The organism is Lacrimispora sp., assembly GCF_032078915.1.
Classification (GTDB): domain Bacteria; phylum Bacillota; class Clostridia; order Lachnospirales; family Lachnospiraceae; genus Lacrimispora.
This window is the reverse complement of record NZ_DAMAUN010000015.1, coordinates 33,046-85,105: the sequence shown is the minus strand read 5'-3', so window position 1 is coordinate 85,105 and position 52,060 is coordinate 33,046. Positions and strand designations below refer to the sequence as shown.

Here is a 52,060-nt window from a genome sequence, read left to right as displayed (position 1 = left end):
CCTGAGGCGGAAGAAGTTCCGGGCTTACAGGCGTGTCCAAAACATCAAGAAGCACACCGCTTAAAGCATCTTCCCCGCAGGTATCCGCATAGTAGTGTACCAGATGGCGCACCAGGGTCTTTGGCACCGATGCATTGACTCCGTACATGGACATATGGTCGCCGTTATAGGTCGCCCAGCCTAAGGCCAACTCAGACATATCACCCGTTCCAATGACCATTCCATTCAGCTTGTTTGCCATATCCATTAACACCTGGGTCCTCTCCCTGGCCTGGGAGTTTTCATAAGTTACATCGTGAACATCCTCCCTATGTCCAATATCCCGGAAATGAAGGCTTACGGCTTCCCTGATATTCACCTCCATAAGCTTGGCTCCAAGGGTTTTGGTCAGGGTACAGGCATTCTGATAGGTACGGTCCGTTGTTCCGAAACAGGGCATGGTCACCGCATGGATCTGATTTCTGGGGATTTCCAGCATATCAAAAGCGCGGACTGTCACCAGAAGGGCTAGAGTGGAATCTAAGCCTCCGGAAATTCCGATCACTGCATGCTTACAGCCTGTATGGGCAAGCCTCTTTTTTAAGCCCATAGCCTGTATGGAGAGAATCTCCTCACATCTTCGGTTCCTCTCCTTCGCATTGTCCGGGACAAAGGGCCTTGGATCAATGAATCTCTTTAAGTCCAGTTCCTTTTTCTTCATTTTGAAAGAAACCACCGTATAATTCGTATGGTCGGCCTGGGGAAAGGTGGTCATCCGCCGTCTTTCGTGAATCAGCCTCTCTAAGTCCATATCCCCGTATATGGTCTCATTTCCAAAGCGTTTGGATTCTGCAAGCAGAGTGCCGTTTTCTGCTATCAGGTTCTGGCCGCCGAACACCAGATCCTGAGTGGATTCGCCCTCTCCTGCGTTGGCATAGATGAAGCCACATACCAGACTGGCAGAATGTCCCGTGATAAGACTTCTCCTGTAAATATCCTTACCCGTTGTCTCGTCGCTGGCCGAGCAGTTTACGATCACCGTTGCTCCGGCGGTGGCATGACGGATGGATGGCGGATTTGGAACCCATGCATCCTCGCATATCTCCGCTGCAACGACAAGCTGGGGAATGTCCTCACATGCAAAAAGAATATTGGCTCCCATGGGAATCAGTTCATCTTCCCATTTTACCATCACCGGTATTTCGTTTCCCGGCTGGAAATAACGCAGTTCATAAAACTCTGAATAATTGGGAAGATTGGTCTTCGGTACGATCCCAAGGATCTTTCCGTTTTGTATGGCAACAGCCGTATTATATAACTTTCCTCCCCATTCCCAGGGCATGCCTATAAAGCATAGAAGATCGTGGCCTTCCGTAGCCTTTAAAATCTCTTTAAGCTCCTTATGGGCCTTTCTTAACAGGGCATCCTGCCCGAATAAATCGCCGCAGGTATAGGCGGTTAAGCAGAGCTCCGGAAACACCATGAGTTTTGTCTGCCTTTTAATTCCCTCTTTTATCTGCTCACAAATCCGCTCCCTGTTAAACTCCGGGTCTGCTACCTTTACGTCAGGGGTTGCTGCGGCAACACGTATATATCCATGTTTCATCTTTTTTATCTCCTATCTATTCATTGCTGCCCTTTGGTATTCGTTTCATCGGCATGGTTGTAATCCATGTTATAGGATGACACCACATCACCGTTCCAAAACTGGAGAAATATGACATCCTCTTTTCCCAATTCTCTAATGAGTATTAGTATACATCCATTTTCATAAATTGGGAAGCCGGATAATTTGAGGTTTACTTTCCAGGTGGTTTCGTGTACAATATTTTTATATCCTACTAAACAGATAAGAATAATTAGGAAGGGGATTTTTTTACCATGAAATTTTCTACCAAGGGACGCTACGCCCTTCGTATGATGCTTGAATTTGCACTTCATCCGGGCGAATGCACAAAAATCAATCAGGTGGCGGAACGCCAGGAAATATCGGATAAATATCTGGAACAGATTGTCACCATCTTAAGCAGGGCCGGGTACGTGAAAAGCAGAAGAGGTGCACAGGGCGGTTATTACCTGACAAAGGATCCTTCGGAGTATACCGTGGGCATGATCCTGCGCCTTGCAGAGGGTAGTCTGGTTCCCGTATCATGTCTGGAAGATGAAATCAACCCCTGCAGCCGTTCCCATAATTGTGCCACACTCATGGTATGGAAAAAGCTGGATCATGCGATCTCCGATGTGGTAGACGGCATTACCTTAGCAGATCTGGTGGAAGAACAAAAAAGGCTGGATGGCCAGGCCAATTATTACGAAATCTAAGCAATGGCATATAAAAGTCCGTGTTCTCCAAAGCCAAAGGAAAACACGGACTTTTTAAAACTCAAATGCGTTCAGCCGTATATTCCTTACCTGCCAAAGTCCCATCGAATATATCGCGGAAAGAGGAATCATTTCAAATCCCCAGCCATATCAGGAGGTGCAGTATGCCAGGCAGATCAGGCTTATTCCGGCAGCCCATCTTTTTGCATGAGATGACAAAAGATTCCATGCCATTACAGCATAGAATCTTTTTACTGACCTCTATATCTTAATGATGGACTGACGAAGGGATCCCTTTCAGCAGATCGTGCTTTCCGCAAACTTCCTGATTTCAGAAGCATTGGTGATCTTCTGGATCTGATCGTTCTTTATAACCACCAGAGTAGGAGCCTGCATAATTCCAAACCTTGTGGCAAGTTCTGCATTCTCCTCTGCATCCACTACTTCATAATCCATGTTTTGTAAAAACTGTTTTGCCATCCGGCAATTCGGGCAGGTCTTAGTCGTAAAGAGATAGGTCCCGGCCGGGATCTCCGCCTTTTTCACCGATGCCTTATCCCGGTTCTCCAAAGCAGCTCCTTTTTTCAGCACAGAGCGGACAGGATCGTATGTTGTCCGGTTCTTGTATTCCTGGGTTTTACCCTCATTCCAGTTCTGCACCGGCCGGTAGTATCCGGTGATCCGGCTGTATACCTCAGCCTTTTTTCCGCAGACCGGGCATACATTATGCTCGCCGGAAAGATATCCGTGCTCCGAACAAATGGAATAGGTGGGCGACAATGTATAATAAGGCAGCTTGTAATTCTCCGCGATGGTGTGCACCAGCTTTGCCGCAGCTTCCCAGTCAGGAAGCTTCTCTCCCAGAAATGCATGGAATACGGTTCCTGAAGTATAGAGGGTCTGCAGCTCATCCTGAATATCAAGCGCGTCAAAGATATCAGCCGTATAATCCACAGGAAGGTGGGAGCTGTTGGTATAATAAGGGGTATCTCCCGGGTTTCCGGCTGTTTTGATATCCGGATAATGCTTCTTGTCATGCTTTGCCAGACGGTATGTGGTGGACTCTGCCGGGGTTGCCTCCAGATTGTATAAGTCTCCGTAGATCTCCTGGTAATCCGACAGCCTTTCCCGCATGTGATTTAACACATCCTTTGTAAACTGCCTGGTTTTTCCATTCGTCATATCCTCGCCCAGCCACTTGGCGTTTAAGCCAACTTCGTTCATGCCGATCAGGCCGATGGTGGAAAAATGGTTTTCAAAACTGCCCAGATAGCGTTTCGTATAAGGATAAAGTCCCTGTTTCAAAAGTTTTGTTATAACTTCCCGCTTGGTCTTTAATGACCGGGCTGAAATATCCATCATATGATCCAGGCGCTTGTAAAAATCAGCCTCATTATGGGAAAGGTAAGCGATTCTTGGCATGTTGATGGTTACAACACCCACGGAACCGGTGCTTTCGCCGGAACCGAAGAATCCGCCGGTTTTTCTTCTAAGCTCTCTTAAATCCAGGCGCAAACGGCAGCACATACTTCTTACATCGCTTGGTTCCATATCGCTGTTAATATAATTTGAAAAGTAAGGGGTACCGTATTTGGAGGTCATCTCAAACAGCAGCCGGTTATTTTCCGTATTGGACCAGTCAAAATCCCTGGTTATTGAGTAAGTAGGAATGGGATACTGGAATCCTCTCCCATTGGCGTCTCCCTCTATCATGGTTTCAATAAAGGCCTTATTGATCATATCCATCTCAGCCTTGCAGTCTTTATACTTAAAGTCCGCTTCTTCACCGCCAACGATTGCGTTAAGCTCTGCCATATCAGCTGGAACGGTCCAGTCCAGAGTAATATTGGAAAACGGAGCCTGAGTTCCCCATCGGCTTGGCGTATTCACGCCGTAGATAAAGGATTCAATACATTTCTTCACTTCCCGGTAGGATAAATCATCAGCCTTTACAAAAGGAGCCAGATATGTATCAAAAGAAGAGAAGGCCTGGGCACCAGCCCATTCATTTTGCATGATCCCCAGGAAATTGACCATTTGGTTGCAAAGTACGGATAAATGCTTTGCAGGGGAAGAAGTGATCTTTCCCGGTATTCCGCCAAGTCCCTCAAGAAGAAGCTGCTTTAAGGACCAGCCGGCACAGTACCCGGTGAGCATGGATAAATCGTGGATATGGACATCCGCGTTCCTGTGTGCATTAGCGATCTCCTGGTCATAAATTTCAGACAGCCAGTAATTCGCCGTAACCGCACCGGAGTTGCTTAATATCAGCCCTCCAACGGAATAGGTAACAGTGGAATTTTCCTTGACACGCCAGTCTTCTACCTTTACGTAGCTGTTTACCACAGCCTTGTAATCCAGAATGGTATCCTTCATATTCCGTATCTTTTCCCGCTGCTTCCTGTATAAAATATAAGCCTTCGCCACATCGGTATATCCCGCCTGCTCAAGAACGTGTTCCACACTGTCCTGAATCTGTTCTACCGCGATCTGGCCTCCTGTCATCTTTCCCTGAAAATCAGCAGTTACCCGAAGAGACAGCAGTTCCAGTATTTCATTGTTATACTCCTTTTGAGTGGCTTTAAATGCTTTTTTAATCGCTTCCGTGATTTTATTCAGACTGAATTCAGCACTTTCCCCATCTCTCTTTACCACCTGGATCATAAAACTAAACTCCTTTCCTCTGCATAACCCCTTATGTTCCTATTTTTATCATATAGTACATTATGAAAACATGTTTTCATAATCGGATGGACGGCAGTAAATAATACTGCCTTTTATCAGAGATCTGAAAAGCAATTTCTGATAAGTAATGGATCGGAACAAAAAACACTTCCGATAATCGGAGGGCGGCAGTAAAAGCACTGCCCTTTATCAGAAACCTGACAAGCGGTTTCTGATAAGTAACATTATAGCAGAAGAAAAGAAAAAACACAATATGTGGATTAGTTTTTTAACACTAATCCACATATTGTGTTTTTCATTCATCAAAAGAATCGGCATTGTCTGCCAGAGAGGCAAACAGCTCCGATGGAACATAGGCGTTCACCAGAATCCCGTCTTCCTGATATTCTTCCTTAAGCAGCTGTCCGTATTTGCGGATCAGCTGGATTTTCCCTGCTTCCTTATAGGAGTAGACCTTTTCCAGATATACTTTCTGGTTTCTAAGAATGGTTTCTAAAAGATTTAAAAGTTCGTCAAGGCCTTCTCCGGTTTTTGCAGAGATCCTCACCTGATGATCGGAAGAAACATCCCTTAGGATCACACCGCCTTCTGCCGTATCGATCTTATTGAACACGGTAACCATCACCTTATCACAAACTCCAAGCTCCCTCAAAGTTTCATACACAACATACATCTGCATATCCATCTGGGGATTGGAACAGTCCACCACATGAAGGATGATATCGCTGTACTTGGCTTCTTCCAGGGTGCTTTTAAAGGCTTCGATCAAATGATGGGGAAGCTTTCTGATAAATCCTACCGTATCCGTTAAAAGAATCTGCTGCCCGCCCGGCAGGCTTAAATTCCTTGTGGTTGGATCCAGAGTAGCAAACAGCTTATCCTCAGCCAGTATCCCGGCATCTGTAAGCCTGTTTAACAAGGTGGATTTCCCGGCATTGGTATAGCCTACGATGGCGGCGGTGGGAACATGGTTTTTATCCCTCTGCTGCCTGACAACTTCTCTGTGACGTTTCACATCCTCTAAATCAGCCTTTAGCATTCCGATCCTGTCATGGATCAGACGCCGGTCCATTTCCAGTTTTTTCTCTCCAGGTCCGCGGGTGCCGATTCCGCCTCCCAGACGGGACAAGGAGCTTCTAAGGCCCACCAGACGGGCCGACCGGTACTTAAGCTGAGCCAGCTCCACCTGGATCTTCCCTTCCCTTGTAGTGGCTCTGGAAGCAAAAATATCCAGGATCACCATGGTCCGGTCCATGATCTTTGTATCCAGAGCCTCTTGCAAATTACGAAGCTGGGCCGGAGACAGTTCATCATCGCAGACAATTCCGGTTGCATCAAGCTCCCAGATACGGTCCTTTATTTCTTCAATCTTTCCTTTTCCCAGATAAGTCCCAGGATGGATTCTCTCCCGGTTCTGGATTATCTTATCCACGGTAACGGCTCCTGCCGTTTTTACCAGTTCTTCCAGCTCGTCAAGGGACGCCCGTGTGTCATTCTCATCTCCGGTACTGACCGCCACCAGGATCACCCGTTCTTCTATTTCCTTTAACTCAATCGGATCTGCCATTAATTGTCCCAACCTATCTTGTCTTTAAAAATGTGATCTCCCGCTCCGCTTCCTCATCAGGACCATGAGCTGAGACATACTGCTGCATCAGATCCAGGGCTGTTTTAAATTCCCCTTTACGCTCCTCGGCAACAGCCTGATTAAACAAAAGTTCCGGGACCTCTGAACTGTCAGTCGTTAAAAGGCCCTTCTTAAAATATTCGGCCGCTCCATCCCAATCTTCCCCGGTCATCTTACATAAGCCCATCCGGTTATAAAGCTGTGCGCTTTCCTCTCCGTCACTAAGGGCTTCCTCATAGAGGCTCATGGCATCAGAAGCCGCTCCGTCCTTTTCCATAGCTGCTCCTGCAGCAAGCAGGGCTTTCATCCTGCCCGGTGCCTTTTTTTCTTTATCCAGCTCAGCGCTTCGCTTATAGTCCTCTATGGCACCGTTTAAATCGCCGGCCCCTGCCCTTGAAACAGAACGGAGATTTAAATATTCCGGGCGTTCTTCATCCACCTTTATGAGTATGTCATAGGTATCTGCAGCGGAAGAATAGTCACCTGCCAGGTATTCGGCTTCTGCCCGGTACTTTAACACATCCACATCAAACTTCCCAACTAATCCTTTGGATGAGCTGATGGCCTGATCAAAGGCTTCCACGGCATTGTCATAATTGCCCTGGTTAAGAGCCTCGATACCGGCGGCCCTGTAAGAATATTTGTTTTCTTTTTTTCCGCAGCCGCCTGCTGCTATGGTAACTGTCAGTGTCAGCCCAAGGATGGCAGCCCCATATCCTGTCTTTCTTCTCATGCTATTATCTCCAACTTAAAGAAGTTCGATTCGCCACTATCTCACCAATATTATTGTTTTCCAGTGCTTCCATGGCCGCCGCGGTCCTCATGCCCCAGAAGTTCCACTTCTTCTAAACATAAAGCAGGCTGATGCTCCATAATGCGGAACTGGCAGATGCGTTCATTTGCATGGATCACGGTATCCCGCAGCGCATAGGCAGGGAAAAACCACTGGTCATTGTCCCCGCAGTAAGTCTCATCAATAACTCCCATGCTGTTGGTCTGGATCACGCCGTAATTCTTAAATGTACTGCTTCTTGGAACCACATGGGCTTCAAATCCAGCCGGCAGTTCCATTGCTATCCCCAGGGGAATCAGTTTAAACTCGCCTGCCTTCATCTCCACTTCCTCTGCTGCCCGTAGGTCAATCCAGTCAGATTTGCCGTCAATGTAGCGTAAACGTTCTATTTTATCCGTAAAATATTTTATTCTTATGGTTTGTGTCATCTTATTTCCTCTTTCCTGCCCTGCTTTTTGGGCATAAAGGTATCCCTGAAAGGGGTGTACTCCTAAATGTTATCCTTATTTTTATCTTCTGCCGGGATCAGATCGCCGCTTTCAGAAAGCTCCTCTTCCACTTCCATCCGTATCTCAGCTGTTACAACAGGATCGGCAACCGGAAGATTCTGAGTAGATCCGATACCAAATCTTCTTAAAAATTCCTCTGTGGTGGCAAACAGTGCCGGACGGCCGGGAGCATCCACGCGGCCCACTTCATATACCAGGTTGTATTCCACCAGCTTATTGACTGCATGATCCGATTTTACGCCCCTGATTTTCTCTATTTCAAGCTTTGTCACAGGCTGCTTGTAAGCTATGATGGACAGTGTCTCTAAAACCACATCCGTAAGAACCTGCTTTTTAGGCGCAGATGCCACACGGATCAAGTTCTCATAATATTCAGACCGCGTGCACATCTGATAGCTGTTTTCCAGTTCAAGGATCTGCATCCCTCTTTTCCCTGTTTCATAGCGCTTCATCAAACGGAGAACCACTTCCTTTGCCGTGGCTTCATCCTGGTCAATCGCAGCGGCAAGAGCCTTAAGTTCAACGGAATTTCCCATGGTAAAGAGAACCGCCTCGATCACGGCTTCCCACACCTTTTCTTCTTTTGTGCTCTTCTTCGGCCCATCAGCCAAAAGAGTATCCTTATCCATCGATTCCATCGATTTCCTCTCCCTTAATTCCTTCCCCTGCATCCTGAAGTTCCGACAAATCCAGTTCCCTGTCTTCCCCTTCCGGTTCCAGGGTTTCAATGAACATGTCATCAAACAAATGCTCCTGGGTCAGCCTGATCTTGCCGATCTTCATGAGCTCCAGAAGCGCTAAAAATGTCACAACAACCAGGGTCCGGTCCGGCTGCTGCTCAAGCAGCCCGCGGAAAGAAAACTTCCGGTGCTCTCTGGCATAATCCATGACCGATTTTATCTTGTCCTCCAGGCTTATGGATTCCCTGCGGATATTGCCAAACCGGCTGCGGATAGGATCCACACGGTCCGATTTCCGTTTCGTGACCGCCCGGAAAATCTCCTGGAGTTTCGCCAGGGTAAGCCCGTCAAGGAGCTTGTCCAAATCCACCGGCGGTTCGTACTTTGCCACCTCAGGCGGAATGGAAGGGGATTTATACAGCAATCGTTCAGCCCCCACTTCCCGGTCCTTAAGCTCCAGAGACATATATTTATAATATTTGTATTCCAAAAGGCGTGCCACAAGCTCAGCCCTGGGATCCTCTTCCTCGCCTTCCTCATTGGTCTCCCTGGGAAGCAGCATGCGCGCCTTTATATCAATGAGGGTCGCAGCCATGACAAGAAATTCGCTGACAATGTTTAAATCCTCTGTTTCCATGTGATTTACAAATTCCAGGTACTGCTCCGTGATCGTCGCAATGGGAATGTCGTAGATATTCACCTTGTTCTTCTCGATCAAATGAAGCAGTAAATCCAGCGGCCCCTCGAAATTATCCAGTTTATAAGAGATTCCCATAAAATCCTCCAAGGCAGAATAAGACATGCCTTTGACCAGTATATCAAATCCTTCTTCATCTGTAAATATATGGAAGGCCCAAAATCATGATTTCGTCTTTAAATCCACCACTACCAGTTGAGGTTTGTTGTTTAAGCGTATATTGATGGAATGGGTCCCAAGCCCTCTGCTCACGATCATATGCCTCCCATCTTCTGTAAACTCACCGGCGCAGTATGGAAGGAAAAATTGATATTGAGGCGTCATGACCCCTCCAAGGTATGGAAGCCTTATGGTTCCCCCATGAAAGTGACCGGACAGAGTCAAATCTGCTCCCCAGCTTCTGCATGAGGAAAAATAAAGGGGAGAATGGCACAGCAGAATCTGAAACCGCTCCTTCGATGCCTTCCCCACCTTTTGTTCAATCTCTTCCTCTGTTAACCGATCCGGATGGAACTTCCGGTAAGCCCCTTTTTTTAGATCAATCCCGGTAACAGCGATATCTTCCCCATACCATTCCGTCCGGTCATCAAGAACTTTGATTCCAAGTTTTTTTAAATTTTGCACGTAAGCTTCATATGCGCCCCCGTACACCTGTTGTTCCCAAAGCAGACGGTTCTCATGATTGCCATTGCCGCAAAAGACAGGGTATTTACCTGCCAGCTTTTCCAAAAGCTCTAAGGCAGCGGCCATATCCGCTTTCCCCTTGCTGATGATCATATCGCCGCCTACCAGTACAAGATCAGGAGCCGCCTCATCCACAGCGGCCAGAAGCCTTTCATTGCCGTCGCCAAACCGGTGTTCGTGAAGATCGGAAAGGAACACGATGGTACGATCCGCTTTTATCTCAGCACTTTCCAAAACAGTTCTCTCTATGCTAAGCTGTTCTTTTTCATACTCAGAACGCAAATATAAGCCTGCGCCCACTGCGGCGCAAATAGCTACGGCAGAAAATTCCATCTGATTTTTCCTCTCTTCCTTCATTCTTTTTCTTGCTTTCTGTTCATCATACAATGAAGGGCCTGTCTGCGTCAAGTCTAAGAGGACCAGTTGCCCATCAGATATTCAATGATGAGATTGGGCACAATAACCATAAGCCCAATGCCAATGCTCATGACAATGGTACCGTAATAATATTCCTGGTAACCTGGAGCTCCCGGAGCCGGCGGGACTGTAAACGCAAGGTGGTAGATGGACTTGAAGAGAACAAAAAAGCAGATAAGATAAAAAATTACGTTAAATAGATTCTTTTTCATTGATATAATCCTCCTTTCCCATAATATAAACCACTTATGGATAATATGCAATACTGGATAATCACGGTTTAATTAAGGACAGAGGTGATAAATCATGATTGTTTATGACAGACTATGGGAAACCATGAAAAAGAAAAACGTCAGCCAGTATCATCTGATAAAGTACTGCAAGGTCAGTGCCGGGCAAATCGGGCGGCTTAAGAAAAATAACTTCGTATCCACTCATACCATTGATATGCTCTGCAGGATTCTGGACTGCGAGGTAGAAGAAATCATGGAATACCGGGCCGATATAAGCGAGGCCACCCTGATGTCAGAAAACCAAACGGAAACAGAACAGGACAATGCTCCTTCAGAGGATTTGGCATAGAAAAAGAGCCTATAGGCTCTTTTTCTATGCCAAAAACCTCCATGTTCTACCGGATCCAGGCACCGGAAGAATCCAGGCGGTATCCATCAGGCGTAATGGTATCCTTAAGCATGGCTCCATTGGCTCCCAGATAATACCATTTCCCATTGCTCTCCACCCAGCGGCTTGCCGCCATATGGGAATCTGTGTCAAACCAGTAATACACTCCGTTTATACTCTGCCACTCGTTGCAGGCCTTATTGCCATCCTGTTTTCCGTAATACCATTTCGTCCCCTCCTGGACCCAGCCCTGGGAAGAGGCCTGTGCTGTCCCGCCGGCTGCCTTTAAGGCAAATCCATAATCTAGCAGAGACTTTGTATCCTCATAATGAGTGGATTTACTCTTCATGATAACCGCAATCAGCCGGACACCGTTCTTTTCCACACAGGTGACTAAGGTATTGCCCGCCAGGGAAGTAAAGCCTGTCTTACCCCCTATCACTCCCGGATAATATCTGGAATCTCCCGGATTAAGCATCTTATGCCCCATAGTCACCGTCCTGGCCGAAGCTTTCTTTGTGGCCGGTATCTGGTAACTTAAGGTAGAGGATACCTTTTTTACCGTGTCATTCTGATAGGCTGCTCTGGCAATGAGGGCCATGTCATGAGGTGTGGTATAATGGCTGGAGCTGTTAAGTCCGTTGGGGTTGACAAAATTGGTTCCAGTACAGCCAAGCTCCTTTGCCCTGGCATTCATCAGGGCAGAAAAGGCGCTGACACTTCCTGAAACATGCTCTGCCAGACCATTGGCCACTTCATTGGCAGACTTAAGCATGAGTCCGTAGAGGCTCTGCTCTACCGTAAGCTTGTCCCCTTCCGTAAGCCCCAGAGTTACCGCACCTGATTCCAGGTTTGTGGTGGCAGCCTTTGAAAATGTCACTGTTTCTGACAAATTGCATTTTTCTGCAACAAGAAGGGCGGTCATAAGCTTTGTAATGCTGGCAGGATAGTATCTTGTTTCCCCGTTCTTTGAATAAAGCAGGGTACCTGTAGACGCATCCATAAGGATCGCGCCTTCCGATTGAATGACCGGCTGTTTTATGTCCGCAGGTAACGTTCCTCCGGCATTGGGAATGTCTCCCGTCTGAGTACTTCCCCCGCCGGTTCCTGCGCCGGTCCCAGGCCCGGTCTCACCGGAGGTGTTTCCCGACGGCCCGCTTCCCGACTCTGTCTGTCCCGCAGTTCCCGGAAACGGCTGTATTAAGGGCATCTCCCCGTATGATGGTATTGACGCAAGAATGCTGATACTGATTACCAGGCTCCACAGCCTGCATGATTTTTTTGCCATATCCTGTTATCTCCTGTATATTTCTGCACGCAAGTATCATTTCTTACAACAGTATAGCATAAAATCCATAATTTTCCGATTAAAATTTTCTTACAATAACTTAAAAACACCGCCTTACTCAGGCGGTGTGTACTCAGGCGGTGTGATCTTCTAAAAAATCTGATCGCTATATTCTTTTTCCAATTCTTCCAAACGGTCCATTGCCACGTTTAAGATCTCAGCATGGTCAAATGCCAGCTTCTCCTGATCCAGCACATCAATGGCCGGCAAAAGATCGATCTCCGTTTCCTTTTTCCACATCATAGCCTGACGCTCATAGGTTTCGGTGATACGATAGCTCATAAAAATATGTTCCTCTTCATTTTCAATGGTAAGCGCATAGGTGGCTCCATTCTCCAGTTCAGAGAGCTTCTTTTTCTTTACCTGGAACCAACAGGCTTCTTCGGCATCATCTCCGGCCTTTGGAGTCAGCTGATTCTTAGGTACTGCGGCCATATAGGATACTGAAATGACTCTTGTCCTGGGATCACGCTTCACGTTCCCCCATGTATAGAGCTGTTCCAGACAAATGCCTTTTAACCCCGTCTCTTCCTCCAGCTCTCTGGCTGCCGCGGCCTCCAGGGATTCATCCACATTTACAAAACCTCCCGGAATCGCCCACTGTCCGATGCATGGATGGTTTTTCCGCTTAATGAGAAGAACTTCTGTTTCCATCTCCTCCTCATCCACCGCAAAAATCAGCATATCCACGGTCACCGACGGGCGTTCATAATTCCCCGGACGATACTGCAAAAGAAACTCTTTTTCCGTTAATCCCTCTTCATTCCTTCGTTCCATTCTGCCCTTCTTCCTACCAGTATCCTAAAAAATCACGGACTGAAGCGCCCCTAAAACTCCTGCACTGGCAAGTCCCATAATAGCCCCTGCCACCAGGACGCCTCCCATCACGGCTAAAATACTGGATTTAAAATCAATATCAAGCAGGCTGGCTGCCAAAGTGCCGGTCCAGGCACCGGTTCCCGGAAGGGGAACTCCCACAAATAACAAAAGTGCAATAAACAACCCTTGTCCAGCTTTCGCCTGCAGTTTTTCACCGCCACGCTTTCCTTTTTCCAGGCACCAGGAAAAAAAGCCGCCGATCACTGGCTTATCTGCTCCCCATTCGAGAACCTTCCTCGCAAACAGATATATGATAGGTACCGGAAGCATATTCCCAAGAATCGCAACGATATAGGACTGAAAAAGTGGAAGTCCCATCACTGTTGCATATGGAATTGCACCGCGAAGCTCTATCAACGGAACCATGGAGATAAAGAAAACGGTCATATATTTTTGTAACATATTCCATTCCTTTCGTGTAAAAGTCTGCCTTTATACTATACACAAAGTTTGACCGTCTATCAACCATTTTATAAAAAGATTATATTTGCCATAGAGCGCCGGGAGGAAGCAGAGCAGGGCATACCCCTTTCTGCATATACCATATATTATAGAAAGAAGAAGGGGCTGTCCATGAAGGACCGGCAGCAAAAACGAACCTTTCGCTTAATCTTCTCTGAATTAAATATTAACATTTGTAAAATACTATTGTACTGTCAAAACGAGTATGATATAATCCTCCAAAGTTGATAATCATGATACCAATCGCCAGAATGGAGAAAGATGACTATATGAAAGATCTGTTTCACAGATACAGGCATGTCTGGATCCTCGGCTACGCCTTTATCTATATTCCGTGGTTTATTTACCTGGAAAAGACGGTGACAAACCACTACTATATCATGCATGTTGCTTTAGACGACCTGATTCCTTTTAATGAATATTTCATTATTCCATATCTTTTATGGTTTGTTTATATAGCTGCTGCTATTTTATTCTTTTTTTATACTGATGTAAAAGATTTTTACAGACTATGTACCATGCTGTTTACAGGAATGACCATCAGTCTGGTGATCTGCACCGTGTTTCCAAACGGTACGGATTTCCGCCCTGTGATTGATCCGGGAAAAAACATCTGCTCAGATATAGTAGCGATTCTCTATTCCACGGATACTTGTACCAATGTATTCCCCAGTATCCATGTTTATAACTCTATTTGTGTACACATTGCAGTCCTTCACAATGAATGCTTAAGGAAATACCGGTCAGTGAAGACCGGTTCCCTGATCCTGATGATCTCCATCAGCCTTGCGACTGTTTTCTTAAAACAGCATTCCGCCTTTGACGGACTTGGTTCTCTGGTTATGGCCTATGTTATGTACCACTTTGTATACTCTGACTCTTTTGTTCCCAGCAGGGAGAAAGTTACAGAAAAAGCCATCAGTTAAAAACATATCCCCTGACGCCTTTCATTGATTGGCCAGGGGATATTTGTTTTTTACTTTCTGTGATAGTTTTAGTTAAAGCCGAAAAATTTCTGGGTCATTTTATAGATCGCAATCGGGAATTTCCTTCCGCTCTTTCCGGGGAGATTGACCCCCTGCCCCATAAAGCCCCATCGAAGCCTTAGAAACAGCGGTAAGTTCTGCTTGCGGAGGTGTTGCCACAATTCCTTTTTCTTTTCCATATTTTCATCATTGTCTGACTTAATTGCGAGGATGGAGGATATGGTCATCATGATCTCCAAATACCGCACCATATAATGACGCAGCTTACGCTGTTTGATTTTCATCACATCGTAATAGCCAAGCATGAGCTTTGTCACCTTGAGCTGCTGGTCGATTCGGCCGATCATGACTGATTCGTTTACAGACTGGTCATCTCTTCCGATAAAGTAGCGGTAGAAATTCACATCCAAATAATACATGGTTCTTACGTGAGGCAGCGGCTGGTACACAAAGATATTATCCACATAAAAAGTGTGCATGGGAAGTTCCAGACCGCATTGTATCAGAAGCTCTGTCCGGTAAATCACCGAATGCATGAGAATATAATGCCCAAGCAGGAACACTTTGACCTCATCCCAGCTAAATATCTCATTCTTAGGAAGGGCTGTGCGGTAATTCATGACTTTTTTCCGGGTTGCCCCCTGCTTTTCATAGACAAAATTGCTGATCAGCATATCCAGGGTCTCTTCCCCATAAACAAATCGCCGCAAAGTGTCCAGAATTTCCATATAAGCAGACTCGTCCACCCAGTCATCGCTGTCTACCACCTTAAAGTAAATTCCAGTGGCATTTTTTAAGCCGGCATTGACAGCCGCGCCATGGCCGCCGTTCTCCTGATGGATCGCCCGGCAGATTTCCGGATAATTTCTTTCATATTCATCCGCGATTTCCGCCGTATGGTCTTTGGTAGAGCCATCATCCACAATGAGGATCTCAACCTCATCGCCTCCCGGCAGCAGGGAATCAATACAGTGCCTCATATAGGCCTCAGAGTTGTAACACGGAATTGCTACAGATAAAAGTTTCACACAACATCCTCCTTAAAATTGTATTTCTGATAAATGCGGATTGCACAAATGGCAGACACCACCGCTGATGCTGCCGCAAAAACCGGCCTCCGGTCTGTATAAAACAAAGAATTCAAACGCTCCGTATTCACTACCCAGAGCGACAGGAAATTTGCTGATACGTGAAATAGATAAGGGGCCAGCAATGTTCCTGATACCTCATACAGCCAGGCAACTGCCATGCCAATGAGAAAGGCATAAACTCCCTGGGGAAGATTTCCATGGTAAAGCCCGAATAGAGCTGCAGACAAGACCGCAGACAGCCAAAAGGGAAGCTTTTCCTTAAGCGCGGCAAAACCCAGTCCCCGGAATATGATCTCTTCTGCAAATGGGATTATAAGGCCGGAAGCAAGGAGCTGAAGGGGAAAGGACGCGGAATATAAGTTGGTTTCTGCTTCTTTATAGGATACGGATCTTTCGGTTAGTCTAAGCACATCTACTATATAATTATTAAGGACGCATAATGATGCTCCAAATATTAGGATATAGATTAGGCAGCCGTGAAGAGTATGTCCTGAGGAAGATGGGGATCCACGGCGGCTTTGGTCTGCGGAATAAAAATAATAGAGTATGGGAGAGACTAAAACGGCGGATAAGGCGGTGGCTTCCAATGGGCCTAGGTTTATTGTTAAAAATAAAACAGTTGTCATAGCTGTATAAAAAAACATGGGAAGGATCAAATGCAGGATGATCGATATCATTGGTACGGTGTCCTTTCATTTTTTGTATTTTCTTATACTTTATACCATGCATCCGCAGTGCAGCTTGTAAAACCTGGGGTTTTACAAGCTCACGGGCATTCGCCCCGGGAAATAAGGCAGGCAAAAAAATTCTTTTGTGCAGGCACAACGAAATTTTTTGCCTGCCTTATTTCGCACTGTTCATTGCTTTCGTGTACATTATACCATCCAATCACAAGATATCTACCAAAATTTTCATAATTATTTCTAAAGAATCATTCCTTCTTTCTAAAGGTTCCCATCTTTTGAAACTTGTTGATTTTTTTATTGTCTGATAATATAATATCTTTATACTTTTTGACCAAACTATACGGAATTGAGAGGGAACTGATATGGCTAAAAAACGTATTGTCCTGGCTTTGGGACATCATGCATTGGGAACAAATCTTCCGGAACAGAAAAAGGCTGTTGCCGAAACATCAAAAGTAATCGCTGATTTTATTGAAGCCGGCTGGCAGGTGGCTGTCACCCACAGCAATGCTCCGCAGGTGGGCATGATCCATACAGCTATGAATGAATTCGGAAAGCTTCACGACGGCTATACTTCTGCGCCCATGTCCGTATGTTCTGCCATGAGCCAGGGTTACATTGGTTATGATCTGCAAAATGGCATTCAGGCGGAACTGGCAAAACGCGGCATTTACAAATCTGCTGCCACCATTTTGACACAGATGATGGTAAACCCTTATGACGAGGCTTTTTACACCCCTATGAAGCCTGTGGGACGCTTTATGTCCGCGGAAGATGCAAAAGAGGAAGAAGAAAAAGGGAACTATGTGGAAGAAGTGCCTGGCAAAGGCTTCCGCAGGGTCGTGGCTTCTCCTAAGCCTGTATCCATTGTGGAAATTGACATCATTAAGGCCGTTATGGATGCAGACCAGATCGTCATCGCCTGCGGAGGCGGCGGAATACCGGTTATGGAACAGGGATACCGCTTAAAGGGCGCCAGCGCAGTCATTGAAAAGGACCGGGCGGCCGGGCTTCTGGCAAAGGAAATCGATGCCGATGTGCTTATGATCCTTACAAACGTTGACAATGTCACCTTAAATTTCGGAACCCCTGATGAACGTCCCATCAGCCAGATGAGTCTGGAGGAAGCAAAAGGCTACATTCAGGAAGGGCAGTTTGAATCAGGCTCCATGCTCCCCAAAATAGAAGCCTCCCTGGATTTTTTGCAAAACGGAAAAAACCGGAAAGCCATCATTACTTCTCTGGAGAAAGCGGAAGCAAGCCTGGAAGGAAAAGCAGGTACGGTATTGCAATCTTTTTGAATATGGACAGAGGTCCGTTTCATATATTGAAACAAATGTAATATAACGGAGCTTTATTCATGAAATTTTTGCAAAAATTTAAGATTGCAGAAAGAATCAGAAAGCTTTCTATCTCTCCTGAAACAGGAAAGAAGGCAATTATGGTATTCCTGCTTTTCCTCTGCGCCTTTCTGGCCGGCCACCTTGGAGCCATGATGGTGGAACAACACAGGGCAGTGGAGACTGCTGCAGATGGAAACTGGGGGTTAAGTTTCCAGCAGGAAGGACAGCCGCCGGTAGCCAATGCTACCATGGACTATTTAAAACAGTATAATGCCTATTATGCTGAAAAAACCCCGGATAAAGTTCTTTATCTGACCTTTGATGCCGGATACGAAAACGGAAATACCGCTGCTATACTGGATGCATTAAAAAAACATAATGCCCCGGCTACCTTTTTTGTAGTAGGAAATTACATAGAGACTGCGCCAGAACTGGTAAAGCGAATGGTTGCAGAAGGCCATATCGTAGGCAATCATACCTATCACCATCCGGATATGTCTAAGATTTCTTCAAAAGAGGCATTTGAAAAAGAGATCAAGGATTTAGAGAACCTTTTTGAACAGACCACCGGACAGCCCATGAAACAATACTACCGTCCGCCACAGGGGAAATACAGTGAGTCCAATTTAAAAATGGCGAATGATATCGGCTACAAAACCTTTTTCTGGAGCCTTGCCTACGTTGACTGGTATCAGGATAAGCAGCCCACAAAGGAGGAAGCTTTTAAAAAGCTTTTAGGCAGGATCCATCCCGGCGCTGTCGTGCTCTTACACAGCACTTCCAGCACCAACGCTCAGATTCTTGATGAATTGCTGACGAAATGGGAGGAAATGGGCTATCAGTTCAAATCTCTGGATCAGCTGGTGGCTCAGTAGAAACGCTGTCTTCTTCAAAAGTATTTATGGAATAAAAGATGAGCTTTTAAAATGGTTTTATACCATTCAAAGCTCATCTTTTTTTATACAATGGATGCAATTGTTATTCCAGGAAGATATCCTCCAGCTGTTTGATGATGATGTCATCCAGTGATAAAGCAGTTTTGGCATACTCTCTGATGGTACCGTAATCCTCAAGAATTTTATTGATGGAAGCTTCGATATACTCCGGCTTTGTATCAAAGAGGGAGAACAGGTAATCTGCGACCCGTTTATCCTTGGCTAACTCCAGATATTTTTGATAATAGCGGACATTTTTTTCTGCTCTTGCCCTTTTCGTGAGCATGTAATCATAGATCAAAATATCTTTCGGAACCCCCAGGATCCCTTCCAAAAGCATGGCTCCGAATCCAGTCCTGTCTTTTCCTCCCCTGCAATGCTGGACGCTGGGATTGTTTGACCGCAGGGCCAGGAGCCTTAAGCTGGTTCCAAAAGCAGCACGGCTTTCATGGGATATGACAAAATTCAATTGCTGCTGTATCATCCTCAAGTCACCGGCATTGGGATTCTCTTCTACCGCGTTTCTGGCCTGCTCTATGATGGCCTCATCCTTAGCCAGGTTTTCGTTATTATGAAGGAGGCCGGCAACCATGGCCGTATGGGCATTGGGGTCACAGGAATAAGTGGTCACACCCTCTCCCAGCTCCCGGTTGGGGCTTCTTTTTATCTCCTCTTCATTTCTGTAATCAATGACGGTTTTGATTCCCAGGCTTTTTACATACTCCAGTCCGGCGTCTTCCAGAAAAGCGAAATAATCTGAGCGGAATCCTATGCCCCATTTTATTCTCTTTCCTGACCCGGTCATATACCCTCCCATGTCCCGTAGGTTATACATTCCATCTACCGGAAGGATCCGGTATCCAAACAGCATGGGGGCCTGATTCTTCCATTCAATGATAAAATAAATCTGTTTTCTTTTTTCAGGTGCGGCATGAAACGTCAATTTTTTTTCCCTGGATGAGAAGAGAAAACTGCGGTTTTGAGTAAAGGGATCCTTTTCATAGGTCCAGTACAGATGATATTCCTCCAGCATCTCTTCATCTGAAACAATGTTTAATTCTGTTTTGCCGTTATCCAGAGGAAAGGCCTCGATGTATTTTATCTCCATGGCACTACCTCTTAAGCTGTTCAATTTTCTTTTTCATATCCACAGGTGCATCGTAGGCTGCAACCTGATATTCGATCTTAACCCCCAGATCCGCCAGTTTATTAAAATCTTCCTCTTCCTTCGGGGAAAAGCAGATAATATGGTCATAGGATATGGTTCTTTCCGGAGTCGTCCTCATGCCTCCGAAATTAATATGGTCAATGGGCACGCCTCCCTCCTTCAGTCTTAAGGCATCGCTGAAGCTTCCCATAATCAGAAATGTATTTTTCTTAATGGGATTATTGGCATATACCCGGATGAACTTATCCACGCCGAATACGTGGACCGTATAGGCAGGCGCCGCCATTTTCAGTACTGTTACCTGCACGGGATTTTCCACAGCGGCATCACTGACGCAGATGACCTGCTCTGCTCCGATGTGGCTTAACCAGGAAGTTGCTACCTGACCGTGAATCAACCGGTCATCAATACGAATCCATTTGATCCCCATCTTGTTCCCCCTCTTCTATCAGCTTGTCGTTAATGCGGACCAGACCCATCTCATAAGCCCTCTCAATCACGGAGCCCGCCTCTTCCAGTGTTTCAGGCTGTGCAATAAACAGTTCCATTAACACGGGCATGCTAAAACCGGAATACACCAGGATTTCAGGCGCTGTCAAGGCTAAATAAGTGGCTGCCTTGGCCGGTGTCCCTCCATAAATATCTGTTACGATCAAAATTCCTGCTTCTTTGTCATCGTAGGAAGCATACAGATCCAACAGTTCCTTAAGACACTGGTCATAGCTTTTATCCGCTGTCACAGAAATGACATCAACATATTTTGCAATATCTCCAATGATCAATCCGGCCGTATTTAATGCCTCCTGGGCATACAGGCCATGACTTGCCAGTATGATACGAATTCCCATATCTATCTTTTCTCCCCTGTTTTTTATTTCTGCAGGCAATGAGCCGGCACAGGAATACATACATTCCTGAATCTGCCCAAGGCTGCAAGGGTCAAATATCCCGCAGCTTACTGATGGTATTTGACTAAACCAGAATACCGGCCATTGCAAGCATTGTTCCCACAATCAGAATGCCGAAAATAAGAAGGATTAAATATTTTCTCGGCATCCGGCTGTGAAGCTTATAAAGCCCGATGGTGAACAAAAGGGGAAGCAGCTTTGGCAGGATCCCGTCTAAAAGAGCCTGAATGTTTACGACGGTCTCATTGATGACGATTTCCGTCCCCACATTGATCTTCACATAATTTCCGATCAGCGCTCCCAGCACGATCACACCTACCATGGTGGATATATTTATGATCTTCTGGATCACCTTTGCCTGCTCCCCGCTCTGAACAAATTCAATCCCTTTTTCATATCCCATAATGGTGCCGAAATACTTAACCCCAATGTTGATGCCATTGTAAATCAGGAACATCAGAATAGGGCCGATTAAATTCCCCTGCAGGGCATAGGCCGCACCGATACTTCCTGCAATGGCCTGGATGGTGATTTTAAATACGCTGTCTCCGATTCCTGCCAAAGGCCCCATCATGCCTGCTTTTACTGCAACTACTGCTTCTTTTTCGTCCACTTCCGTGGTTTCCTCAATGGCCGCAGTGATCCCAAGGATCATGCCCGTAGCCGTATTTTGAGAGAGGAAATAAGCCAGATGCCTTTGCATGGCCTCTACCCTGGCGGCTTTTCCCGCATCCTTATAAACCTTTTTTAATACCGGCGCCAAAGCAGTAATGAATCCAATGGCCTGGGCATTGCTTGAAGTTACGGTGATTCCAAGGCCGAAAATCTGCAGACGCCAGTAGACAGCATTCAAATCCTTTCGGGTTATTTTTATGTAACTACCTTTTGCCTGTGTATTGGGATTATCCAGTCCCACTGCTCTTTCTTTCCCAGCACTCATAAGTCATAACCTCCATCCTCGTCATCTCCGCGCCTTAAAACGGCCACCGGTGTTTCATTCTGACGGTCCTTTATCTCCATCATAACGGAATACAGCATTGCAAATGCCAGGGAAATCAAGGTCACCGGCAAAATCCCAAGTCCCAGATAAGTGGATGCCACAAAACCAAAAATCAGGAAAGGCCACATAAAGCCCTTCATCATCATTGTCATGAGGATGGATAAACCCACTGCCGGCAATATTCCGGAGGCAGTACTTAAGCCCTTTAAAACATTACTGGGAATGACATTTAAAATCTTATCCACGACCCCTGCGGAAAAATAAACCACAAGAAATGTGGGAACTGCCCGGAGCAAAAACTGGAATGCAATGGCCACATAATTCACCATTAAAATGCTGTCAAATTCCCCGGTCAGAGCCAGCCTGTCCGCCCATACTGCAAAGAACTGGCGGACAAAGTCAAAAATCAACAGAAGCTGTTGGGACAAAACCGCCACCGTCGTAGCAGCAGCCACCCCTGCCGCGATCCCTTCTGCCGTTGCCCCTGTGCTGGTGATGGAAATGGTCGTTCCAACGATGGTTCCGATAATCATGTCCGGCGTCTTGTAACCGGCCATATTTCCCAGTCCCATCCACATCAGTTCCAGGGTTGCGGAAATGATCAGCCCTGTCTTTACATCCCCCAATATGATTCCTACTATCGGACCTACCAGCAAAGGTCTCCGGAGCATTTGCGGGCCCTGATCGTCAAATGAACAATACCCGGCCCATACTGCTATAAGTAACGCCTGCCAAACTGCCATAATTGTATACCCCCTTTGTTTGATATTAAAAAAATATCATAGAACCGCCCTCACCTCAACGTTTACTTTCATCACTGAACGCGCATAAAATTACCAGGAAATATTTGCGTCTTATTGTGCAGAAAAATAGGGACAGGCATGTCTGCGGGGATCAGCCATCAATATGGTGGCGCAGCTCAGAATCCCCGTTCTTCACCTCCACCAGCCCTTTCCTTAAGTCCAGAAGAATGAAATGGATCTCCTTGATTGCCGCTCCATTTAACAAGACCTCCTCTTGCAGACTGAAAATATAGTACTGCTGATGAGGTTCGGTTCCTGTAAAAATATTGATGTACTTTATCTTTTCCTTAGCTATATAATCCGTATGGTAAATGGCGCTGTGTATTAATTTGTAAAACCCCAGCTTCGTATAGCCGGGAGCAATATGTTCCAGCCAGAAATATTCCGCTATGGTCTCCGCCAGGTTTTCTATCCCGCAGTCCAGCCCCACCATATCCGGAGATCCCATGTAATTTAAAATAGCTCCCACCTTTCTCTTCTTTGAAATAACTTTAGTCCAGAGGTCATAAGAGAACTTGTTGAAAAAATCGTAATAGTAAACAGGAATAGGGAAATGATCCGATTTGAATTTCATCCCGGCCGGCAAAAAGACGTAATCATACTTTGAATAATCAAGACCCCCAGTCTCGTATAAATAATGGGAATGAAAATGAATATTCAATTCATCAGCATTTAACCCCAGTCTCCTTATGATCGTTGAATCGGCTGCCCTTCCTATTTCATTGATCAGGATGACATTAGTTGGCTCATACTGGTTTCGGATGCGGTAGACGAGATTATAGATCAGAATGATCAGCTCGTAGTACATCATGTCCTGTATTTCATCGGTTCTGTGACCCGGGAGCTCATTGTAAATATAATTAGCCAGAGCCTGGGAGGAAATCATCCGGTTAGTCCTGCATTTTATGGAATAGGGAAATTCCAGCTCCACAATGCCCCACCTGTTTCTCAGCCGCCATTTGTAAAAATACAGGAGAAGGTGGTCACTGACCTCTTTATAGTGAGTAAGATCCAAGAATATGCTGTCCTTTAAAAATTTCATAACCTCTTTATAGGTTTCCAGGCCCTCGGGCACTATTCTCCTATAGCTTTCCCCAGCCCCGCCTTCAAACAATTCCCGGTTGCTCAATAGAAAAACCGCCATGTAATAGTATTCGGAAGGCTCCTTGCCCTCTCCTAAAATTCTTTGTCCCACAGAATATTCCTCCAGTTTTTCAAGCTGAGGCGAAAAGTCCTGAGGCTTCATAGTTCCACAGCCTGATCTTATGGGCAAAACTGACAGATAAAGGACCAGCCTTTGAAATCCCGTATCAGGCACCCGGTACCCGGTTTCATATAAAACTGATTTCAGCCTTGCAATGTTTTTCCTGATATCTTCTATGTCAATGCCATACTCCTTTAAACAATGAAAAAGAAAGATGCTCTGTTGGGAATCATTATAAATATCGCAAAAGTCCATCAGACAGGAACGGATGGCAAGCTCTTCTCCCGTCACCTTCATTCCGTGATAAGGTATGGAAACAATCTGTATCTGGTAAAACAGCAAGTATTTTCTTACGGCTCCCATATCCTTATTCAGAGTCGCAAGGCTTATGTTAAGCATATCGGCCAGTTCTTCTGCCTTTATGCCGTTGATGGAGGACACAAGGCGGCGGATGATATGCTGCACCCTTTCCTTACGGCCCAAAAGCCGGTTTAAGGATAGATTCAGATAGCCGTAGCAGGAACGTTTCAGCTCATCGATCCAAGACTTATCTTCAGGAAGATACTCCAGAAAATATCCCTTTCCCCTTTTATTGCGTATCCTTACATTGGATCTGCCGTATTGTTTCAGCTTATCATTCAGGGATGCGATTTCTATTTGTACCGTACGCTGGGAGATATCGAACATTTCCATAATCTTCTCATTTTCCACATAACTGTTATCCAAGAGCATGTTTAAAACACTGATTTCCTTGAAGCTGCAATCCAGCATAAAACCACCTTAGAGGATGACCTTTGTATTTGCGTCAAAACCTTTCCTTCCTGTATTTCTTTTTTTACCGGCACTTTCTATGTACTCTGACTGCCCCATAAAATAAACAGGGCAGTTTTTGAGTTTATCGTATATTGTTAAGCGATGAAACCCAAACAATTACTCTAACCAAAACCTGCCTGTATATAATACTATCATCCATTCCGGGAACTAACAATTATTACTTATTTTTTCTTTAATGATCTCGTTTCCCAACGAATGTTAAGAGCAAAAAAATAAGCCGGATTTCCTTTTTAAGGTGAGAATCCGGCTTATTCTATTTTATTCTATTTTCAATCTACCGGAATCACTAAATCCTTGTATTGGTCAATGGTATTTTCACCGGTCCATTTTTCCGCAATTTTCCCTAAGGTTCCATCAGCAAACATAGACTTTAACGCCTCGTCAAATTTCTCTATAAATTCATCAGGCACCGACTGGTTAAATACCTGATATACATCCTCTACGATAACAGGTTCATCAGAAAGAGTAAGATTTTCCAGATTTAAGTCCTTTTGCACCGTATCGTAAGAGCTTTTATAGATCAAAAGTACATTTCTTTGATTGGTGGCAATCTGCTGCAGGCTGTCAGCCGTAGTGATGTCGCCCGATGTATCCACAATATTAATTTCCTTTCCGGGGTTGGCTGCATTGTATGTATTTATGATTTCTTTCTCGTAGGAGGTGGAAGCAAATTCCAGTGTCTCGCCGGCTATGTCTTCTAATTTCTGTAGATTGTCCTCTTTTCTTCCCACCAAATACATAGGGCTTAAAGCGTAATACTGAGCAGGAAATTTATAGGTTTCTTTTCGGGTGGCACTTGCCACATATTGACCGGAGCCAAAGTCAATGCTCCCTGCCTGCAAAGCCGCAAACAACGCTGGGGATGCGTCAAATCCCACAATTTCCACTTCATAACCATCAATACGGTTAAATGCCTCTGTGACAACGTCTTCCTCCAATCCGATCAGATTCCCTTTATCGTCTGTGTAGGAAAAAGGGAGGTGAGCCTGTTTTACCCCGCAGCGAAGTACGATAGGTTCCGCATTCGCCTTCCCTTCCGCTTCCGTTTTTACCTCTGCTGCTGCTTCGCTTTTTGCTTCTGTTTGGGCTGCTGTATTTGTATCCGCCTGCTTTGCCGTGCTGCATCCGGTTACCCCAAGGACTGCAGCCAACACTGTAATAATTAATGCGCTTTGTTTTCTTTTCATAATCTTTCTCCTTTTTATATTTTACTTGTTATAACACTTTGTCAATAATGATTGTACATATCCTCCATCAGAGAAATACACCCCCGGATACCGACATGGGATTTGTTTAAAATCTCTTTATCTAAGCAGGGGGCGGAAACAGTCACAAAGAATGAGTCCAGTTTCTTTGCAATATTCTTTTCATAGGTGCTCCCAAGAAGAAGTGTGGCCCGTCCCTGATACTTTTCCGTTATCTGCTCCACTAAGTACACGTCGTTCTCAAAGTATACATCTGCCTTCCTATCGCAAGCCAGAGCTTTGATATGGGCTTCAATTTCCGGTTGAACTTTATCGGGTACACTATCCGTACAGATCACCGCCAACGGAATGTGCCCATGATCGTTCGTCAAAAATCTGGAGATTCCAAGCACAAAATTGCTCTCACCCACCAAAATATATCTGTGGCGTTCAAAATTGCCCATAAGAGAATCAAAATATTCATACACATACTGTTGTTCTTCTAAAATTACTTGATCAGCCAAAGCTTTCTCAATATTCAATTGCTCCGCGATCTGACGGATCAATTCTGCCACTGCAGTAGGGCCGATGGGCATCCCGGGATAATTCAGAGTGGGGATGCCAAAAGTTTTTTCATAATAGGCATCCAGATTTTTATTAAGCCAGGTGGAAATATTAATATTTAAAGCCGCATTCCCTGAATCTGTTATCTGCTGTATCCCGTCTCTGGCAATAAAAAAAGTATTCAGCTTTAATCCCAGCTTTTGAAAGATACGGGAAAGCTCCTCTAAATCACCGCGGAAGGTCATATCTTCACTGGGAACCTGACCATAGAGATTGACCAGCTTCGGATTGGTCTCTGCTTTTCGGGCCAGCTTTTTCACAACTGCAAGAAGTGTACTTTGATATCCATAGTAAGTATCTCCTTTAAACCCAGCCACATCAACTGAAATGATGGGATAAGGGCTGTCCTCGAACTCTCGCACCACCGCCTCCACATCATCTCCGTTGATTCCCATGCTGCAGCCCGTAAGGACAGCATAAAGCTCACCGTCCATTACCTCTAAGCTTCCGGCTATGGTCTCTCTAAGCCTGCCCGCGCCACCGAATACCACTTCCTTTTCGTAGGCGTTAGAACTGGGCATCCCGTGATAGCCTCCTAAATAATATAGGTTTGTTTGAACTGCCGCCTGCATACTGCATCCAGGACTGGCGTGTAAAATAGGGATTCCTTTATATAAATTTCCCACTACGTCTATGGCACCGTTTAAAGAACAAAGAATCCTTGGACGCTCCGTGCACTTTTTCATCTGACCTATCCTCCATTTTTTCATTTACTGCTTTGAAGCATTTTTTCAGCTCATAGCTTTTATTGTGCCGGAAAATCAAAGTATTTAAAGGCATCCTCTTTATACCAACTGTCCCTAAAAGGAGGATTTGAAAAATCCTTTAATTTTTTATTGAAATTATTATTGTCCAAAGCATCCTCGATTTTCCGCCCCAGATACAAAACGCCCCTGTATCCAAACGTCGGCCGTTTTCCATCTAAAATATGGGTAGTGGGAATCCCCAGTCTGGACACCCAGTTCGCCATGCCGATAAATACATCCGGTTTCAATTTTTTAATTAAATTGATCTGCTCATATGGCTGCATATCTGCTACATTAATGAGGAATTCACTTCCATGGTATTCCTCCAGACGCTCAAAATCTTCCACATACGCTTTTTCATAATAAGGTGCATGGATACACAAAAGCTGCATCCCATATTCTCCCATTAAGGTGGCGGCGGCTAAGCCGCGCCCGGTACCCGCTGTAATACAGACCTTAAGACCCTTCGTCTTTTTCCTGATATGGCCGATTTCTTCTTCTACCTCGCCCCGTTCTCTCTCTATAAATTCCTCCGCCTCTTTTTCTTTTCCCACCAGTTTGGCAATGGCTCTTAACCACCGGTCTGTGCTGTCTGAACCGATAGGCATACAAGTGACGGTATAGGGAGTTCCATATTCCTTATGTAAAAAATCCATATACTCATCCCCAAAAATCTGACACACAGAAATGTTATACTCTGCCGCCGGAATTCGCATAATGTCCTCATAGGCTGCATTGTAAGGCATAATATTGGCTTCCAGGCCAATGGCCCTAAGCATGCGCTTCATCTCCTGCTGATCCGCCAGACTTAAAGAATGGGTGGCAAATAAATTAATGAGACCTTTCTCCTTTTTGGGCCTGGCATTCCTGATGACAAAATTTTGCAGGGCGCTTAAAGCCAGATCATATCCGGTGGCATGGTTTCTGGATTTAAAGCCTTCACAGTGAATGGGGGCAAAAATCACATCCGGATATTCTTCCTGCAATCGTTCTGAAACAGCATCGATATCGTCTCCGATAATCGCAGATGCACAAGAGGACAAAATAAAAATCATTTTGGGATGGTGCCTTAAAATTGCTTCTCTTGCCGTTTCCTCCAGACGGTCTTCACCGCCTAATATCACTTCCTTTTCCCCTAAAGCGGTGGATATGATCCTGCTGGTTTCCCCATTGGTATCGCCCATATGATGCTTGTATATATTGATTCTTTCGATGGCTGCCAGACTGCCGCAGGCGGAACACCCGTAGGGGGAATGTATAATCATAACAGAATCCTGAATACTGGCCAGCGCATTCACGCTGTTTACCTGAACACATTGGATTCCCTGTTCAAATGTCCTGTGGGCATTTTTTAAACAATTTTTCTTAACTCTGTCACGCATATGACCTGCACTTCCTGCCTGTGCGTCGGTAAATCCCTCCCGCGTATCACGGATCTTATCCCTGATGATTCTTTCCATTTTACCAGATCCCCTTTCCTGACTTTTAGATATAATAAATACTGTCCTGCGAATTAATGCGGGTTAAAAACTGTTTGGTTCTTTCATTTTTAGGCTTGCCGAAAATTTCCTTTGGCGTCCCCGTTTCTACTACCAATCCCTCATCCATAAAGATTACCTGACTGGCAACCTCCTGGGCAAATGACATTTCATGAGTTACCACGATCATGGTAATACCTGTCTGGGCCACCTTTTTTATGAGTTCTAAAGTCTCTCCCACTAATTCCGGATCTAAAGCCGAGGTGGGTTCATCAAATAAGATCACCTTCGGAGAGAGAGCCACTGCTCTGGCAATCCCCACCCGCTGCTGCTGTCCGCCGGATAAGTTGACAGGATAATAATCCATACGGTCAGACAGGCCAACCCATTCCAAAGTCTCCACAGCGATTTTTTTCGCCTCTTCTTTTGACTTTTTCTGAACCGCCACCAGCCCCTCCATAACGTTTTCCAAAGCGGTTTTATTTAGAAACAAACCGTAATTTTGAAATACAAAGGCACATTTTCTTCGAATATTTAACGTTTCTTTTTTGCTGCTCTTTTTCATATCCACGGTCAGATCATCGATCGTCAGTTTTCCTTCATCCGCTTTTTCCAAAAAATTGATACAGCGTAAAAGCGTGGTTTTTCCCGAGCCGCTAGGCCCAATGATAACCGTTACATCACCTTTCTTCACCCGAATGGAAATTCCTTTTAAAATTTGGGAGTTTCCAAAGCTTTTTTTTACATTTTCCATTTCAATCATAATGTTACTCCCTTCTCCTATAGGACAATTCCCTTTTTATATTTGCTCATCTTCTGCTCAAACGTACGAAACAGTTTTGAAAAGACAAAGCTTAATGATTCATAAATCACCGCAATCAGAAAAAATGCTTCCAGAAATTGATAACTGGGGCTGGCCAGGGTATAAGCCATGCCCGTGATTTCCACCACGCCCGAATAATAAGCCAGTGTGGAGTTTTTTATAAGGCCGATAAACAATCCTCCCATATTAGGCAGGGCGATAACAAATGCCTGCGGAAAGATAATGCGGAAACAGGCCTGTAAGGTGGTCATTCCTATGCTTTTCGCTGACTCTAGCTGGTCGTGGGGAATCGCAAGCAGACTGGAACGAAAGGTTTCTGAGGCAAAAGCCGCCTCTGAAATGCTCATGGCTATGATAGGATAAATGATGCTTTTATTTCCCGCCACAGATGCTACGGAAAGCCCATGCTCAAAACGATAATAAGCGATAAACGTGGGTATGGCATAATAAATAAAAAACATGATGATTACCAGGGGCACACTTCTCATAAAAGATACATAAACAGCAAACAGACGGGACAGGCCTTTTATTTTATTTATCCGAATTAACGCGATTACAATACCAAAGATCCAGCCAAAGAAGGCGGAGAAAAAGGTGATAATAAGCGTATTTTTTACTGCAGGTACCATTGCAGGCAGCATTGATGCGATAAATTCAAAATCCATGAATCTCCTCCTCTTTAATTCATCTGTATTTTTTTGCCTTTGGTATACACTCGTTCCGCCCATTTTGTGATCTGTTCTAAAAGGACGCTAACCACCCAGAATATAATGGATACCCCCAAATAAAGCTCGGCACGGTTCAATCCATATAAATTAGAACTGATCAGCTTTGCTCTGCCGAACATATCCACGGCTCCGATGGAAAAGGCCAGCGACGTAGACTTGAAAATATAAATAATGTTATTCCCTAAAACCGGTATGGCGACCCCAAAGGCCTGGGGGAAAATAATCCGGCGAAAGGCAGTCAAATTCCCCATTCCCACGCTATAGGCTGCCTCCCATTGATACTTATCAACCGACAGATAAGCAGATCGCATCATCTCTGCCATATTGGCCGCCGAAGTAAGAGACAGAGTTGCAATAATAAAAGAATCCTTGTTCCAGGATGCCGTATTGATTCCGATCTTTTTTAAATACAGGGGCATGACAAAATACAAAATAAAAATAAGCACCAGGATCGGCATCCCCCTCATAAAAGCGATATACCCCTTTGCCATGGCGTTTAATAATTTACTTTTTGCTAAAGCCATGCAGGCAAATACAAAACCGATGAGCAGTCCAAAGAGCAAGGAAAACAAAACCAGCTTTATCGTGACCGGAAAAGCGGTCATCACCTTTGCCATGAGCCCCGGTATTTTCATAAAGTTAAAATATTTATTCATTTTAACTACCATTCCTTTCGCCTTGGTTTTCTATCTGTGCCGTTTTTTTATTTTATAAACATAAGGCAGGCTGAATGCGTACATCAGGCCGCCCCGCAGAAATGCACTTATGGAAATTGCCCACCATATCCCCTCCTGGGCCAGGCTCCCTCCGGACAAAAGGTACGCCAGCAGTACCCTCAATCCATTGGTAAATATGCTGATAAGGGAAGGAAACAGGGTCCTTCCGTAACCGCGGAATACACTCTGCCCAACGCCTTCCAGACATGCGGCAAACTGGCATAACGCAAATATCCTCAAGTACCTGGCTCCCATGGAAACGACCTCCGGCTCACCCGGAACAAAAAGCAGAAAGAAAAACCGGTTAAAAAACACCAGATTCAATGTAGCTGCCACCCCCCATACTGACATGAGAAGAGTGCCGAAGGCAAACCCTTTCCATATGCGTCCATATTGGCCCGCACCGAAATTCTGTCCGATAAAAGCGGTCAGCGCCGCCGCAAATCCAGCCGATACCAAATAAGAAAATTGATCCACCTGATTGCCGATCCGCTGTACGGCCATTGCATCCGAACCAAAAGATGCCACAATTCTTGAAACGATCATTACAAAAAAGGTAAAGCAGAAGGTTTCCGCTGCCCCGGGGGTTCCCCACCGGATGATGGGCTTTACAAAATCAATCCTGGGCAGCCGCCAGATCTTCATTCCGGCGAAGGCCTCATGCCGGAAGTTTTTTAACACCCTCAAAAGGATCATGCAGGACAGCATCTGGCAAAGCACAGTGGATACGGCCGCACCGGTCACTCCCATGCCAGCAGCAAATATGAGGAGGGGGTCGAGCACGGAATTAATGAAAAGGCAGATCAGATTGATGTAAAACGGTTTTGCGGAATTACCGCTGGCATTAAATGCCGCAGTAATAGAATCGTTCACATAGGTAAATGGTATGGCACATGCGATTACTCTTAAATAGATGACCGCATCATTTTCCACCCGCGGATCGATGATGCCAAAGAAACCGATCAACGGCCCGGCAAACCCCAGGAATCCCCCGCCGCAAATCAGGCCCAGGATCAGGGCAATGGACAGGGACGTTTGTAAATACCCCAGCGCACCGGAGAAATTGCGTGCTCCCAGACATTGGGAAACACCTATCTCCGATCCTTTCCGCCCATAATTCTGAAGAGTCAGGGACAGCCACAAAAGGATTCCCACCGTACCGCTGGCCGCTACTGCACTGCTTGAGAGCCTTCCCAGCCAGAACATGCTGGCAAAGCTGTAGGCCAGCTGGATGAGCTGCACCCCCATTGTGGGAAGGGAAAGGCGCAAAAGCCCAGGCATGATTTTGCCGGAGGTAAGATCATATTTTAAAGCTCCGTCAGACATGATTCCCTCCTTTGGCTCAATGAATGGCAGGCAGTCTGCTATATGAAATAGTTTGGCTCCAAAGATATGATCCTGGATAAAAACTGTCTGGTTCTTTCTTCCCTGGGATTTGAAAAAATCTCTTCCGGCTTCCCTTCCTCCACCACCACGCCGTCATCCATAAAGATCACCTTATCCGCCACATCCTGTGCAAAAGACATTTCATGTGTCACCACAATCATGGTGATCCCTCTGCCTGCCACCTTTTTTATGATATCAAGTGTTTCTCCTACCAGCTCCGGATCCAGTGCAGAGGTGGGTTCATCGAAAAGAATCACTTCGGGATTTAAGACAAAGGCCCTTGCAATTCCCACCCGCTGCTGCTGTCCGCCGGAAAGCTGGGATGGATAAAAATGATACTTATCCGACAAACCGACCCAGTCGAGAGCTTCCTGTGCATTTTTTCTAGCTGTTTCTTTTGGAATGTGCCTTGCCGTAACAAGTCCTTCCATTACATTTTCGATAGCCGTTTTGTTGGCAAAAAGATTATAATTCTGAAAAACAAATGCGGTTTTTCTTCTGATCTGTAAAATTTCCTTTTTGTTGGCTTTTTTCAAGTCCACATGGGTATTTCCTATGGTGAGCTCCCCGCTATCCGCATTTTCCAGAAAATTGATGCACCGCAGCAATGTTGTTTTTCCCGATCCGCTGGGTCCCAGAATAACAACCACCTGACCATCCTTCACTTCAACGGATACATCTTTAAGAACCTGCAGTTTTCCGAACGTTTTTTTTACATTTTTCACCTCAATCATATATGTTCCTCCTAAATTTCCCGGTATGCTGCTTAAGAATTTCAGCCAGATGTTCGATGATAATCGTAAATCCCCAGTATAGGATGGCAGCCGCCACATATCCTTCAAAGAACGAATACGTTCTGGAACTTGGAATGGTCGCTCCTGCTACAATTTCAACGATACCGATAGCCATAACTACAGAAGATGCCTTAATAAGACCTACGACATTATTGATCAAAGTGGGAATGGCCACCGGAATCATCTGCGGAATGATGATTCGCCTTATGGTCTGGGTTTTCGTAAGCCCAACCGAATATCCGGCCTCATCCTGCCCTTTATCAATGGAAAGCAGTGCCCCTCTGACCGCTTCCGATATGGAGCATACCGCGGTCAAGCTCAATGCAAAAATGCCTACCCAGATATTATCCACCTCTGCCACCGTTTTCCCCATATTTAATAACTTTGCCAGATCGTTAAATTTCAGCATGAAGACCAGATTATATATCATCAGAGCCACCACAATGGGAATCCCCTGATATACGGTGACGAAAATCCCCAAAAGCTTATTTATCACAGGAACTTTATAGACCCGGATGAGAGCAACTAAGGTTCCAAGAACCAGGCCTATGATCAGAGGAATAAATACCAGCCGGACGGTATTTGGCAGATACTTGATTCCAGAAAGAAAGCTTTCATAAAAATGAGCGGTGTTGAAATTCATCCCTTTTCCCCTTTTCCATACTCCAGTTTTCGATTCAGGTAATAAAAAAGAAGCCGGATCGTTAAGCTTATAGCTATGTAAATGATTACCACAAACACATAGGCTTCTAATACATGTTTTGTGGCGGCGCCGATGGATTTGGCTCTTCCCATGATATCAGTAACTCCAATGAGGAATACAAGAGAGGAATTCTGAAACAATCCCACTAAATCAGAGCCGAATGGAGGTAAGGCAATTCTTATCATCTGGGGAAGAATGATCCTTATGAAAGTCTGAATACCGGTAAGTCCCACGCTGAGCCCGGCTTCTGTCTGCCCATAGGGAATGGACGTAACCGCACTGTAAAAGATGGCCGAAAGAAACGCTCCCTGGTTGAGAATAAATGTGATATACGCAAAAACCACCGTGCTCCAGCCCCGGTTTATATTCGTACCAAAAACAGGATCAATAAAGGCCGGAATTCCATAATAAATGATCATTAACTGTACCAGCATGGGCGTACCTCTCATAAATGAGACATACACCTTAAAAACTGGATACAGTACCGGAATTTTTTTGATCTGTACCAGAACGATCGGGATTGCTAGCAATAATCCGAAAACAGTAGCATAAACCACAATCGAAAAGGTCACTGACAAATAGGGGAGAATTTTAGGGATATTTTCAAAAAACCGCTCCCAGCCAAACAGTTTATCCATAGCAGTTACTCGCTTTCTGTATAATCTCCGCCGATAATATCCACCGATATTTTAGCAAGCTCTCCGCTCTCTTTTAATTGTTTTACCGCTCCATCTACCGCCGCCTGCAATTCGGTATTGTTTTTGGCAAATACAAAATAGGTGGAGGAGGACTGAACCGGTTCTCCCGCTATCTTTAAGATATTGGAACCATTCCCATAAATTTTATTCAGTTTTTCCGTATCCCGTTTTGTCAGTATGGTTGCATCCCAGACTCCGTTTAAGATACCGGTAACGGTTTCTTCATCGGTGGAATTGTTCACATAATCGATTTTAATGGGATTATCCGGATGTTCCTTGTTATAGCTTTCCAGAATAAATGCGGAATTTGATCCGGTGGAGCTTTTCACTTTCAGTCCCTGTAAATCATCCAGAGACTGAATATCCGTTCTGTTGTCCGCTACCGCAAGATAAGTCACATAAGTGGTATAGGGTTCCTTTCCGAATAAGTATTTTTCATCTCTTTCCTTGTTCCATTCATACTGGTGTGCTGCTATATCAATTTTACCTGCATCAAGGGAAATAAGAACATTGGCAAAATCCGAGGTCTGATAATCAAATTCATACTGGGGAAGCAGATGATCCACTGCCTTTAAAACCTCATACTCATAACCGGCAAGATTCCCTTTATCATCTAAATAGCAGTAGGGTTCATAGGCGTTGCCCGTACCTACCACTATTTTGGTGACACCACCATCTGCGGATGCCTCCTTTTTTCCGCAGCCGGACAGGATTGCTGCACTTAGTGCCGTCAGAAATGCTGCAGCAGCCAGCTGCTTGATGGGTTTTTTCATATTTTTTCCCAACCTTTCCTTATAATGTTTCATTTACGTTCCTTTTAAGGGGCAGATGATGATCCACCCGGTGAAAATACAGCGTAATTCTGTGTAATACATCCTCAATCTTCCCTTCCACATCAAAGGTGCTGATCGCCTTTTTCTCAAGCTGCCTTTGCATGTGGAAGCCGATCTTTTTACAGACCACACACCGGCAGTCCCCGATTAATTCCACATTTGGATGACCTGCTAAAAAACCGCCGCAGCCGTTCCCCTGGCATACGCCTTCGCACGAGGAAGTTGATCCCGGATCTACCGGCGCTTCTCTTATTTCCAGCAGAGCGTACTCTCCATTATCTGCCACTTCATAGACCAGGAATTCCGGTGCAGAGCCAAAATGCCCGTCAATGCTTACCTGGTCGGAAGATGCAATTGCAATTTTATATGGCATGATACTCCCTCCATTTAAAAACACCGGTTAATTAAATCTCGTTCTGGCAACGGAATAGATATCTTCGATCAGCTTGAGCCCTCCGTCATATCCTACATAATAGCTGTTCATAACCAGTCTTTCATTGACCGGCCATGATACATTTAAAAAATGGGCATCCGTCTGCTTTGCCACTTCCTTTTCCCAGTAGCCACCAAGAATCAGCGGATATCCATGGTAATCGTGGGCTTTGATCTCATTGTGGATCTTATAGCCATCGGTCTCAAAGCTCACCTCTGCCTTTATCCCGAAATTCAAGTCCTTAAAATAAGCCTCCACCGGTTCCTTGAATTCTCTCGGCGTATCGTCCACAACAAACTGCTTTGCAGGAAATAACCCCAGATCATTGACCAGGAACTTCGTAATACCAAGGGCATACTGGGCATCGGACACAACCGTAAACTGCTTTGACATGACTCTGGTCTCCAGAAACAGATCCGCATAGCGTTCGATGTAATAGTAATAATAAGCTTCTTTCTCAGCAATAAGGCTTTCAATCTTCTCTTCCGGCACTCCTGCGAACCCGCCCACTTCCCGAAGGAACTTACTGGTTTCAAAGGCTCCTATAGGGAGGGTGGGATAGTGAAGATAAGGGATCCCAAGCTTCTGCTCCATGTTCTTCATGTTATTAAGCCCGACCCACGGAGACACCAGTAAGTTAAATTCTGCTTGCGGTATCCTCTTTACGTTACTTAATCCCCTTTGATAGCCAAAGATCGTATTCGGTGTAAGACCAAGCTCCTTAACCAGCTTTTCCAGCTCTCTTAAATTTCCCAGCCAGAACTCATCCTGATAGGGCACATCTGCCCATATATTCACCAGATTTTTCACCCGGATATCTGACCGTTCCAAAAGCTGGTCAATGATTGCATCCACTACCTGCTCATGGCCCTTGTAGTTATTGCCTTTAAAGCCGGCGGTGGAGGCATAGATTACCGGTTTTTTGGCATCCTGGAACCCCTCCACCACTTCTTCGGTGTTGTCACCCACGATCTCCGGGATACAGCCGGTCAACACCACATATAAATCGGCATCAATGACATCAAGGGAATGTTTGATGGTTGACTCAAGCTTTTTAACGCCTCCGAACACAACATCCCTTTCGTTGATGCTGGTACAGGGATAGATGTTGGGGGAAAAATAGCCGGAGCTTCCCGAGGAATTGGAAAGCTTCTGGGCACAGCCCGGACCGGAATGGAGGACCGGAATCGCCCGTTCAATTGCCTGAACGGTCTGCATGGCGCTCATCGCGCATTTATACCTCTGTTTGTCTAAGATCTTCGCCATCAGCCAATCGCCTCCTCTAAGAAGCTTCCCACATCCTGCTTATACCACCAGTCCGTGTAAGGCAGCTTCACTCTTTTTGCCAGATTCTGTTCAAAGCTCCGGTTCCTTATGGTATCTAAAACCGTATGAGCAAACTCCAGGGTATGCTTATATCCGAATATCATGTATTCGTCCGCCACATAGACCGCCGGCGTCCCCTGTTTAATGGCCCATACCGTAGAACCGGGATGGCGGGAAAGGTATAAATCAGGGCGGTATTTGTTTAAGATGTTCATCACCTCAAAGTTCTGCTGGTCCGCCACGCTGGTTTCAAAATTGATATCATTGTCAAGAAGATAACTCATGGCAGGAGGAACATCCCCGTTTTCGTATTTCTTGTCATAATGCCATGCCAGCGCCCAAACCACTTCGATTCCCAGCTCGTTTAAAACTCGCGTTACCTCAAAGGTGTAGCCCGGTCCCATTCCGAGAACCGCTTTTAATCCCTTTAATTCTTTCTTCACCTCTTCAATCTGGGGAATATAGATCTTTCTCTGTTCTTCTATGTAATGTTCCACCTCCGGCTGCTTGCCTGCCACCCTTCCGATTTCCCTAAGCCAGGTCTCAAATCCGACGATCCCTAAGGGGTTGACGGTCCGGATATAGGGGACGCCGTACAGCTCTTCTAAGCCGTTGCCCAGATAATTTCCAAGAACCCCGCAGATGCACGTTGTAGCAACGGACTCTGATAAATGTTCCAGCTCTTCTACTGTTGCGTTGGCATATAAAAAAATAGGATCTAAATCGAAGTTCTTAAACATTTCTATGATTTCATTTCTTGCGCTTTCGAAAAAGTTTTTAAAATTAACGGTGTTTCTTTTCTGCTCGGGCGGCTTTACGATTCCGCTTAACACCGCATGATCAGATATATCAAACCCAGTCGCCCAAATCCGTGATTTAAAGCCTTCGCAGTGAACGGCTATGACAGGCACCGGTATCTGATCCTTTATCATCTCCACCACGCTGTCAATGTCCTCTCCAATGATCCCCGTGGCACAGGAGCTGCTGACAAAAATTGCCTTTGGCTGGTAACGCCGGTTGACCTCCAAAATAATATCCGCCAGGGCTTCTGTGGAGCCGAAAATAGTATCATTCTCATTCATATCCGTGCCGATATATACGGATTTGTTTACGACTCCTCTTTTAGCAGCCACCTGATTGGTAATGATGTACTGGGAGCCTGCCGTGGCCGAACACCCGGAAGGGCCGTGGTGGATGACAGCCACATCCCGGATCCCTCCAAGCTGGCTGAGGGCACAGCCGGAAAGGCAGGTGCTTGACTGGGAGAAACAGCGTCCGCAGCCCTTTAAGCTGCCGCACTTGCTCTGGCTGGCAAGATCATGTAAATCACCCACATAACCGGTTATGGAACCTAACCGGTTCTCCCTGGTGGCCAGATTTGAATTTGATAAATTAATTGCCATGTTTAACCTCCAAACTTTGACTAAGCTTCTTCAAAAAGCTTCGTGGACAGGTACCGGAGACCGGTATCCGCCAAAATAACCACAAGATTCTTCCCTTTGTTTTCCGCTCTTTTTGCCACCTGGGTTGCTGCGAAAATGGCGGCTCCGGATGAGGTTCCCACTAAAATCCCGTCCGTTTTTGCCACTTCCTTTGCAGCTTCATATGCCTGATAAGTTTCTACCTCATATTTTTCATCGTAAATGCTTAAATCCATGGTATGGGGAATCCGTTCTGCGGGCACCCCTTCAAAGGGATGGACCCCTGTGATATCCGGCGGCAGCGGATCGGTCTCATTGGGCAGGGAACCTGGCCCCGGCTGTATGGCTACGATCTTAATATTTTTATTTTTACTTTTTAAATACCTTCCTGCTCCCGATACGGTTCCTCCTGTACCGACACAGGCCACTAAAATATCCACCTTTCCCTCCGTATCCGCCCAGATCTCCGGCCCTGTGGTCGCTTCATGAACAGAAGGATTTGCCGGATTTTCGATCTGATTGACAAAAAAGATGTTTTTTTCCTTAGACAGCACCTTTTCCTTCAGCGTTCTGACAGCCGCCACAAAATCCCCGCCCGTTTCATCTAACACCGCCTGGACCTCCGGCACCTCAGAAAGCCTGATGGCTTCCCCGCCAAAAGCCCTGATGTTCTTAAACCGTTCCTCGCTGACGTTGTCCTGGACATATACACGGAAGGAATATCCCCTGGCTGCCGCAATTGCCGCCATGCCGATCCCTGTATTTCCGCTGGTGGTTTCCACAATGGTATCCCCCGGCTTTAAGAGTCCCTTTTTTTCCCCATCGTCGATCATGGCAAGTGCGATCCTGTCTTTTACGCTCTGGTTTGGATTGAAATATTCAAGCTTTGCTATGATCTTCGCTTCCAGACCGTGTTTTCTTTCATAATTTTCCAGCTCCAAAAGAGGCGTTTTTCCTATGAGTTCCGTGATTGATTTATGAATATTACTCATTGATACCCTCCTAGATCCAGCACCCTTTGCGCTTAGATCTTATAATCGTCATTGATGTTCATGAGTCCGAATTCAAAAAGAATCTCTTCCAGCCGTTCCTGGTCCATGGGCGTGGGGATGGTGAAATCCTGATTGTCGATGATTGCCTGAGCAAGATTCCGGTATTCATTTGCCTGGCTGGAATCGGGTTTGTATTGAATGACTGTTTTGCGGTTGATCTCCGCATGCTGCACAATGTTATCCCTTGGAACGAAGTAGAGAAGCTTGGTCCCAAGCTCTTTTGAAAAGGCGCGGAGCAGATCCAGTTCCCGGTCTACGTTCCGGCTGTTGCAGATGATTCCCCCAAGCCTCACCCCTCCGGACTTTGCATACCGTTTAACGCCTTTTGCAATGTTATTTGCCGCATACAGGGCCATCATCTCCCCGCTTGCCACAATGTAGATTTCTTTGGCCTTTCCTTCCCGGATTGGCATGGCAAATCCTCCGCAGACCACATCGCCCAATACGTCATAAAACACATAATCAAGATCATCGGTATAAGCACCCAGGTTTTCAAGAAGTCCTATGGAAGTGATAATGCCTCTTCCCGCACAGCCTACCCCCGGCTCCGGGCCTCCTGATTCCACACACCTGGTCCCTTTATAACCTTCCTTCAGGATGCGTTCCAGTTTTACGCCGTCCCCCTCTTCCCGTAACGTATCAAGAACCGTTTTCTGTGCCAGGCCGCCCAGGAGCAGCCTGGTGGAATCCGCCTTTGGATCACACCCCACTACCATGACCTTTTTCCCCAGCTCCACCAGCCCCGCCGTAAGGTTTTGGGTTGTAGTGGATTTTCCGATTCCTCCCTTCCCATAAATGGCTATCTGTCTGATTTGTCCCATTGATAAAATCCTCTCTTTCTGATTCGCATTATAAATTGTCGTATAAGTCTTCAATCAAAGTCAGGCTTCCTCTATAGCCCGCATATGCCCTGTTGAAAATCAGCCGGTCCTTTATGGGAAATGCCGCTGCGATGCACTGCACCTCTTTAAGGGAACTGATTTCCTCCTCATTGCTGCTTCCTATGATAAGGGTAATATCCTCCTCATCCAAAAGAGCTTTATTTATTTCATGCTGGTCCGGACTGAAAACCACCTTAGGCGGCCTTGCATATTCCAGATCAGTAAGCTCGCTTAAGATCCTGTCTTTGTCTTCCTGCCGGAATACCGGTTCTGATATGACCACAAGCACAGGAGTAAAACTGTAATCGTTAGCAAGATACCGGGTGATTCCCACGGCAATTGACGCATCCCCGACCACGGCGAATTTTTTCCAGCTCAGGGCGCCGATGGCCTGTGCCAGATAGTGGTACACATAATCCTCCTCTTCCTCTATCACCCTGTTAACCAACCTGTCATCCAGCTTTAAGGCATGAGCCACTTCAAGGATAAACCGTCTGGTATCACTGGCGCCGATGGGCAGGCCGGGATAACGGAGAAAGGGAACTCCGAATTTTTCTTCAAACCTTCCGGCCGGCCCTTTCAATATCCAGGGGTGAATGATAAGGTTTAAAACCGCTCCGGAGGATTTCCTGATGGTTTCAATTCCCTGGTGTTCCGTAAAAAAGGTATTAACCTTTAATCCAAGCTTTCTTAACAGCCTTGCGATCTCCTCTAAGTTCCCGCTCCAAAAGGGATCGTGGTAGGGAATGATCCCAAATACGTTTATAAGACCTTCTTCCTTTGGGACTCCTTCTTCTATTACCTGGTCGATCATGGCGTTCCAGACCACCTCATACCCTAAGTTGCTGTCTCCGGCAAATCCAGGAGTATCTATGGGGTAGACCGGGTATCCTTTTTCCTTAAACCCTTCCCCAATGCTTTTAATGTCATCCCCGATGATTCCTGCCGTACAGCCAGTAAGGACGAAATATGCATCCGCATCAATGATGTCCAAGGCTCCCTGAATGGTTGACTGCAGCTTTTTTGTCCCTCCGAATACCACTTCCCGCTCCAGCATGTTGGTGGAGGGGATGGAAACGCTGCTTACAAAGCTGGAATTCTTATTGCCTGACTGCCCCTGGTCGGAAGCAGTTGACTGCATACAGCATCCAGGCCCTGCATGATAAATAGGGCATACCCGGTCTATGGCCCCAAGTACGGAATTTATTCCGGCCAGAACACAGCCTCCTCTGGGGTTTTCAATTATTTCCGACATTTCAATCACCTCCGATTATGTATTTAAATGCATCCTCTTCGTACCAGCTGTCCCTGTAAGGAAGCTTGATATGCTTTGACAGCTTCACATTAAAACCGGGATTTTCCAGCTGGTCGGCAATTTTATTTCCCAAAAATAAAAGTCCGTCATATCCCATGGTAGGCCGTTTCATATCCAGAACATGAGTGGTTGGGATCCCAAGCTTTGCCGCCCACTCGGGAACTCCGATGAACACATCCGGTTTCAGCCTTTTCACCAGATTCACCTGTTCAAAGGGCTGCATGTTGGCAATGTCAAGGACATAGTTGGGGTGAATGGCGTTAAGATATTCAATATCCGCCTGGGCATCTGCGTCATAGGTCGGCGTTTCAAGCCCCACAAGCTCCATACCGAAATCATCAATCAGCGCTGCGGCAGCAAAGGAACGGCCGGTCCCGCCGCAGATAAATACCCGTTTCCCCTTTAGCCGGTCCTTAATGGATTCCACCAGAGGAAGGATCCGTTCATGCTCACTTTTTATGATCTCTTCTCCTTCCTTTTCCTTCCCCACAATCCCTGCGATCCCACGGAACCAGATATCCGTATTACGGACCCCGATGGGCATAACTGTATGGGAATAAGGGATGTCATAATCCTCTTTCAGGGTTTTCATGAATTCATCTGCAAATACTTTACAGATGGAAGTGGAAGCCTGGGCCGCGGGGATCTGCTTAATCTTATCTAAGGAGCTGTAAAAAGGAATATAGTTTACAGAAAGCCCAAGCAATGACAGCATCCGCTCCATTTCCTTCTGATCTGCGTAGCTTATGGAAACAGGAGCAAATAAGTTTATCAGGCCTTTTATCTTTTCTAGTTTCTGCTTTTTTAGTATGTATTTGTTTATGGAAATAAAGGCCGCATCAAAGCCGGAAGCACAGATTTTCGATTGAAAGCCCTCGCAGTGAATCGGAATGATGAGTTCCTGCCTATCCTTCTGCAGTTCTTTTACTATGGCATCAATATCGTCCCCAATGATGCCGGAGGCGCAGGAGGCAAATACAAAGATAAGTTTCGGTTGATACCTTGATACTGCATCTTCAATGGCTTTTCTAAGCTTGCTTTCCCCTCCGAAGATCACATTATTCTGATCTAAGTTGGTCACGATAATCCTTGGATTCTTAATATGCTTCACTCCACGGTGGGCCTGCCCCACCCGGTACTGATCCACTGCCATGGAAGTACAGCCCACACAGCCCTGCGGGGAATGGGCAATAAAGACGGAATCTTCCAGAGACATTAAAGCCGCCATGCTGTTGATTTGCTGGCACTGCAAGCCCTGGGCAAAGCTCCGGTCCGCTTTCTTTAAACAGCCGTTCTTAAAATCCTTCTCCGCCCGGCTGCCGGTAGAACCCAGATCATTGTACCTGTTTGGATGGCTTTCTCTGATTCCTGAATATATTTCACTCATGGTCATGCCTCCTTTCTAAATTTCAATTAATAATTTCTGTACCTCAATGAAAGCAAGAAGCTTCCGGATGGAATCCTCAATATATCCCGGCAGTTCATAGGCCTCTATGTTGTTTTGCTCCAGTGCAGCCCTTGCACCGTCTCCGATCCGGCTGACCAGAATATAATCACAATCCTCCAGCATGGCTGCCACAGCATTTAACTGTGATTCATCATGCTCCTGTCCCCTGCATACGGGAACTGTTTTACGGCTTTCCTCATATGTGAATGTCATATCCCCGCTGTGAGCCTCCACGATGTAGAAGACCTCGGCTCTTCCAAAATGCTGGTTGACCACCTTTCCATCTGTTGATGCCACTGCAATCTTATATTTCACGGTGTTTCACCTCCCCCTTTCTTCATCCGTGGGAAAAAGTATCGCTTCCTGCGATCCTTCTCTGGTATAACATATCTCCGAAATCCTTTCCCCCAAGCATGCCCACTGCATCGGCGCGGCAGTGCTGGCAATGGCGGAAAACGTCAATATGCTTTCCTGCCAAAGTTCTGGCCTCGTCGATCTCCTGGCATACGGGAGCCGTTTCATGGGAAAGTTCTGATTGAGGGATCAGAGGGATAATGTTGTAGATGCATGCTCCTGCCTCTTTTACCGCCTTTGCGATGTCCTCTATGTGCTCTCCGTTTATGTTTGGCACCAATACGGTGTTCACCTTAACCGTGATCCCTGCATCCGCGATCTTTCTGATGCCCTTTAACTGGTTTTCTATCAGGATCTCAGCCGCCTGGACTCCCTCTTAAATACGCCCATGGTACAGGATCCAACGGTTCAGCTTTGCTTCGATTTCAGGATCCACTGCATTTACCGTAACGGTCACGGATTCCACTCCGATTTCAATGATCTCATCCGCCCGTTCATAGAGAAGAAGGCCGTTGGTGCTCATACATTTGATCAGCTCCGGATGGTGTTCCTTTACCAGACGGAAGGTTTCCAGTGCATAATCCGTAGCCAGGGTATCGCCCGGCCCTGCTATGCCTGCCACCGTAATTTCCGGGCAAAGGGTAAGAGCCTTATCAAGGACCTCCAATGCCTGTGAAGGAGTGAGCACCTTAGAGGTCACTCCCGGCCTTTCTTCCTCGTCATTGATTCTTCTGTCGCAGAACTTACAGGAAATATTGCAGCCGGGGCTCACCGGAAGATGGATCCGGCCCACGTTGTTTTTATTTCCTCCAAAGCATGGGTGTGACTTTTGCAGGTTTTGATATGTATTTGCCATTTTAATCTCTCTTTCTCAGCTTTCTTAAATTCGGGTACAAAAAAGGACAACCTTCCTCTGATTTGCATTCCTGCTTATCAGAACCTCCGGTTGTCCAGTCAGTCCTTTAATCTTATTTTTTCTATTTTTTCAATCTGTACTATTTTTCCATCCTGAATCGTGATGGTAATGGAACTATACACATCTTTCTGTTCCTATGAATTTGGCCAATAAGACTTGTTGATGAATTTTATCATCTGTTTCCGCTTATAAAAAAGCAGGTACTATTATAGTACCTGTCATACTCCTGCTGCTGCGGATCCAGGTATTCTAATACATATAAAAGTAAGCTGTATTCATATGAATGCGCACAGTTTTACAACAACAGCAATCCATCTTTTCAAGATTTGAGAAATGATTAGCCTTGGTATAAACCATTGTCTTTTTCATATTAAAACATCCTCTCTTATTATATCCTATTACACTCATAGGTTTTATATGCATTGATTATAATATCATCTTTTTTAGATGTCAACATTTTTTTCACATTTTTATCAGCCATATGTTCAAAGTTCATGCATTTGCATACTTCCAGCATGATATTTCATGATCCCCCTCTTTGACCGGCGGAGGATCCTGACTTTTGCACCGTTCCATACAATCGGGACACCTGCCGGAAAACCTGCATCCCTTTGGCATTTCACCGAGAGGCGGAACCGTTCCTTCAATGGAATAAAGGTCCTTTATTTCTCTGTCCAGCCTTGGTATGGATCTTAACAGTCCTCTCGTATAAGGATGCAGAGGATTGGTAAACAGCACCTTTACCGGAGCATATTCAATGATTCTTCCAGCATACATGACAGCTACATGATCGGCGATCTCCGATATGACCCCCATATCATGGGTGATCAGTAGAATGGACGTTTTCAAATTCTGATTTAATTCCTTCATCAATTCCAGTATTTGTGCTTGTATGGTCACATCAAGAGCAGTCGTCGGCTCATCGGCGATTAAAATCCTGGGGCCGGAAGAAACAGCCATAGCTATCATCACCCGCTGTCTCATCCCTCCGCTAAGCTGATGAGGAAAGGCCTTCATCCGCTCTGCTGCTGCCGGGATCCCTACCATGTCAAGGAGCTCCAGCCCTTTCTCATAAGCCTGTTTTCTTGTGATCCTGCTATGAGCCCTCAGCGTCTCCGTCAGTTGTTTTTCTATGGTATATACGGGATTCAAGGAGGTCATAGGTTCCTGAAAGATCATTGAAATGTGCTTTCTCCTGATTTCTCTCATCTGCTTGTTGCTAAACTCTGCCAGATTCACCCCGTCATATAAAATCTCTCCCCCGCTTATTCTTCCCGTTCCCTTGGGCAGAAGGCCGAGTATAGAAGAAACCGTCAAACTTTTTCCGCAGCCGGATTCTCCCACTATTCCAAGTGTCTGACCTGCGTTCAGGGTAAAACTCACCCGGTCCACAGCTTTCACCATTTCTTTGTTTGAAAGTTTAAGCTGGATCTCCAAATCTTTTACTTCCAGTAATGGCCTGCTCATAAAAGGACCTCCTTATCAGGACAATTTCATTTTAGGATCCAGGGCATCACGAACCCCTTCACCAATAAAATTAAAGCTTATTACAGTAAATATGATCAGGAAGCCCGGCGGTATCCACATCCACGGCCTGAGCATAAGATTGCTTAAATTCTGAGCAGCATTTATTAAGTTCCCCCAGGAGGCTTTGGGAGCCTGAACTCCTACCCCAAGGAAGCTGAGCCCTGATTCTGTTAAGATCGCACCTCCCACCCGAAAGGAAAGGATCACCCATACAGGTCCTGCAGCATTAGGGAGTATTTCAGTGAAAATAAGGGACCAATTATTCTTCCCGGCTGCCCTGCCTGCTTCTATGTACTCTTTTCTGCTGATGGATAACACATTACCGTAAATCAGCTTTGCAATAGCGGTCCAACCCATCACACCTATTATTAAAATCACGGTAAGCAGAGATGGCCCTGCTACGGAAACAAGGACGAGTATGAGAATCATACTGGGAAAAGACATAAATACATCCGCTGTCCGCATGACAACCGTTTCCCATATTCCCCTGTAATATCCGGCCAGAAGCCCCAGAGGCAGGCCAATGGACACACTGATGAGAGTGGATATGATGCCAACCAGCAGTGATACCCTGCCCCCATATATGGTGCGGGCAAACAAATCCCTGCCAGCAGCATCCGTGCCCATCCAATGCCTTAGAGTTGGGCCTGATAAGAAACCTGCATCGCCGTCGCTGATGTACGGATCCATACGGAAAACCAACGGAAACAGTATAACAACCGCAATCTCTGCCAGAACATAGCACAACCCGAGCATCGCCCTTTTATTTTTTTTAAAGCTTTGAAAAAGAGCTGTCTGCCTGACATTTTTTATAAATTTCATAACCAACACCCTTTCCTGTTTAACCATAAGTAATCCTTGGATCCAGTAAACCGTACAAAATGTCCAGAATTATGTTGGTTATTAAAACAGTCGTTGCAATCAAAACCGCGATCCCCATAACGACCGGATAATCTCTATTGTTGATGGATGCAATCATCAGACTTCCGATCCCCGGCCAGCCAAAGATCTGTTCTGTTATGGTAGAGCCTCCTATAATATGTGGAATTTCCAACAGCACGGCAGTCACCACAGGGATCAGTGCGTTGCGCAGCCCATGTCTTATAATTACATTCCATTCGCTGATACCTTTTGACCTGGCAGTTTTCATATATTCTTCATTGAATACTTCCAGGCAGGCTCCTCTCGTCTGCTTGATTAAGCCTCCTATGGAACCTAGACAGATAACGGAAGCAGGCATTATCAAATGGATTACATAATCAGGAATACTTTTATCGGAAACATGATACATGCCTTTTGAAGGAAGCACTCCAAGCTTCATGCTGAAAATATAAATTCCTAAAATACTGATAAAAAAACCAGGCAGCGTAGCTCCTGCCAGTGCCAGAAAAGAAGAAATGGAATCCCATTTGGTATAAGGTTTATATGCCGCCATGATACCAATGGGAATCCCCAGCAGGATCGCAATAAAAACTCCTGTACCTGTCAGCAGCAGGGAGGGAAGTATCCTTTGGGATATGATCAGTGATACTTCCTGATTGCTCCGGTAAGACACGCCCAGATCGCCTTTTAAAAAGTCTCCCAGCCAGATTAAGTATCGTACTGCCGCAGGTTTATCAAGTCCTAAAGATGCCTTTAAATCATTATACTGTTCTGCACTCAGCTTGGTATCACTGTCTGCCAGAATGTCCAGTGCACTTCCCGGAGCCAGACTCATCAGTATGTAAACCACTGCTGTAATTCCAATAAATATGGGAACCGCAGTCAATATCCTTTTGACAATGTATCTCCACATGGCCTGCTCCTTATTATTTTTTCACCCATTCCCATACATTGTCATTGCACATGCCGGCTGCCTCGTAATCCACATTTTGAATGGTCTGAGACTGAACAAAAAGGGTGCCGGAGTGCCAGAGAGGGATAAATGGTGCATTTTCAAATACAAAGGCCTGATAATCGTTTAACAATTGCTTTCTTTTTGCGTTGTCGGTCTCATTGTATATCTTCTGCCTCCACTCATCATAAGCAGGATCCGTAATGGAAAAATCGTTTTTTACGCTGCTGCTGAAATTATTGGCAAACCACAATGGAAAGGAAGTTCCCTGATGACCGGAAATGCCGATATCATATTTTCCTTCTTTTAAGCCGGTAAACATGGTGGCTACATCGACCGTAATAATTTCCACCTGTATCCCCGCTTCGGCCCACTGCTGCTGCATCAAGGCAGCAAGACTGGAACGGGATTCCCCAATTGCCATCTTATATACCTTCCCCGGATCATAACCTGCTTCCGCAAGCAGCCCCTTTGCCTTATCCAAATCTCTGCCTGTATCTAAGTTTTTATTATAATAATCGCTGCCGGGAAGGACATAAGCAGCAGAAGCAGATCCCAGCCCCTGAGTACTTGCTTTTGCCAGCACTTCCTTGTCAAGAGATTCATTCATGGCAAGCCTTATTCTGGAATCAGAGATACTGCTGTTGTTTAAGATCACTTCCACAAAATTAGATTTGGCCTTGGATTCTGTGATTTGAAAACCGGAGGTCTCTGCCACTGTTCTATCATCCTGGTTATTGATCCCGTTTCCAAAGGCAAAATAATCCAGTTCTCCGGATATCAGAGAAGACAAGGTGTTAGAAGAAGCTATGACATTAACGACAAGCCTTTCAAATCCGGGTGCGCCCAGATAATAATCCCCATTAGACAGGAACACAAGCTGACTCCCCACGATTTCCGACTCATAGATGCAGGGACCTGAGCCTACAGGAGCTTTCCAGTAATCGGCAGCCTTAATTTCGTCAATGCTATGATTTTCCAGAAGATGCTTCGGAAGGACATAGAAGTTCCGGTTATATAAGACCAGGAAGTCTTCCGGAGAAAGCGGATTCTTTAATGTCAGCTTCAGGGTATAATCATCAGGGGCCTCTGCTTTTACAGATCCTTCCCCGGTGGCTTTTCCCGAACTGTCCGTGCCTTCCAGAAAACTGAAATAGCCGCTGTTACTTAAAATCAGATCCGGATTGGTGATCAGATTTATGGTATATACCCAGTCAGAGGCGGTCAATTTTTCCCCATCCTGCCATTTTGCGTTCTGGTTCAAATGAAAAATAACGGTTTTTCCATCATCCCCGTTTTCCCATGAACTGGCATTCCTGGGTTTGATCACCTGACCTGCCTGGCTGACAAATGCCAGTCTGTCATATATCTTATCCCAGATCATCTGGGAATACATGGAACCTGATGCGGAGTCATAGGGATTTAACGTATCCCAGGCAGTAGACATGCCATAGTTGACCGTGGAGTTATAAGCGGCCTTCGGTTCTTCAGGCGTTGTCTGGGTGCCACTTTCCTTTGTCTGAGGCTCTGCCGTACTGGTGCTTTTAGAGGCCGGAGAGCTGCAGCCGGTCAGAAGAATGCCCACAACGGCAGTCCCCAGCAGGAACGATTTTAAATGTCTGTTATTTTTCATAATCTTCTCCATTCTGCCGTTCAAGCGGCATTTATAAACGTTTTTTTAATTGTGTGTTTTAAAACAAGCAGCTTTATGGTCTGTTCCTACCGGTAAAAGCACGGGTTCTGATTCCTGGCATCGGGAATCTGCATAAGGGCACCGGTTTCTGAAACGGCAGCCGGTTGGAAGCTCCAAGGGATTTGGAGCCTCTCCCGTTAAAATGATTCGGCTCATTTTTACATTCACATCCGGAACAGGTATGGCCGACATCAGCGCCATTGTATATGGGTGAGCCGGATGTTCAAAAACTTCCTTTTTGGATCCAATCTCCACAATTTTTCCAAGATACATAACTGCAACTGCATCACACAAATACCTTACCACACTTAAATCATGGGAAATAAAAAGATAGGACAGATCCAATTCTTCCTGCAGCTGTTTCATCAGCTTCATGACCTGGGCTCTTACAGAAACATCCAGGGCGGATACCGGTTCGTCACAAACTACAAACTCTGGTTTCATCACAATGGCTCTGGCAATCACAGCCCTTTGCCGCTGGCCTCCTGACATCTCGTGGGGATATTTATGAATCTGGTTTTCCTGCAATCCAACATGCATCAGGATTTCCCGTACCATATCCCTGCGTACGTTCTCCTGCTTTATTTTATAAACATCTAAAGGTGTGATCACGGATTCAAAAATCGTTTTTCGGGGATTTAAGGATGCATACGGGTCCTGGAAAATAATCTGCATATTTTTTCTCAAAGGCCGCATCTTCTTAAAATCATAGGCTTCGATTCGCTGTCCCCGAAACAAAAGCTTTCCGTTTGTTGGTTCCTGCAGCTTAATCATAGTCCTTCCAAGAGTCGATTTGCCGCAGCCGCTCTCACCTACCAATCCCAGGGTCTCTCCTTTATGGACCGTTAAATCGATTCCGTCTACAGCCTTTAATATCTTTTTCTTCTCTTTAGATAAGCCATTATTTACAATAAAATGCCTGGACAGCTCATCTGCTTCGATGATTATTTGACGTTTATCCATGCAGATCCCCGTTCTTCCCTGCCCATTCCTTATGAAGCTTCCTGCTGCTGCAGATCTTTACAAATGCTTCAAACAAAGGACTCATGTCAATTCCTTCCGGGGGATCTATGATATCTCCCCGCATTCTTTCCGGATGCCATTCCACACCGTAAACAGGCAGTGTATCATGTTCGATGGCTTCGATTACATGGTCATTGGAATAAGCGGTCACCTTTAAGGACTTGCCAAGGACTCCGATTTTATTATTATGGCGGCTATTTACATAAAATTCTTCTCCAAACAGTCCATGTAGGAGAGAGCCTTTTGCCGTTTTTACCGAATGCTGGATGAGCATGTGCTCAGTTCCTTCCGTATATTTAAAATTCCGTATGATGGTCCCCCCCTGCTGCTCATTGATCACCTGGTGACCCAGACAAATTCCCAAAACCGGTTTTCTTGCCCTTGCAAATGCCTGATAAATGGAAGCATCAAAGTTTTTCCTTCTCGGTTCCTCCTTCCGGACTGCCTCTGAAAGCTCCGGTTTTGGTGAAAAGGAAGCAGAACCCGTTAAGATCAGGCCGTCAGCTTTATTACAATAATCCTCTGTCAGATCAAGTTCTATGGGAAGCAGCGGGATTCCCCCGGCCGCCGCCACTGCCGTCGTATAGGTTTTATTAATCATTACGGCTGGTGCTGAAAACTGCCTGTCATAAGCAGGACCTCCGCAGATCAGAATGACTGGTTTCATGCTTACTCCGCTCCTTTACATATTTGAATAAAATAATGAAACAATGAGTGGTTTTGTTCCTCGGTATTCTCATTAAGAGGATTCCAGCCAATTCCCAGTATCGGGAGGTCATCGTGTTCCAGAGCTTCTATGCATTCCTTTTCCGAAAATGCTGTGGGCCGCATATTGATCCCCAATTTACTAATCCGGGGAATTTTAAGTAACTCCGCCGGAAAGCTGGTTTCTGACAAAGCAAAGAACCTGCTCTTTGACTCCGGATATACCGCTTTCAGTTCCCCTGACAGATCCTGGTCCGATTCTCTTTTCTCTAAATAAAAAGTACCTCCCAGTGCCGTATTGATGATCTGCATACCTCTCCCGATCCCTAAAACAGGCTTTCCTGCTTCCATAAACAGGGAAAAGAGAGTAAATTCGAAATCATCTCTGGTAGAACAAATATCCTGCATTTCTTTAAAATCCGTATAAAACTGGCCGTAACGGCCTCTATGTATGCCGGGGCCATGGGAAAGGATCAGCCCATCAGCCAATTCTACATATTCTTTCGCCACGCGCACATCTTCCGGCATGAGCGGCAGGCCGCCGTTTTTTGCAACATAGCCGGTATATTTTCTGTTTATGACAAAATTTGCCGTACCAAAGGAAGGATCAAATCCTTCTTCCCCGGTAATTAATATAATCGGTTTCCGGTCCTTATCTTCTTTTTTCAAAATAACACCTCTATCATGAATCATTGGTTTCAAGTGGGTACAAAAAAGGACAACCTTCCTCTGATTTGCATTCCTGCTTATCAGAACCTC

Annotated in this window: 54 protein-coding genes; 5 read left to right on the top strand and 49 right to left on the bottom strand. The window is 45.6% G+C overall.

The features are described 5' to 3' along the window. Window positions 1–1,585 (bottom strand): NAD(+) synthase (locus RT269_RS08475; RefSeq protein WP_313181855.1); only part of this gene is annotated, 1,585 nt, incomplete at its 3' end. Between the two features lie 275 nt (window positions 1,586–1,860). Here RT269_RS08475 and RT269_RS08470 point away from each other — a divergent pair. Beyond that, entirely contained in the window at window positions 1,861–2,301 is a 441-nt protein-coding gene (locus tag RT269_RS08470) for an RrF2 family transcriptional regulator (RefSeq protein ID WP_313181853.1), read from the top strand. 297 nt (window positions 2,302–2,598) lie between these two features. Here RT269_RS08470 and RT269_RS08465 read toward each other — a convergent pair whose 3' ends face one another. The 8 genes from RT269_RS08465 to RT269_RS08430 form a co-directional block, all read right to left on the bottom strand. Beyond that, the gene (locus tag RT269_RS08465) at window positions 2,599–4,965 is read right to left on the bottom strand and encodes a ribonucleoside triphosphate reductase (protein WP_313181852.1); all 2,367 of its coding nucleotides are present in this window, start codon (window positions 4,963–4,965) and stop codon (window positions 2,599–2,601) included. A gap of 316 nt (window positions 4,966–5,281) precedes the next feature. Next, entirely contained in the window at window positions 5,282–6,553 is a 1,272-nt protein-coding gene (gene hflX, locus RT269_RS08460) for a GTPase HflX (RefSeq protein WP_313181851.1), read from the bottom strand. A gap of 13 nt (window positions 6,554–6,566) precedes the next feature. Next, window positions 6,567–7,346 carry a tetratricopeptide repeat protein gene (locus tag RT269_RS08455; protein ID WP_313181849.1) on the bottom strand — a complete coding sequence of 260 codons (780 nt, stop codon included), beginning with the start codon at window positions 7,344–7,346 and terminating at the stop codon, window positions 6,567–6,569. 50 nt (window positions 7,347–7,396) lie between these two features. Continuing rightward, a complete protein-coding gene (locus RT269_RS08450; protein ID WP_313181848.1) occupies window positions 7,397–7,834 on the bottom strand; it encodes a dUTP diphosphatase in 438 nt (145 codons plus the stop codon). Between the two features lie 62 nt (window positions 7,835–7,896). Continuing rightward, entirely contained in the window at window positions 7,897–8,553 is a 657-nt protein-coding gene (scpB, locus tag RT269_RS08445; RefSeq protein WP_313181847.1) for an SMC-Scp complex subunit ScpB, read from the bottom strand. Next, on the bottom strand, window positions 8,537–9,370 hold the full coding sequence (locus tag RT269_RS08440) for a segregation and condensation protein A (protein WP_313181846.1): 834 nt from the start codon (window positions 9,368–9,370) through the stop codon (window positions 8,537–8,539). The genes scpB and RT269_RS08440 overlap by 17 nt, the downstream gene beginning before the upstream one ends. An 84-nt stretch (window positions 9,371–9,454) precedes the next feature. Then, window positions 9,455–10,309 (bottom strand): metallophosphoesterase, encoded by an 855-nt coding sequence (locus RT269_RS08435; protein WP_313181859.1) that lies wholly within the window; start codon window positions 10,307–10,309, stop codon window positions 9,455–9,457. A 77-nt stretch (window positions 10,310–10,386) separates the two neighbouring features. Further along, window positions 10,387–10,605: a hypothetical protein gene (locus tag RT269_RS08430; RefSeq protein ID WP_313181845.1), complete on the bottom strand. Its 219-nt coding sequence runs from the start codon at window positions 10,603–10,605 to the stop codon at window positions 10,387–10,389. Window positions 10,606–10,699: 94 nt separating this feature from the next. On the opposite strand from RT269_RS08430, the gene RT269_RS08425 reads away from it, so the two are divergent. Beyond that, on the top strand, window positions 10,700–10,975 hold the full coding sequence (locus RT269_RS08425) for a helix-turn-helix domain-containing protein (protein WP_313181844.1): 276 nt from the start codon (window positions 10,700–10,702) through the stop codon (window positions 10,973–10,975). Between the two features lie 46 nt (window positions 10,976–11,021). On the opposite strand, the gene RT269_RS08420 is transcribed toward RT269_RS08425, so the two are convergent. The 3 genes from RT269_RS08420 to RT269_RS08410 all read right to left on the bottom strand — a co-directional run bounded on the left by RT269_RS08420 (window position 11,022) and on the right by RT269_RS08410 (window position 13,643). Then, the gene (locus tag RT269_RS08420; protein WP_313181843.1) at window positions 11,022–12,302 is read right to left on the bottom strand and encodes a serine hydrolase; all 1,281 of its coding nucleotides are present in this window, start codon (window positions 12,300–12,302) and stop codon (window positions 11,022–11,024) included. Between the two features lie 150 nt (window positions 12,303–12,452). After that, the gene (locus RT269_RS08415) at window positions 12,453–13,139 is read right to left on the bottom strand and encodes an NUDIX hydrolase (protein WP_313181841.1); all 687 of its coding nucleotides are present in this window, start codon (window positions 13,137–13,139) and stop codon (window positions 12,453–12,455) included. A gap of 24 nt (window positions 13,140–13,163) precedes the next feature. Next, complete coding sequence (locus RT269_RS08410; RefSeq protein WP_313181840.1) at window positions 13,164–13,643, bottom strand: COG2426 family protein; 480 nt, start codon at window positions 13,641–13,643, stop codon at window positions 13,164–13,166. A 329-nt stretch (window positions 13,644–13,972) separates the two neighbouring features. Here RT269_RS08410 and RT269_RS08405 point away from each other — a divergent pair, with 329 nt between their 5' ends. Continuing rightward, complete coding sequence (locus RT269_RS08405) at window positions 13,973–14,629, top strand: phosphatase PAP2 family protein (protein ID WP_313181839.1); 657 nt, start codon at window positions 13,973–13,975, stop codon at window positions 14,627–14,629. Window positions 14,630–14,697: 68 nt separating this feature from the next. Here RT269_RS08405 and RT269_RS08400 read toward each other — a convergent pair whose 3' ends face one another. Both RT269_RS08400 and RT269_RS08395 read right to left on the bottom strand, forming a co-directional pair. Continuing rightward, window positions 14,698–15,717, bottom strand: a complete 1,020-nt coding sequence (locus RT269_RS08400) for a glycosyltransferase family 2 protein (RefSeq protein ID WP_313181837.1) — start codon at window positions 15,715–15,717, stop codon at window positions 14,698–14,700. Further along, on the bottom strand, window positions 15,714–16,457 hold the full coding sequence (locus RT269_RS08395; RefSeq protein ID WP_313181835.1) for a CPBP family intramembrane glutamic endopeptidase: 744 nt from the start codon (window positions 16,455–16,457) through the stop codon (window positions 15,714–15,716). Before RT269_RS08395 ends, RT269_RS08400 begins: the two co-directional genes overlap by 4 nt. Before the next feature lie 371 nt (window positions 16,458–16,828). On the opposite strand from RT269_RS08395, the gene arcC reads away from it, so the two are divergent. Next, window positions 16,829–17,767 carry a carbamate kinase gene (gene arcC / locus RT269_RS08390; protein WP_313181834.1) on the top strand — a complete coding sequence of 313 codons (939 nt, stop codon included), beginning with the start codon at window positions 16,829–16,831 and terminating at the stop codon, window positions 17,765–17,767. Between the two features lie 140 nt (window positions 17,768–17,907). Further along, a complete protein-coding gene (gene pdaA, locus RT269_RS08385) occupies window positions 17,908–18,684 on the top strand; it encodes a delta-lactam-biosynthetic de-N-acetylase (RefSeq protein WP_313181858.1) in 777 nt (258 codons plus the stop codon). Between the two features lie 103 nt (window positions 18,685–18,787). On the opposite strand, the gene RT269_RS08380 is transcribed toward pdaA, so the two are convergent. From RT269_RS08380 to RT269_RS08215, 35 genes are all read right to left on the bottom strand, one after another. Beyond that, the gene (locus RT269_RS08380) at window positions 18,788–19,852 is read right to left on the bottom strand and encodes a tyrosine-protein phosphatase (protein ID WP_313181833.1); all 1,065 of its coding nucleotides are present in this window, start codon (window positions 19,850–19,852) and stop codon (window positions 18,788–18,790) included. A 4-nt stretch (window positions 19,853–19,856) separates the two neighbouring features. Beyond that, window positions 19,857–20,342 (bottom strand): PTS system mannose/fructose/N-acetylgalactosamine-transporter subunit IIB, encoded by a 486-nt coding sequence (locus RT269_RS08375; RefSeq protein ID WP_313181832.1) that lies wholly within the window; start codon window positions 20,340–20,342, stop codon window positions 19,857–19,859. Then, entirely contained in the window at window positions 20,317–20,760 is a 444-nt protein-coding gene (locus tag RT269_RS08370) for a PTS sugar transporter subunit IIA (RefSeq protein WP_313181831.1), read from the bottom strand. The genes RT269_RS08375 and RT269_RS08370 overlap by 26 nt, the downstream gene beginning before the upstream one ends. A gap of 124 nt (window positions 20,761–20,884) precedes the next feature. Next, window positions 20,885–21,760 carry a PTS system mannose/fructose/sorbose family transporter subunit IID gene (locus RT269_RS08365; RefSeq protein WP_313181830.1) on the bottom strand — a complete coding sequence of 292 codons (876 nt, stop codon included), beginning with the start codon at window positions 21,758–21,760 and terminating at the stop codon, window positions 20,885–20,887. Then, on the bottom strand, window positions 21,757–22,563 hold the full coding sequence (locus RT269_RS08360) for a PTS mannose/fructose/sorbose/N-acetylgalactosamine transporter subunit IIC (protein WP_313181828.1): 807 nt from the start codon (window positions 22,561–22,563) through the stop codon (window positions 21,757–21,759). Before RT269_RS08360 ends, RT269_RS08365 begins: the two co-directional genes overlap by 4 nt. 151 nt (window positions 22,564–22,714) lie before the next feature. Next, the gene (locus RT269_RS08355; protein ID WP_313181827.1) at window positions 22,715–24,598 is read right to left on the bottom strand and encodes a BglG family transcription antiterminator; all 1,884 of its coding nucleotides are present in this window, start codon (window positions 24,596–24,598) and stop codon (window positions 22,715–22,717) included. A 332-nt stretch (window positions 24,599–24,930) separates the two neighbouring features. Next, entirely contained in the window at window positions 24,931–25,848 is a 918-nt protein-coding gene (locus tag RT269_RS08350) for a transporter substrate-binding domain-containing protein (RefSeq protein ID WP_313181826.1), read from the bottom strand. 41 nt (window positions 25,849–25,889) lie between these two features. After that, window positions 25,890–27,155: a nitrogenase component 1 gene (locus RT269_RS08345; protein ID WP_313181825.1), complete on the bottom strand. Its 1,266-nt coding sequence runs from the start codon at window positions 27,153–27,155 to the stop codon at window positions 25,890–25,892. A gap of 59 nt (window positions 27,156–27,214) precedes the next feature. Next, window positions 27,215–28,675 carry a nitrogenase component 1 gene (locus tag RT269_RS08340; protein WP_313181824.1) on the bottom strand — a complete coding sequence of 487 codons (1,461 nt, stop codon included), beginning with the start codon at window positions 28,673–28,675 and terminating at the stop codon, window positions 27,215–27,217. 25 nt (window positions 28,676–28,700) lie between these two features. Beyond that, window positions 28,701–29,456 (bottom strand): amino acid ABC transporter ATP-binding protein, encoded by a 756-nt coding sequence (locus tag RT269_RS08335; protein ID WP_313181823.1) that lies wholly within the window; start codon window positions 29,454–29,456, stop codon window positions 28,701–28,703. A gap of 17 nt (window positions 29,457–29,473) precedes the next feature. After that, entirely contained in the window at window positions 29,474–30,181 is a 708-nt protein-coding gene (locus RT269_RS08330; protein ID WP_313181822.1) for an amino acid ABC transporter permease, read from the bottom strand. A 14-nt stretch (window positions 30,182–30,195) separates the two neighbouring features. Further along, window positions 30,196–30,912: an amino acid ABC transporter permease gene (locus RT269_RS08325; RefSeq protein WP_313181821.1), complete on the bottom strand. Its 717-nt coding sequence runs from the start codon at window positions 30,910–30,912 to the stop codon at window positions 30,196–30,198. Between the two features lie 18 nt (window positions 30,913–30,930). Continuing rightward, a complete protein-coding gene (locus tag RT269_RS08320; RefSeq protein ID WP_313181820.1) occupies window positions 30,931–32,286 on the bottom strand; it encodes an MATE family efflux transporter in 1,356 nt (451 codons plus the stop codon). Window positions 32,287–32,324: 38 nt separating this feature from the next. Further along, on the bottom strand, window positions 32,325–33,080 hold the full coding sequence (locus RT269_RS08315) for an amino acid ABC transporter ATP-binding protein (RefSeq protein WP_313181819.1): 756 nt from the start codon (window positions 33,078–33,080) through the stop codon (window positions 32,325–32,327). Next, the gene (locus RT269_RS08310; protein ID WP_313181817.1) at window positions 33,073–33,783 is read right to left on the bottom strand and encodes an amino acid ABC transporter permease; all 711 of its coding nucleotides are present in this window, start codon (window positions 33,781–33,783) and stop codon (window positions 33,073–33,075) included. Before RT269_RS08310 ends, RT269_RS08315 begins: the two co-directional genes overlap by 8 nt. Continuing rightward, the gene (locus RT269_RS08305; protein ID WP_313181816.1) at window positions 33,780–34,481 is read right to left on the bottom strand and encodes an amino acid ABC transporter permease; all 702 of its coding nucleotides are present in this window, start codon (window positions 34,479–34,481) and stop codon (window positions 33,780–33,782) included. The genes RT269_RS08310 and RT269_RS08305 overlap by 4 nt, the downstream gene beginning before the upstream one ends. Before the next feature lie 5 nt (window positions 34,482–34,486). Next, window positions 34,487–35,314, bottom strand: a complete 828-nt coding sequence (locus RT269_RS08300) for a transporter substrate-binding domain-containing protein (RefSeq protein ID WP_313181815.1) — start codon at window positions 35,312–35,314, stop codon at window positions 34,487–34,489. A 19-nt stretch (window positions 35,315–35,333) separates the two neighbouring features. Next, a complete protein-coding gene (locus RT269_RS08295; protein WP_313181814.1) occupies window positions 35,334–35,747 on the bottom strand; it encodes a NifB/NifX family molybdenum-iron cluster-binding protein in 414 nt (137 codons plus the stop codon). Between the two features lie 27 nt (window positions 35,748–35,774). After that, window positions 35,775–37,073: a nitrogenase component 1 gene (locus RT269_RS08290; protein ID WP_313181813.1), complete on the bottom strand. Its 1,299-nt coding sequence runs from the start codon at window positions 37,071–37,073 to the stop codon at window positions 35,775–35,777. Beyond that, entirely contained in the window at window positions 37,073–38,536 is a 1,464-nt protein-coding gene (locus RT269_RS08285; RefSeq protein ID WP_313181811.1) for a nitrogenase component 1, read from the bottom strand. Before RT269_RS08285 ends, RT269_RS08290 begins: the two co-directional genes overlap by 1 nt. 20 nt (window positions 38,537–38,556) lie before the next feature. After that, a complete protein-coding gene (locus tag RT269_RS08280) occupies window positions 38,557–39,546 on the bottom strand; it encodes a PLP-dependent cysteine synthase family protein (RefSeq protein WP_313181810.1) in 990 nt (329 codons plus the stop codon). Between the two features lie 32 nt (window positions 39,547–39,578). Then, window positions 39,579–40,418: a nitrogenase iron protein gene (gene nifH / locus RT269_RS08275; protein WP_334291474.1), complete on the bottom strand. Its 840-nt coding sequence runs from the start codon at window positions 40,416–40,418 to the stop codon at window positions 39,579–39,581. Window positions 40,419–40,455: 37 nt separating this feature from the next. Beyond that, the gene (locus tag RT269_RS08270; RefSeq protein WP_313181808.1) at window positions 40,456–41,742 is read right to left on the bottom strand and encodes a nitrogenase component 1; all 1,287 of its coding nucleotides are present in this window, start codon (window positions 41,740–41,742) and stop codon (window positions 40,456–40,458) included. Window position 41,743: 1 nt separating this feature from the next. Continuing rightward, window positions 41,744–43,189, bottom strand: a complete 1,446-nt coding sequence (locus RT269_RS08265) for a nitrogenase component 1 (RefSeq protein ID WP_313181806.1) — start codon at window positions 43,187–43,189, stop codon at window positions 41,744–41,746. Window positions 43,190–43,204: 15 nt separating this feature from the next. Then, complete coding sequence (locus RT269_RS08260) at window positions 43,205–43,564, bottom strand: NifB/NifX family molybdenum-iron cluster-binding protein (RefSeq protein ID WP_313181805.1); 360 nt, start codon at window positions 43,562–43,564, stop codon at window positions 43,205–43,207. 22 nt (window positions 43,565–43,586) lie between these two features. Beyond that, the gene (locus RT269_RS30130) at window positions 43,587–43,883 is read right to left on the bottom strand and encodes a hypothetical protein (RefSeq protein ID WP_331664110.1); all 297 of its coding nucleotides are present in this window, start codon (window positions 43,881–43,883) and stop codon (window positions 43,587–43,589) included. 96 nt (window positions 43,884–43,979) lie between these two features. Beyond that, window positions 43,980–44,459 carry a radical SAM protein gene (locus tag RT269_RS30125; protein WP_331664109.1) on the bottom strand — a complete coding sequence of 160 codons (480 nt, stop codon included), beginning with the start codon at window positions 44,457–44,459 and terminating at the stop codon, window positions 43,980–43,982. 98 nt (window positions 44,460–44,557) lie between these two features. Further along, complete coding sequence (locus tag RT269_RS30365) at window positions 44,558–44,641, bottom strand: DUF2292 domain-containing protein (RefSeq protein ID WP_313181856.1); 84 nt, start codon at window positions 44,639–44,641, stop codon at window positions 44,558–44,560. Window positions 44,642–45,011: 370 nt separating this feature from the next. Then, a complete protein-coding gene (locus RT269_RS08245) occupies window positions 45,012–45,986 on the bottom strand; it encodes an ABC transporter ATP-binding protein (protein WP_313181803.1) in 975 nt (324 codons plus the stop codon). A gap of 15 nt (window positions 45,987–46,001) precedes the next feature. Beyond that, entirely contained in the window at window positions 46,002–46,868 is an 867-nt protein-coding gene (locus RT269_RS08240) for an ABC transporter permease (RefSeq protein WP_313181802.1), read from the bottom strand. A gap of 19 nt (window positions 46,869–46,887) precedes the next feature. Next, complete coding sequence (locus RT269_RS08235; RefSeq protein ID WP_313181801.1) at window positions 46,888–47,841, bottom strand: ABC transporter permease; 954 nt, start codon at window positions 47,839–47,841, stop codon at window positions 46,888–46,890. A gap of 13 nt (window positions 47,842–47,854) precedes the next feature. Then, window positions 47,855–49,513 carry an ABC transporter substrate-binding protein gene (locus RT269_RS08230; RefSeq protein WP_313181800.1) on the bottom strand — a complete coding sequence of 553 codons (1,659 nt, stop codon included), beginning with the start codon at window positions 49,511–49,513 and terminating at the stop codon, window positions 47,855–47,857. A 45-nt stretch (window positions 49,514–49,558) separates the two neighbouring features. After that, the gene (locus tag RT269_RS08225) at window positions 49,559–50,536 is read right to left on the bottom strand and encodes an ABC transporter ATP-binding protein (RefSeq protein ID WP_313181799.1); all 978 of its coding nucleotides are present in this window, start codon (window positions 50,534–50,536) and stop codon (window positions 49,559–49,561) included. Then, window positions 50,529–51,263, bottom strand: coding sequence for a gamma-glutamyl-gamma-aminobutyrate hydrolase family protein (locus RT269_RS08220; RefSeq protein ID WP_313181797.1), 735 nt, complete (start codon window positions 51,261–51,263; stop codon window positions 50,529–50,531). The genes RT269_RS08225 and RT269_RS08220 overlap by 8 nt, the downstream gene beginning before the upstream one ends. Window positions 51,264–51,265: 2 nt before the next feature. Next, window positions 51,266–52,060 (bottom strand): gamma-glutamyl-gamma-aminobutyrate hydrolase family protein (locus RT269_RS08215; protein WP_313181795.1); only part of this gene is annotated, 795 nt, incomplete at its 5' end.

What these genes read in the sequence shown, in the direction of transcription:
- RT269_RS08470 (WP_313181853.1), top strand. Translation starts at nt 1,861, where the DNA reads ATGAAATTTTCTACCAAGGGACGCTACGCCCTTCGTATGATGCTTGAA.
- RT269_RS08465 (WP_313181852.1), bottom strand. Translation starts at nt 4,965, where the DNA reads ATGATCCAGGTGGTAAAGAGAGATGGGGAAAGTGCTGAATTCAGTCTG.
- hflX (WP_313181851.1), bottom strand. Translation starts at nt 6,553, where the DNA reads ATGGCAGATCCGATTGAGTTAAAGGAAATAGAAGAACGGGTGATCCTG.
- RT269_RS08455 (WP_313181849.1), bottom strand. Translation starts at nt 7,346, where the DNA reads ATGAGAAGAAAGACAGGATATGGGGCTGCCATCCTTGGGCTGACACTG.
- RT269_RS08450 (WP_313181848.1), bottom strand. Translation starts at nt 7,834, where the DNA reads ATGACACAAACCATAAGAATAAAATATTTTACGGATAAAATAGAACGT.
- scpB (WP_313181847.1), bottom strand. Translation starts at nt 8,553, where the DNA reads ATGGAATCGATGGATAAGGATACTCTTTTGGCTGATGGGCCGAAGAAG.
- RT269_RS08440 (WP_313181846.1), bottom strand. Translation starts at nt 9,370, where the DNA reads ATGGGAATCTCTTATAAACTGGATAATTTCGAGGGGCCGCTGGATTTA.
- RT269_RS08435 (WP_313181859.1), bottom strand. Translation starts at nt 10,309, where the DNA reads ATGGAATTTTCTGCCGTAGCTATTTGCGCCGCAGTGGGCGCAGGCTTA.
- RT269_RS08430 (WP_313181845.1), bottom strand. Translation starts at nt 10,605, where the DNA reads ATGAAAAAGAATCTATTTAACGTAATTTTTTATCTTATCTGCTTTTTT.
- RT269_RS08425 (WP_313181844.1), top strand. Translation starts at nt 10,700, where the DNA reads ATGATTGTTTATGACAGACTATGGGAAACCATGAAAAAGAAAAACGTC.
- RT269_RS08420 (WP_313181843.1), bottom strand. Translation starts at nt 12,302, where the DNA reads ATGGCAAAAAAATCATGCAGGCTGTGGAGCCTGGTAATCAGTATCAGC.
- RT269_RS08415 (WP_313181841.1), bottom strand. Translation starts at nt 13,139, where the DNA reads ATGGAACGAAGGAATGAAGAGGGATTAACGGAAAAAGAGTTTCTTTTG.
- RT269_RS08410 (WP_313181840.1), bottom strand. Translation starts at nt 13,643, where the DNA reads ATGTTACAAAAATATATGACCGTTTTCTTTATCTCCATGGTTCCGTTG.
- RT269_RS08405 (WP_313181839.1), top strand. Translation starts at nt 13,973, where the DNA reads ATGAAAGATCTGTTTCACAGATACAGGCATGTCTGGATCCTCGGCTAC.
- RT269_RS08395 (WP_313181835.1), bottom strand. Translation starts at nt 16,457, where the DNA reads ATGATATCGATCATCCTGCATTTGATCCTTCCCATGTTTTTTTATACA.
- arcC (WP_313181834.1), top strand. Translation starts at nt 16,829, where the DNA reads ATGGCTAAAAAACGTATTGTCCTGGCTTTGGGACATCATGCATTGGGA.
- pdaA (WP_313181858.1), top strand. Translation starts at nt 17,908, where the DNA reads ATGGTATTCCTGCTTTTCCTCTGCGCCTTTCTGGCCGGCCACCTTGGA.
- RT269_RS08380 (WP_313181833.1), bottom strand. Translation starts at nt 19,852, where the DNA reads ATGGAGATAAAATACATCGAGGCCTTTCCTCTGGATAACGGCAAAACA.
- RT269_RS08375 (WP_313181832.1), bottom strand. Translation starts at nt 20,342, where the DNA reads ATGGGGATCAAATGGATTCGTATTGATGACCGGTTGATTCACGGTCAG.
- RT269_RS08370 (WP_313181831.1), bottom strand. Translation starts at nt 20,760, where the DNA reads ATGGGAATTCGTATCATACTGGCAAGTCATGGCCTGTATGCCCAGGAG.
- RT269_RS08365 (WP_313181830.1), bottom strand. Translation starts at nt 21,760, where the DNA reads ATGAGTGCTGGGAAAGAAAGAGCAGTGGGACTGGATAATCCCAATACA.
- RT269_RS08360 (WP_313181828.1), bottom strand. Translation starts at nt 22,563, where the DNA reads ATGGCAGTTTGGCAGGCGTTACTTATAGCAGTATGGGCCGGGTATTGT.
- RT269_RS08355 (WP_313181827.1), bottom strand. Translation starts at nt 24,598, where the DNA reads ATGCTGGATTGCAGCTTCAAGGAAATCAGTGTTTTAAACATGCTCTTG.
- RT269_RS08350 (WP_313181826.1), bottom strand. Translation starts at nt 25,848, where the DNA reads ATGAAAAGAAAACAAAGCGCATTAATTATTACAGTGTTGGCTGCAGTC.
- RT269_RS08345 (WP_313181825.1), bottom strand. Translation starts at nt 27,155, where the DNA reads ATGAAAAAGTGCACGGAGCGTCCAAGGATTCTTTGTTCTTTAAACGGT.
- RT269_RS08340 (WP_313181824.1), bottom strand. Translation starts at nt 28,675, where the DNA reads ATGGAAAGAATCATCAGGGATAAGATCCGTGATACGCGGGAGGGATTT.
- RT269_RS08335 (WP_313181823.1), bottom strand. Translation starts at nt 29,456, where the DNA reads ATGATTGAAATGGAAAATGTAAAAAAAAGCTTTGGAAACTCCCAAATT.
- RT269_RS08330 (WP_313181822.1), bottom strand. Translation starts at nt 30,181, where the DNA reads ATGGATTTTGAATTTATCGCATCAATGCTGCCTGCAATGGTACCTGCA.
- RT269_RS08325 (WP_313181821.1), bottom strand. Translation starts at nt 30,912, where the DNA reads ATGGTAGTTAAAATGAATAAATATTTTAACTTTATGAAAATACCGGGG.
- RT269_RS08320 (WP_313181820.1), bottom strand. Translation starts at nt 32,286, where the DNA reads ATGTCTGACGGAGCTTTAAAATATGATCTTACCTCCGGCAAAATCATG.
- RT269_RS08315 (WP_313181819.1), bottom strand. Translation starts at nt 33,080, where the DNA reads ATGATTGAGGTGAAAAATGTAAAAAAAACGTTCGGAAAACTGCAGGTT.
- RT269_RS08310 (WP_313181817.1), bottom strand. Translation starts at nt 33,783, where the DNA reads ATGAATTTCAACACCGCTCATTTTTATGAAAGCTTTCTTTCTGGAATC.
- RT269_RS08305 (WP_313181816.1), bottom strand. Translation starts at nt 34,481, where the DNA reads ATGGATAAACTGTTTGGCTGGGAGCGGTTTTTTGAAAATATCCCTAAA.
- RT269_RS08300 (WP_313181815.1), bottom strand. Translation starts at nt 35,314, where the DNA reads ATGAAAAAACCCATCAAGCAGCTGGCTGCTGCAGCATTTCTGACGGCA.
- RT269_RS08295 (WP_313181814.1), bottom strand. Translation starts at nt 35,747, where the DNA reads ATGCCATATAAAATTGCAATTGCATCTTCCGACCAGGTAAGCATTGAC.
- RT269_RS08290 (WP_313181813.1), bottom strand. Translation starts at nt 37,073, where the DNA reads ATGGCGAAGATCTTAGACAAACAGAGGTATAAATGCGCGATGAGCGCC.
- RT269_RS08285 (WP_313181811.1), bottom strand. Translation starts at nt 38,536, where the DNA reads ATGGCAATTAATTTATCAAATTCAAATCTGGCCACCAGGGAGAACCGG.
- RT269_RS08280 (WP_313181810.1), bottom strand. Translation starts at nt 39,546, where the DNA reads ATGAGTAATATTCATAAATCAATCACGGAACTCATAGGAAAAACGCCT.
- RT269_RS08270 (WP_313181808.1), bottom strand. Translation starts at nt 41,742, where the DNA reads ATGTCGGAAATAATTGAAAACCCCAGAGGAGGCTGTGTTCTGGCCGGA.
- RT269_RS08265 (WP_313181806.1), bottom strand. Translation starts at nt 43,189, where the DNA reads ATGAGTGAAATATATTCAGGAATCAGAGAAAGCCATCCAAACAGGTAC.
- RT269_RS30125 (WP_331664109.1), bottom strand. Translation starts at nt 44,459, where the DNA reads ATGGCAAATACATATCAAAACCTGCAAAAGTCACACCCATGCTTTGGA.
- RT269_RS08245 (WP_313181803.1), bottom strand. Translation starts at nt 45,986, where the DNA reads ATGAGCAGGCCATTACTGGAAGTAAAAGATTTGGAGATCCAGCTTAAA.
- RT269_RS08240 (WP_313181802.1), bottom strand. Translation starts at nt 46,868, where the DNA reads ATGAAATTTATAAAAAATGTCAGGCAGACAGCTCTTTTTCAAAGCTTT.
- RT269_RS08235 (WP_313181801.1), bottom strand. Translation starts at nt 47,841, where the DNA reads ATGTGGAGATACATTGTCAAAAGGATATTGACTGCGGTTCCCATATTT.
- RT269_RS08230 (WP_313181800.1), bottom strand. Translation starts at nt 49,513, where the DNA reads ATGAAAAATAACAGACATTTAAAATCGTTCCTGCTGGGGACTGCCGTT.
- RT269_RS08225 (WP_313181799.1), bottom strand. Translation starts at nt 50,536, where the DNA reads ATGGATAAACGTCAAATAATCATCGAAGCAGATGAGCTGTCCAGGCAT.
- RT269_RS08220 (WP_313181797.1), bottom strand. Translation starts at nt 51,263, where the DNA reads ATGAAACCAGTCATTCTGATCTGCGGAGGTCCTGCTTATGACAGGCAG.